The following is a 57,671-nucleotide window of genomic DNA, read 5'->3' on the forward strand; positions in this document are numbered from 1 at the left end:
CGACGGCGCAAGGCCCCCGCGGCCCGCGATGTTGCCGGCCTGATCCGCTCGATCGACTATTCGGCAACCGCAGCACTTGAGCGCGCGCTCAATGTGGCGCCGGACGAGCAGGGCAAGCTCGGCGCCGCGCTGTCGGAATGGCGCGACCGTTCGACGGCGGCGTTCCTTGCCGCCTATCGCGACACCATGACCAACCCGCTGCTGTGGCCTGCCGAGCCGCAGGCGAGCGAACAGATGCTGAATTTCTTCCTGCTCGAGAAAGCCATCTACGAGATCGAATACGAACTCGCTCACCGGCACGACTGGCTGCGCGTCCCGCTGACCGGCGCGCTTCGTATCCTGTCCCAACAACCCAACGGGGCCTCATGACCAAACTGTCCGCCGAGGCCTATGCGATCGTCGAAGGCCGCCATTCCGACCCCTTCCATTATCTCGGCCTCCATGCCGAGGGGGACAAGAGCGTGGTGCGTGCGTTCCTCCCCGAGGCCTCCAATGTCGAGGCCGTCGGCGAGCATGGCGAGACGGCGGCGTTGGCGCGCGTCCATGACGCCGGCCTGTTTGTCGGCGCGATGCCCAATGGCTCCAAACGCTATCAGCTGCGCGCCCGGTTCGGCGACACCGTGGTCGATCTCGACGATCCCTATCGCTTCCCACCCGTGCTGACCGATTTCGACCTGTATCTCCTGGGTGAGGGCACGCACCAGCGCATCTACGACAAGCTCGGCGCGCATCCGATCACGCTGGACGGCGTTCCCGGCGTGGCCTTCGTGGTACTGGCCCCCAATGCCAAGCGGGTCAGCGTGGTCGGCGACTTCAATTTCTGGAATCCGCGGCGGCATCCGATGCGGGTGCGCGGCGCCGGCTATTGGGAGCTGTTCGTGCCCCATGCCACGTCAGGCGATCACTATAAGTTCGATATCATCGGTCCGCACGGCGAACAGTTGCCGCTAAAATCCGACCCGATGGCGTTTGCCGCCGAAATCCGCCCGAGCAGCGCTTCGATCGTATTCGACGAGGCAAAACTGCCGCGTCCGCGCCCGGCGCCCTCCGGCATCAACGCGCTCGGCGCGCCGATGTCGATCTACGAGGTCCATCTCGGCTCGTGGCGGCGCCACGATAACAACGAATGGCTGAGCTATCGCGAGCTCGCCGAGCAGTTGCCGCATTATGTGAAGGATCTCGGCTTCACCCATGTCGAGTTCCTGCCCGTCAGCGAGCATCCGTTCGACGGCTCATGGGGCTATCAGCCGACCGGCATGTACGCGCCGACCAGCCGGTTCGGCACGCCGGAAGATTTTTCCGCGCTGATCGATGCCTTTCATCGCGAAGGCATCGGTGTGTTGCTGGACTGGGTGCCCGGTCATTTCCCTGACGATCCGCACGGCCTCGCCAATTTCGACGGCACCGCGCTCTATGAACACGCCAACCCGCTGCAGGGCCGGCACATGGACTGGGGCACGCTGATCTACAATTACGGCCGCACCGAAGTGGTCAATTTTCTGGTGTCGAACGCCCTGTTCTGGCTGGAGCGCTATGCCATCGACGGCCTGCGCGTCGATGCGGTGGCCTCGATGCTGTATCTCGACTACAGCCGTCCGGCCGGCGGCTGGATTCCGAACAAATATGGCGGCCGGGAAAATCTCGAGGCGGTCGACTTCCTGCGCCGCTTCAACACCGAACTATACGCCCGCTTTCCGCAGGCCACCACGGCGGCCGAAGAATCGACCGCGTGGCCGCAGGTGTCGCGTCCCGTCGAGTATGGCGGGCTCGGCTTCGGCTACAAATGGAACATGGGCTGGATGCACGACACGCTGAATTACATCAGCAAGGATCCGATCCACCGCAAGCATCATCACGGCGATATCCTGTTCGGCCTGCATTACGCCTTCTCGGAAAACTTCATCCTGCCGCTGTCGCATGACGAGGTCGTCCACGGCAAACGCTCGCTGCTGGGCCGGATGCCGGGCGACGACTGGCAGCGTTTTGCGAATCTGCGCGCTTATTACTCCTTCATGTTCGCGCATCCCGGCAAGAAGCTGATGTTCATGGGCTGCGAGTTCGGCCAGGAGCGCGAATGGAATCACGACCGCGCGCTCGACTGGCATCTGCTCGAACAGCCAAAGCACGGCGGCATCCACAGCCTGATCCGCGACCTCAACAGGCTCTATTCGTCGCTGCCGGCGCTGCATGAACTGGATTGCGATCCCGCCGGGTTCGAATGGGTGGTGACCGACGATGCCGCCGGCAACGTGTTCGGCTTCATCCGCAAGGGCAACGATGCCCGCGCGCGCTGCCTCGTCGTCGTCAATTTTTCACCAAACGTCTATCATGACTACCCCGTTCGCGTGCCGTTCACCGGCAAGTGGCGCGAGGTGTTCAACTCGGACTCCGCGCATTACGGCGGCAGCAATGTCGGGAACGTCGGCGAGGTCCAGACGTTGGAAGGCCTCGTGCCGCAACTCAATCTCACCATTCCCCCACTGGCCGCGATATTTCTCGTACCGGAAAGCTGACGCATGCGACTGACCGCCGGAACGTCCTCACGCCTCGGTGCAAGCTGGGACGGCCGGGGGACCAACTTTGCGCTGTTCTCAGCCAATGCGCAGAAGGTCGAGCTGTGCCTGTTCGACAGCCAGGGACGCCGCGAACTCGAACGCATCGAACTGCCGGAGCGCACCGAGGATGTCTGGCACGGCTATCTGAACGACGTGTCGCCGGGCCAGCTCTATGGCTATCGCGTCCACGGGCCGTATGAGCCCGAGCATGGCCACCGCTTCAACGCCAACAAGCTGCTGATCGATCCCTATGCCAGGCGAACGGCGGGCCGGCTGGTATGGAGCGATGCGCATTTCGCCTATCGTACCGGCAGCGCGCGCGAGGACCTGTCGTTCGACCGCCGGGACAATGCGCGCGGCATGCCGAAGGCCGTCGTTGTCGACGAGACCTTCAACTGGGGCCGCCGTGAAACGCGGCCCAATATCCCCTGGGAAGACACCATCATTTATGAGGCGCACGTCAAGGGCCTGACCCAGAAGCGCGAGGACGTGCCGCCCGGCCTGCGCGGCACCTATGGCGGGCTGTCGTCGCCCGCGATGATCGATCACCTCAAGCGGCTCGGCGTCACCACCATCGAGCTACTCCCGATCCACGGCTTTGTCGACGACCGCACCCTCGTCGAAAAGAAGCTGGTGAACTACTGGGGCTACAACACGCTGTCGTTCTTCGCGCCGGAGGCGCGCTATTCGCAGGACAACCCGCTCGACGCCTTCCGCACCACGGTGGCGCGGCTGCACGACGCCGGCATCGAGGTGATGCTCGACGTCGTCTACAACCACACCGCCGAGGGCAACCATCTCGGCCCGACGCTGTCGTTCCGCGGCATCGACAATGCGTCCTACTACTGGCTGATGCCCGACAATCCGCGATTCTACGACGATTTCACCGGCTGCGGCAGCTCGGTCAACCTCACTCATCCGCGCGTGCTGCAGATGGTGATGGATTCGCTGCGCTACTGGGTCGAGGTCTGCCATGTCGACGGCTTCCGGTTCGATCTCGCGACCACGCTAGCGCGCGGGCCGAACGGCTATGATCGCAACGCCTCCTTCCTGACCGCGATCCGCCAGGACCCGGTACTGGCCTCGGTGAAGCTGGTCGCCGAGCCATGGGACCTCGGCATGGGCGGCTATCAGGTCGGCGCGTTTCCCTCGCAATGGTCGGAGTGGAACGACCGCTATCGCAGCGCGATGCGGCGCTACTGGAGCGGCGAAGGCAGCCTGATCGGCGAAGTGTCGCGCCGCATGACCGGCTCGTCCGACCTGTTCAACCATGACGGCCGCACCCAGCGCGCCGGAGTCAATCACATCACCGTCCATGACGGCTTCACGCTGGCGGACCTGTTCAGCTACAACGAGAAGCACAACGAAGCCAACGGCGAGGACAATCGCGACGGCTCCAGCGACAACCTCAGCAACAATTGCGGCCATGAAGGCCCGACCGACGATCCGGCGATCGTGGCGCTGCGCCGCCAGCTCCGGAAAAACCAGCTGGCCTGCCTGCTGCTGGCCCAGGGCCTGCCGCTGATCCTGGCCGGCGACGAAGTCGGCAACACCCAGAACGGCAACAACAACGCCTATTGCCAGGACAGCGAGATCGGCTGGGTCGGCTGGGAGGGCCTCGGCCGCGAAGGCGACGACCTCACCGACTTCGTCGGTCACATGGCCGAATTGCGCAGGCGCTTTCCGCAGATCCGCTCGCGCCGCTGGCTCGATGGCCGGCGCGCCGACGGTTCGTATGGCGTGTTGTGGCTGACACCCGCCGCCGAGGAGATGAAGGAAGAGGACTGGAATTTTCCGGAAGGCCGGTTCCTCGCCTACGTGCTGGGACCATCAGGGGACGGGCAGCAACCGATCTTCATCGTGCTGAACGCAGCCCCCGAAGAGATCGCGTTCAAACTGCCAGACATGCCGGAGTACCGACACTGGCAACAACTATTGAACACCGCGGACGTTAAGCAGGAGGTCGCGGACTTCGCGTCGGGAAGCGAGATGAAGGCATCTCCCCGCTCGGTCCTCGCCTTTGCGGGTTCGGCATGAATGAGCGGCAATTCGGCGCAAGGCTGACAGCGGACGGCGCCTGCTTCTCACTGTGGGCGCCGGCGGCGAAACGTGTCGACCTGCTGCTGGACACCCCTCACCCGATGCAGCGCGGCGAAGGCGGCTGGTTTTCCGCCGACATCGCCGCTGTAGAGGCCGGCGCGCGCTACAAATTCCGCATCGACGGCGAGATCGACGTGCCCGATCCGGCCTCCGCCTTTCAGCCCGACGATATCAAGGGTCCGAGCGAGCTGATCGATCACGGCGCTTACCGCTGGCGCGCGGCCGGCTGGCGCGGGCGGCCGTGGCAGGACACCGTGCTGCTCGAAAGCCATGTCGGCACCTTCACGCCTGACGGCAGCTACCGCGCCATGATCGAAAAACTCGATCATCTGGTGGCGACCGGCATCACCGCGCTGGAATTGATGCCGCTGGCGGATTTCGCCGGATCGCGCAACTGGGGCTATGACGGCGTACTGTGGTATGCGCCGGACAGCGCCTATGGACGCCCCGACGATCTCAAGGCGCTGATCGACGAGGCGCATCTGCACGGGCTGATGGTGTTTCTCGACGTGGTCTATAACCACTTCGGGCCCGAGGGCAATTACCTCGGCCGCTATGCGCCAGAATTCTTCACCGAGGCGCAGACGCCCTGGGGCAGCGCGATCGACTATCGGGTGCCGCAGGTGCGCGCCTTCGCCATCGGCAACGCGCTGTACTGGCTGCGCGAATACCGCTTCGATGGACTGCGGCTGGATGCGGTGCATGCCATCGTACAGCTCGGCGAAGTCTCGATGCTCGATGAGCTCAGCCGCGCCGTCGGCGATCTCGCAGTCAAGACCGGCCGACATATCCACCTGGTACTTGAAAATGACGATAACATTGCAGGCGTGCTGGATGCCGAGCAGGATCCGCCCCGCGGCAGCTACCGCGCACAGTGGAACGACGATTTCCATCACGCCTGGCACGTGTTGTTGACCGGCGAGCGCCACGGCTATTACAGCGACTATGCAAAGTCGCCACTGCAGGACATCGCGCGGGCGCTGGCGTCCGGCTTCGTCTATCAGGGCGAACCCTCGTTGCATCGCGACGGAGCATTGCGCGGCGAGCCCAGCGGTCACTTGACCCCCCTTGCCTTCGTCAATTTCGTGCAGAACCATGACCAGATCGGCAACCGCGCGCTGGGCGATCGGCTCGAAAGCATCGCACCGCCCAAGGCGATCGAGGGCGCATTGGCGATTTTGTTGCTGGCACCGATGGTGCCGATGCTGTTCATGGGCGAGGAATGGGGCTCGAAGGCACCGTTCCCGTTCTTCTGCGACTTCGAGGGCGACCTCGCCGAGGCCGTGCGGCAGGGGCGGCGCAGGGAATTTGCCGGCGCCGATGCGGAACATGGCGACGAGGTCCCCGATCCGCTCGAGCGATCGACGGCCGAAGCGGCGGTGCTCGATTGGGATTCACGCGACCAAGCCGATGGGCGCCGGCGGCTGACGCTGGTGCGGGACCTGCTCGCGATCCGTCGCGAAAAAATCATTCCCCGGCTTGCAGGGGCGGTGTTCGGCGAAGCGCATGCGGCGGACAACGGCTTGCTGACGGCGAGCTGGCGCATGGGCGATGGCGCAGGGCTCCGGCTGATGGCCAACCTGTCGAATGACGAACTTCCCCGCCCGGAAACCGAACTGACGGGCACGCCGATCTGGGGCGGCGCGGCCAGCGGACCGATTCCGCCGTGGTCGGTATTCTGGCGTCTGGATTCGCGATGATGACTGCCGACATCCCGATCGCGACCTATCGCCTGCAGCTGACCGCCGATTTCAATTTCTACGCCGCTGCCGCCGTCATCCCCTATCTGAAGGCGCTCGGCATCAGCCATCTCTATGCCTCCCCCTTCATGAAGGCGCGCAAGGGCTCTACCCACGGCTACGACATCGTCGATCACACCAAGCTCAATCCCGAGCTGGGCGGCGAGGCCGGCTTTGGGCGCCTGAGCGAGGCGCTGCAGCGGCACGATATCGGCCTGATCCTCGATTTCGTCCCCAACCATGTCGGCGTGCATTTCGCCGACAATCCATGGTGGCTCGACGTGCTGGAATGGGGCCCTGCCTCGCCGCACGCGGTCTCGTTCGATATCGACTGGGACCAGCTGCCGTACCGCGCCCGCGGCGGCGTGCTGTTGCCGGTGATCGGCTCGTCCTATGGGCAGGCGCTTGAGAGCGGCGAGATCGAGCTGCGCTACGACGCGGACGAAGGCAGCTTCTCCGCCTGGTATTTCGAACACCGGCTGCCGATCGCCCCCGAGCGCTACAGCGAGATTTTGCGCAACGTCGTGAAGGAAGCCGGGGCCGACGACAGCACCGCGGGAAAACGCATTCTCGCACTGGCGGCGCGCTACAAGGGATTGCCGCATCCCAACCGCAAGGAAGCTCCCGCCTTCAAGACCGAGTTGAAAGCCATCGACGGCGCCGCGGAGACGATCGCGCGCGGGCTGGACGCCTACCGCGCGGGGCCGGACCGGCCTGCGCAAATTCTGGCGCTGCATCATCTGCTGGAGCGCCAGCACTACAAGCTCGGCCATTGGCGATTGGCCTCCAGCGACATCAATTACCGGCGCTTTTTCGACGTCAATACGCTGGCCGGACTGCGCGTCGAGGACGCCGGCACGTTCGAGGCCATCCACCTCCTGGTCAAACAACTGATCGCGGACGGCCGGCTGCAGGGCCTGCGGCTCGATCATATCGACGGGCTGCGCGATCCCGGGCAATATTTCCAGCGCCTGCGCCGCCTGATCCGGGATGCACAGGGCAAAGACGCAAAACCGTTCTACCTCGTGATCGAGAAAATTCTCGGCGAAGGCGAAAAGCTGCATCCGTTCTCCGGCGTGCACGGCACCACGGGATATGAGTGGATGAATGTCATCACCCAGGTGCTGGTCGACGGCAGCGGCCTCGATCCACTCGACGAGATTTGGCGGCAGGTCAGCAATACCTCGCCAAAACTGGAGCCGCTCCTGAAGGAGGCCAAGCGGCGGGTGCTCGAAACCCTGCTGGCCAGCGAATTCACCGTGCTGGCGCGGCTGCTGGCGCGGATCGCCGGCGGACACTATTCCACCCGCGACTATTCCGCCGACAGCCTGCGGCAGGCGCTCGAACTCTATGTGCTGCATTTTCCGGTCTATCGCACCTATCTGACGTCATCCGCGCCATCGCCGCATGACCGTGCGCTGATTTCGGATACAATCGAAAAGGCGCGCGCGGGCTGGTTCGCCGCCGACGAGGGCATCTTCGATTTCCTGCGCGACGCGCTGACCATGGACCTGCTCAAGCCGGGCGGGCCGGCGCACAGCGCGCCGCGCGTACGCCGCTTCGCCCTGAAGGTGCAGCAGTTCACCGGACCCCTGATGGCGAAGTCGCTGGAGGATACCGCGTTCTACCGCTATCATCGCCTGCTCGCGCTCAACGAGGTCGGCGGCGATCCCTCCGCAAGGGCGCTTTCGGTCGATGCCTTTCACGAGATGATGCGGACGCGCGCCGGCGAGTGGCCGCACGGCATGACCGCGACCGCGACACACGACACCAAGCGCGGCGAGGACGCGCGCGCGCGGATCATGGCGCTGGCCGAACTTCCCGGCGAATGGACCAGCGCGGTCGGACGATGGAAAATCCTGAACGCGCCGCATCTGGTGATCGAAGGCGAGATGCGCGCGCCGTCGGCCGCGTTCGAATACATGCTGTATCAGGCGCTGCTCGGCGCCTGGCCGGTGGGCGGCCTGGATGGAATATTTGCAGAGCGGATGCAGGCCTATGCGCTGAAGGCCGCGCGCGAGGGCAAGCAGGAAACCAGCTGGCTCAATCCCAACCAGGCCTATGAAGCAGGATTGCGCAGCTTCATCGAACGGATTCTTGATCCGACTGTCTCGGCCGAGTTTCTGGATTCGATGGCAACGCTGGCCAGGCGCGTCGCGCTGCTGGGGGCGCTGAACTCGCTGAGCCAGATCACCTTGAAGGTGACGATGCCCGGCGTGCCGGATTTCTATCAGGGCACGGAATTCTGGGATCTGTCGCTGGTCGATCCCGACAACCGCCGGCCGGTGGACTTCGTCGCGCGCGCCGCGGCGCTGCCCGCATTGGAAAATCCGGATTGGGCTGGTCTCGCGCGGCATTGGCCGGACGGCCATATCAAGCTGGCCTGGACCCGCCGGCTACTGAAGCAGCGCGCCGAGCTCGCCGAATTGTTCGCGCATGGCGATTATCAGCCGCTCGAGGTCAGCGGTCCGCACCGCGACCATGTCATCGCCTTTGCGCGGCGCCGGGGCCGCGACGCCGTGATCGTTGCGGTCACGAAATCGTTCGCGGGCTTCTCGCAGGGCGGCCGCAGCTGGCCGCGCGCGGAAGCCTTTGAAGGCGCGCTTGGTTTGAACGGATATTCGGTGGAGGGGATGGACAAAGGCGCGAGGGAGCTGCGCCTCTCCGGGCTGTTCCGGCATCTGCCGGTTGCGGTGCTGAAGGCCAGACTCGAAGGCCCCTTGAAGCCATCCCGCAAACGTCTGCGCGCGTAAAACCTGGCTCAAAACGCGGAAGGCCGCCCGGGATCAAACGGCCGGACGGCCTTGCGGATGTTGTGCCGACTGCGAAGTGGTCGGTTCCCTTCTCCCGCAAGTGTCGATCTTCCGGATAATTCATTACTGGAAAGTTGAGGAAACGAGCCGCGAAAATACGGTCTTGATGCTGCAATGCGATATCCGGCGCGGTGGGTTCAGTTCTTCTTGCCCAGCAGCAGATTGCCGCGAGCCTTGATCGCGACTTGCGCCGCCTCGGCAAATCGCTGCAACAACCAGGGCAAGGTCACTTCCAGCCTGACATGATCATCCGCCACGTCGAGATGACCTGACGCCGCCTGCCCGAGCGCGCGGATGCGAAAGATCATGCGATCCTGCTCCCATCGCTCCTCATCGACTTTCAGCACGGGGACGCTGGACGCGGCCCGCGTCAGTCCGGTCTTGAGGCGGCGGGTTGCCTCTTCGCGGCCGAGGCGATGCGGAATCGAAACCACGAGCGGTGCGGACATTTTTTTCAAATCCTCCAACGAACCAAACACATGTAATTCCGTATCGGTCGAAAGGAAGAGCGACGCGATTTTGCGGTTTCAAATGTGGAACTTTATGGGTTCCCGTTCGTTTTTCCGGCTGAAGGCAGAGTAACGGTGCCCACTGCCGGGCTGGAGGAGATGCACATGTCAATCGGTACGATTATTCTCATTATTCTCGTTATCGCCCTGCTCGGCGGCTTCAGCGGCATCGGCGGCGGCCCGTTCTACGGCACCGGTTACTACGGCGGCGGCGGCCTCGGCCTCGTCATCGTCATCCTGCTGATCCTGCTTCTGCTCGGAAAGCTCTGAGTCTGACTTCGTAGGGTGGGCAAAGGCGCGCTTGCGCCGTGCCCACCTTTCTTGCTCTAGCAGCGCGCTCGCTGAGAGAATGGTGGGCACGCTGCGCTTTGCCCACCCTACGATTCCTCTTGTTCTATTTCTCCGCCAGCTTCCTGATCGCGGCCTTGATCGACGACGACGCGTCATCGTAACCGTCCCACGCCTTCGTCTTCGCCAGCAGCGCCGGCACGGTACGCACGGTGTAGCGTTTCGGATCGAGATCGCCGCGCACCTGCGGCCAGGTCAGCGGCATCGAGACGGTGGCACCGGGACGCGCCCTTGGCGACAGCACAGCTACCGCCGTCGCCATGCGATCGTTGCGGAGGTAGTCGAGAAAAATCTTTCCCTTGCGCAGCTTCTTCGACATGTTGACCAGATAGCGCTCGGGCGCTTCATGGGCCATCCACTGGCAAACGCCCTGCGCGAAGGCCTTGGCCTCTTTCCACGTCACCTTGTCCCTGGCCCCATGGGCCAACGGCGTCACCACATGCAGGCCCTTGCCGCCGGTGGTCTTGCAGAAGCTCTCCAGGCCGAGAGCCGTCAGGTGCTGCCGCATGTCTTTCGCAGCCTCGATGACATCCGGAAACTCGACTTCCGGCGCGGGATCGAGATCGAACACCAGCCGGCCCGGCACATCAGGAGCATCCGGCGCGCAATTCCACGGATGCAGTTCAAGGCCGCCGATCTGCGCCACCGCGGCGAGTCCTTCGACCCGATCGATCTGCAGATAAGGTTTTCGGTCGCCGGAGACTTTCACCAGTTCCAGCAGGTTCGATGTCCCCGGCATCGCATGGCGCTGGAAGAAGGTCTCGCCGCCGATGCCATCGGGCGCGCGGACCACGGAGCACGGCCGCCCCTTCAGATGACCGATCATCCAGCCGCCGACCGCTTCGAAATAGCGGGCGAGATCGAGCTTGGTCACGCCCTCGCCGTCGCCGGCGTCGGGCCACAGTTCCTTGTCCGGCTTGGAGATAACGACGCCCATCACCTCGGCGGATTTTCCCGTCGTCGATCCCGGCCGCGCCGGCTTGCCGGATTTGGCCGCGCGCCTGGCGTTGGATTTGGCTGAGGGTCTGGCGATCCTGGTCATGGCCGGCTTCTCCGCCTCCACCTCTTCGGCCGGCTTGTCCTGGCGCAGCCCCTTGAACGCCGCCTGCCGGATGTTGCCGTCGCCGGTAAAGCCGGCGAACTCGATCTCGGCGACCAGTTCGGGTTTCAGCCAGTGCACGTCGCGGGTCTTTTTCGGGGCATTCTTGCCGCCGAACGGACTCTTGTCCGACGCTGCCGCCTTCAGCGCCGGCATGATCCGCCGCACCGTGTCCTGCCCAAAGCCGGTGCCGACCATGCCGACAAAGGCGAGGTGATCGCCGCGATAGACGCCGGCCATCAGCGAGCGGAATTTGCCGTTGGTGGTTTTCCACCCTCCCAGCACAACCTCATGCCCGGCACGGCACTTGGCCTTGGTCCAGCTCTCGGAGCGGCCGGAGCGATAGGGTGCGTTGAGCTTCTTGGAGACGATGCCTTCCAGCGACAGCTTGCAGGCCGATTGCAGGATGGCATCGCCGCCGCTCTCGAAGTGCTCGACATAACGGATCAGATTGCTTTTGCCCTTGCGGGCCTCCAGCAGCTTCTTCAGTCGCGCCTTGCGCTCGCCGAGCGGCAGGCGGCGAAGGTCCTCGCTACCGGCGAACAGCAGATCGAAGGCGAAGAAGATCAGGTTGTCGGTCTTGCCGTCGGAAATCGCGGCCTGCAGCGTGGAGAAATTCGGCGCACCGTTGTCATCGAGCGCGACGATCTCGCCGTCGATCAACGCGTCAGGTAAAGCGCTGCCCGCTTTCGCGATGGTCTTGAACTTGTCGGTCCAGTCGAGCCCCTTGCGGGTCATCACCGCGGCCTCGCCGTCCTCGACGCGCAACTGCACGCGGTAGCCGTCGAATTTGATTTCATGGCACCAGCCATCCCCGCTGGGCGGACGATCGACCAGCGTGCAGAGCTCAGGCGCGACGAAATCCGGCATCGCGGCCTTCCTGCCCCTGGCAGGCTTTGCCGGCGCGCGTGCCTTCGCCGATTGCGAGGCGGGGTGCCTTTTTGCGGCGCGCGCGGCGGCGGCATCGCCCCGGTTCGAATCCCAGACCGCGTCGGCCTTGCCACGGCCTGCTTTGGCCAGCATGAACGGCTTTGGCGCCCTGCCCTTGCCGGCGGCGATCTGCTCCATCGATCGTCCCGAGGCAACCGACAGATCGGCATCCAGAATGTTGTTGGCCTTGCCTTCCCTGGCAAACTCATCGCGGTGCTTGATCAGCAGCCAGTTGGTGCGCTTGCCGCCATTGCGGTCGTGGCGCATCCGCACCAGCACCCAGCTGCCGTGCAGCTTGTCGCCTTCCAGCGTGAATTTCAGGTCACCCTTCTTGAAGCCCTTTTCCGGGTCGTCTGACGCCCAATAGCCGCGATCCCACAGCTGCACGGTGCCGCCGCCATACTGGTCGTCCGGAATGGTGCCTTCGAAATCGCCGTAGTCGAGCGGATGGTCTTCCACCTCCACCGCCAGCCGCTTGTCGTGCGGATCGAGCGAGGGCCCTTTTGTCACGGCCCAGGATTTGAAGACGCCGTCGAACTCCAGCCGCAAGTCGTAATGCAGCCGGGTCGCATCATGCTTCTGGATCACAAAGCGCCGACGCTTCGAGGGCGCGACTTCGGCCTCGCCCGAGGGCTCGGCGGTCTTCTCGAAATCGCGCATCTTGCGATAGGTGGACAAATTCCTGAGTGACACGATCAAATCCCACGCAACTGGAGTACCGGCGCCCCAAGACCTTGGCATGGAAGACCTTAGAGCCTGGAACCAAAACCCTCAATTACCGTTGAAGTTCCCGAATGCGTTTGCGCCGAATTATTCCGCACACATAACGGGTTGGAGATACCATGGCCTCGCCGCGCGCCTACTGGAAAGGCTCCCTGAAATTGTCCCTCGTGTCCTGTCCGGTCCTGCTCTATCCGGCCTCGACAGCATCAGAGAAAACCCGTTTCCACATGATCAACAAGGAGACCGGCAACCGGCTGAAACAGCAGATGGTCGACTCCGAGACCGGCGACATCGTCGAAAGCGACCAGAAGGGGCGCGGCTACGAGCTGAAAAAGGGCGAGTATGTCGAGATCGAAAAGGAAGAACTGGAAGCCGTCCAGATCGACAGCAACCATACCATCGACATCGACAGCTTTGTCCCCAGGAACGAGATCGACAAGCGCTACCTCAACAATCCCTACTACATCGCGCCCGACGGCAAGGCCGGTGCCGACGCTTTTGCCGTGATCCGCGACGCCATGAAGGACCAGGACCGCGTCGCGCTGGCGCGCATCGTGCTGACCAACCGCGAACACATCATCGCCATCGAGCCGCTCGGCAAGGGCCTGCTCGGCACCACGCTGCGCTTTCCCTATGAGCTGCGTGACGAGGACGACTATTTCGGCGATATCAAGAGTCCTAGGATCTCGAAAGACATGGTGGAGCTGGCGAGCCATATCCTCGACAGCAAAGCCGCGCATTTCGATCCCTCGAAATTCAAGGACGAGTACGAGAATGCGCTGAAGACGCTGGTTCGGCGCAAGGCTGCCGGCAAGCCGGTGAAGGCCATCGAAGCCGGGGACAAGCCGGACAACGTCATCAACCTGATGGACGCGCTGAAGCAAAGCCTGAAAGGCGGCAAGGGATCGGCGAATCGGGGCCGTCATGCCCCGACACGCCGGGCCGCACCCCGTGCGGCCAAGAAAGCCCATCGCTCGGCGGCGCGGGCGCGCAAGGCGGGGTGAGTTGGGTTTCGGTTTCGTAGGGTGGGCAATGCGCAGCGTGCCCACCATTTCAAAGCACAACTGATGATAGATGGTGGGCACGCTGCGCCTTTTGCCCACCCTACGGTCTGGATCGCTTCGCTCGCAATGACGAGATGAAGTGTGACCGCTACTTCTTCGCCTTACGTTTTTTCGTCGCCTTCTTCGGCACTTTCTTGCCTTCCGCCCGCGCCTCGGAAAGGCCGATCGCGATTGCCTGCTTGCGGCTCTTGACCTTCTTGCCGGATCGGCCGCTCTTCAGCGTTCCGGCCTTGCGCCTCTTCATCGCGCGCGCAACCTTGGCGGAGGCTTTTTTCGAGTATTTTCGTGCCATCTGGATTCTCCCGGTTAGGGGAAAATAATCTTGGATGAAAGAGATGGTTCCCCGACCGCGGCCTAGTCCCCCGCCCTCAGCCGATAGCCGATCCCGGTTTCGGTCAGCACGAATTGCGGACGCTCCGGGTCGGCCTCGATCTTCTGCCGGAGCTGCCGTACATAAACCCGCAGATATTGCGCGTCGGTCAACTCGTCCCACAACTCCTTGAGCAGAAAGCGGTGGGTCAGCACCTTGCCGGCGTGCTGCACCAGCACGCGCAGCAATTCGTACTCCTTCGGCGACAGTTTGACGTCCTTGTCGCCGACCTTGACGATGCGGCGCACCAGATCGACCGTGAGATCGCCTGACCGGAACAGCGGGCGCTCGCCTGCGACCTGCAGCTGATGCCGCAGCGCCGCGCGCATGCGGGCCAGCAGTTCGTCCATTCCGAAAGGTTTTGTCAGATAGTCGTCGGCGCCGAGATCGAGCGCCTGGACCTTGCCGGCTTCGTCGCCGCGGCTCGACAGCACCACGATCGGAACGCTGTCATTGCGGCCGCGAATCATGCGCAGCAGATCGTGGCCCTGGATGTCCGGCAGGCCGAGATCGAGAATGATCAGCGCGGGGTCCTGCGCCAGCAGTTCCAGTGCGATCTTGCCGTTGGAGGCCTCCAGGATCTCGTAGCCCTGCGTGCTCAACCCCATCCGCAGCAATTTGCGGATCGGAGGCTCATCGTCGATCACCAGGACCTTGATCGGGGCAGCACTCATGCGGCGGTGTCCAGCGCGTCCGACGCCGCCGGGACCGGCAACCGGATGGTCATCACCGCGCCGCTGCGATCCGTGCGGTTGGCGGCCAGGATCGTACCATGCATGGCCTCGACGAAACCGCGGGAGATCGCCAGACCGAGCCCTGTGCCGGGGCGGACGTGATCGCCCTTTTGCGCGCGGTAGAATTTGTCAAAAATCATCTCCAGCTCCTCGGGCGGAATGCCGTCGCCCTCGTCGATGATCTGCAGGGCTACCCACGAATTATCCCGCACGGCCCTGATCGTGATCGTGCTATCCGCGGGCGCATACTTCGCGGCATTGTCCAGCAGGTTGAACAGCGCCTGCTCGAACAACACGGCGTCGATTTGCAGCATCGGCATGTCGGCGGCGAGTTCCAGCGACACCTTGTGATGCGCGAGGATCTTGCCGGCGCGGCGCAGTACGCTGCCGACGATCTCGCCGATATCGTGCAACGCCGTATTCGGCACGATGGCGCCGGATTCCAGCCGGGTCATGTCGAGCAGATTGGCGATGAAGCGGTTGAGTCGCTCGGACTCGTCGATCACGGTGGCCAGCAAATCGTACTTTTCCTGTTCGCTCAGGCCGCCGGCAAGATCGCGCATCGTGGAGGCGGCGCCGAGCACCGAAGCCAGCGGCGTCTTGAGATCGTGCGAGATCGAGGTCAGCAGCGCCTGCCGCAGGCGATCCGACTCCACGGAGCGCTTGACGCGATCCATGTCCTCCACCAGTTGCACCCGTTCGATCGCCAGCGCGCCCTGATCCACCAGGGCATCGAGCAGGCGGCGCTGGTCCGGAGTAAGCAGCGGCCCGGTCCGGTCGTCGTCGATGCCGATGACGCCGATCGGCCCGCGACCGGTCCGCATCGGCAGGAACAGGCGCTTGGCGCCCGGCAGCGTATCCGCGCCGCGCCCGGCCGAGCGATCGTTGGCCCAGGCCCAGTTCGCGGCGGCGAGATCGGCCTTATCGAGCTGGTCCTCCGGCGGATAGCCCGTCTTCACGGTGATGACGCCGTCTTCCGGCAACAGCAGCACCACCCGCACCTTCAGCATCAGCGCGATCTGATAGGCGGTGGCCCACAGCACGTCGTCCAGCGTCGCGGTGCCCGCCAGCTTGCGGCTGAAGGCGTAGAGCGATTCCGTGGTGCGCACCCTGCCGATCGCGGAAACCGCCTGCGTGCGCACGCGCGCCGCGACATTGGAAACCAGGATCGCGATCAGCATGAAGAAGAAGAAGGCCGCGACATTGGTCGGATCGGTAATCGTGAAGGTGTGGACCGGCGGCAGGAAGAAGAAATTGTAGCACAGCGAGGCGACGACGCTGGCCAGCATCGATGGCAACCGGCCGTAACGGACGGCGGCCCCGACCACCGCCGTCAGGAATACGAGGTCGACGTTCTCGATGCCGAGCCATGGATGGATCAGCAGGCCGGCGCCGAGCGCAATGGCAACGAACAGCAGCGATACCGCATACGGCACCGGATCGAACGGCTCCGGCCGTTCGGCGGTGCGCACGGTCTTCTTCGGCACCGGCTCCGCCGCGAGTTCCTCGCCGGCGATCACATTGACGCTGATGTTGCCGGCGCGCCGCACCAGATCATGCACCACCGATCCGCGCCTGAGTTCGAACCACAGCGAGCGCGTCGACTTTCCGACGATGATCTGCGTGACGTTATTGGCCTGCGCGAATCCGATGACATCGTCGGCGATACGGCGCCCGACGCCGGGGATGGTGAGCGCCTCGCCGCCCAGCGCTTCCGCCAGTCGCAGCGTGTCGGCCAGCCGGTCGCGCTGCTCGTCGGTCAGTTGCAGGCTGCGGTGGGTCTCGATGCTGAGTGCGGTCCAGGGCGCGTGCAGACGGTCCGCCAACCGCTTGGTGTAGCGCACCAGGCCGGCCGACCGTGGATCCTCGCTGATGCAGACCAGGATGCGCTCGCCGGCGGCCCAGGGGCCGGCAATCGCGTTGGCCTGCATATGGGTCAATAGCTGCTCGTCGACGCGATCAGCGGTCCGCCGCAACGCCAGTTCGCGCAGTGCGGTCAGATTGCCCGGCGAAAAGTAATGCTCAAGCGCGCGCGCCGCCTGTTTGGGGACGTAGACCTTGCCCTCCTTCAGCCGCTGGATCAGGTCGTCAGGCGTGAGGTCGATCAGCTCGATGGCGTCGGCGCCGTCGAACACCGAATCCGGCACGGTCTCGCGCACCCGGACATGCGTGATCTGGGCGACCACGTCGTTGAGGCTCTCGATATGCTGGATATTGACCGCGGTGTAGACGTCGATGCCATGGGAGAGCAGTTCCTCGACGTCGAGATAGCGCTTCGGATGGCGGCTGCCCGGCGCATTGGTATGGGCGAGTTCATCGACCAGCGCGATCTGCGGGCGGCGCGCGATCAGCGCATCGAGGTCCATCTCCTCGATCGCCTGATCCTTGTATTCGATGCGCTTGCGCGGCAGCACTTCGAGGCCCGCGAGCAGCGCCTCGGTTTCCGCCCGCCCGTGGGTTTCGACCACGCCGACCACGACATCGGCGCCGGCCTTCAGCTTGGCGTGAGCGCTCTGCAGCATCTCATAGGTCTTGCCCACGCCCGGTGCTGCGCCGACAAAAATCTTCAGCCGGCCGGCGCGGCTGTCCTCCCGCCGGGCCGCTTCCAGCAGGGCTTCCGGCGAGGGACGTTGCAGGGGATCGCGGCGGGGCTGGACCATATGGCGAATATAGTCCTCAGGTCGCGCCAAGCCTAGCTGGCGTCATTTCGGGCCTGCCGCGTCCAGCGCCAGATTGAGCGCCAGTACATTGACTCTGGGCTCGCCGAGCAGGCCGCCGAAACGGTCCCTGGTGTTCTCCGTGACCAGCGCCCGGACCCGATCTTCCGGCATATTCCGCGCTCTTGCCACGCGCGGCAGCTGGAATAGCGCGGCTTCCGGCGAGATATCGGGATCGAGGCCGCTGCCGGAGGTGGTGACGAGATCGACCGGGACGGCCGCCGAGGGGTTCTCGGCCTTCAATTTCTCGACGTCTTCCTTGATCCGGTCATTCAGCGCCTTGCTGGTCGGGCCCAGGTTGGAGCCGGAGGAATTCGCGGCATTGTACGGCGCCGAGACGGTCTTGGTGGAGTCGGCCGGATCCGGGCCCGAGGTCGCCGAGGGCCGGCCATGGAAATATTTGTCGTCCTTGAACTCCTGCCCGATCAGCGCGGAGCCGATCACCTTGCCGTCCTTCTCGATCAGGCTGCCTTGCGCCTGCTTCGGGAAGATCATGCCGGCAATGGCGGTCATCGCGAGCGGATAGGCGAGCCCGGTGATCAGCGTTAGCAGGACCAGGATCAGGATGGCGGGGCGGATTTCTCGAAGCATGGTGGATCTCCAGAGTTTTGCTCCGTCATTGCGAGCGAAGCGAAGCAGTCCATCGAGCGGCGAAAGGAAAGAATGGATTGCTTCGTCGCTTCGTTTCTCGCAATGACGTGGTTAGACGAGGTGCAAGGCGGCGACGATGAGGTCGATCGCCTTGATGCCGATGAAGGGGACGATGATGCCGCCGAGGCCGTAGATCAGCAGGTTTCGCTTCAGCAGCGCACCGGCGCCGATGGCGCGATAGGCCACGCCCTTCAATGCCAGCGGGATCAGCGCGATGATGATCAAGGCGTTGAAGATGATCGCCGACAGGATGGCGCTTTGCGGACTTGCCAGATGCATGATGTTGAGCGCGTCGAGCTGCGGATAGAACGCCAGGAAGATCGCCGGGATGATGGCGAAATATTTTGCGACATCATTGGCGATCGAGAAGGTGGTGAGCGCGCCGCGGGTCATCAGCAATTGCTTGCCGATTTCCACCACCTCGATCAGTTTGGTCGGGTTGGAGTCGAGATCGACCATGTTGCCGGCTTCGCGGGCGGCCTGGGTGCCGGTGTTCATGGCGACGCCGACGTCGGCCTGCGCCAGCGCGGGGGCGTCGTTGGTGCCGTCGCCGCACATCGCGACCAGCTTGCCCTTGGCCTGCTCGTCGCGGATCAGCTTGAGTTTATCCTCGGGCGTCGCCTGCGCCAGGAAATCATCGACGCCGGCCTCGGCGGCGATCGCGGCCGCGGTCATCGGATTGTCGCCGGTGATCATGACGGTGCGGATACCCATGCGGCGCAACTCGGCGAAACGTTCGCGGATGCCGCCCTTGACGATGTCCTTGAGGTGGACGACGCCGAGCAGACGACCGTCCCTGGCGACAGCAAGCGGCGTGCCGCCGGCTTTCGCGATCTCGTCCGAAATCGCCTGGATCTCGCGAGCCAGATCGGACGCGGACTGAAGCGACCGTACGGTATTTCCGGCCGCCATGGTTTGCGCGGTGCCGCCGCCGACATAGTTCAGGATCGCATCGACCGCGCCCTTGCGGACCGACGAATGACCGGCATCGACGCCGCTCATGCGGGTCTGCGCGGTAAACGGGATGAACGTTGCGCTCAACTCCGCCATGTCGCGGCTGCGGATGCCGTATTTTTCCTTGGCCAGCACCACGATCGAGCGGCCTTCCGGCGTCTCGTCCGCCAATGAAGCGAGCTGCGCCGCATCGGCCAGCTCCTGCTCGGTGACGCCGCGGACGGGACGGAACGCCGTGGCCTGGCGGTTGCCGAGCGTGATGGTGCCGGTCTTGTCGAGCAGCAAGGTATCGACGTCGCCGGCGGCCTCGACGGCGCGGCCGGACATCGCCAGCACGTTGAAGCGCACCAGCCGGTCCATGCCGGCGATGCCGATCGCCGACAACAGCGCGCCGATGGTGGTCGGGATCAGCGTCACGAACAGCGCCACCAGCACCACCACCGAGATCGTGCCGCCGGCATACGCGGCATAGCTCGGAATCGTGACGGTCGCGAACACGAAAATGATGGTGAGGCCCGCCAGCAGGATATTGAGCGCGATCTCGTTTGGCGTCTTCTGCCGCTCGGCGCCTTCCACCAGCTTGATCATGCGATCGATGAAGGTCGAACCCTGCGCCGCCGTGATGCGGACGCGGATCCAGTCGGACAGCACCTGGGTGCCGCCGGTGACCGCCGAACGGTCGCCGCCGGATTCCCGGATCACCGGCGCGGACTCGCCGGTGATGGCGGCCTCGTTGACCGAGGCGACGCCTTCGACCACTTCGCCGTCGGACGGAATGTTATCGCCGGCCTCGACCAGAACGATATCGCCGACCTTGAGGCTGGTGCCGGAGACAAGCCGATAGCTCTTGTCGGAACCGGTCAGCAGCTTGGCCTGGCTGTCGGTGCGGGTCTTTTTCAGCGACTCGGCCTGCGCCTTGCCGCGGCCTTCGGCGACCGCCTCGGCAAAATTGGCGAACAGCACCGTGAACCACAGCCAGAGGATGATCTGGAAGGTGAAGCCGAGATTGGCGCCGCCCGTCACCATGTCACGCAGGAAGATCACCGTGGTCAGCGCGGCCACGACTTCGACCACGAACATCACGGGATTCTTGATCATCAGCCTCGGGTCAAGCTTGGCGAAGGCCGAACCGATCGCGGGCATCATGATCTTCGGATCGAGCATGGCCGTAACAGGCATCCGCTTGTTCAGTTTTTGGACGACTTCCATGGACGTAACTCCGAAATGAGATCGATCAGAACAGGGTGTTGGCGTTGCCGGCGAGATGCTCGGCGATCGGGCCCAAAGCGAGCGCCGGGAAGAAGGTAAGACCGCCGATGATCAGGATGACGCCGACGACGAGACCGACGAACAGGCCGCCCGTGGTCGGCAGCGTGCCGGCCGACGGCGGAATCGACTTCTTGGCGGCCAGCGAGCCCGCCAGCGCCATCGCCGGGATGATCATCAGGAAGCGGCCGACGAACATCGAACTGGCCAGCGTAAGATTGTAGAAGAAGGTGTTGCCGGTGAGCCCGCCGAAGGCCGAGCCGTTGTTGCCGGTCGCCGAGCTGAAGGCGTAGAGCACCTCGCTAAAACCGTGCGGGCCGGCATTGGCCATCGACGCCACCGCCGGCGGATAGACCACCGCCACGGCGGTCCAGCCCAGAATCATCAGCGGCAGCAGCAGGATCGCAAGCATCGCCATCTTGACCTCGCGCGCCTCGATCTTCTTGCCGGCATATTCCGGGGTGCGGCCGACCATCAGGCCCGCGACGAAGATCGCCAGCACCACGAACAGCAGCATGCCGTAGAGGCCGGCGCCGACGCCGCCGATGATGATTTCGCCGAGCTGGATGTTGATCAGCGGGATCATGCCGCCGAGCGCGGTGAACGAGTCATGCATGGCGTTGACCGCGCCGCACGACGCCGCTGTGGTGACCACCGCAAACAGCGAGGACGCAACGATGCCGAAGCGGACTTCCTTGCCTTCCATGTTGCCGCCGGTGAGGCCGAGCGAGCTCAGCGCCGTGGTGCCGCCCGCTTCCGCCCAGTAGGTGACAGCGACGCCCGCGATGAACAGCACGCCCATCACGGCCAGGATCGCCCAGCCCTGGCGCTGGTCGCCGACCATGCGGCCGAACACGTTGGTGAGTGCGGCGCCGATCGCAAAGATCGACAGCATCTGGACGAAGTTCGACAATGCGGTCGGGTTCTCGAACGGATGCGCGGCATTGGCGTTGAAGAAGCCGCCGCCATTGGTGCCGAGCATCTTGATCGCGACCTGCGAGGCGACCGGACCGACCGCGATGGACTGTTTGGCGCCCTCCAGCGTCGTGGCGTCGACATAGGCGCCCAGCGTCTGGGGCATGCCCTGCCAGACCAGGAACAGCGTGTAGACGACGCAGATCGGCAGCAGGACATAGAGGGTGCAGCGCGTCACATCGACCCAGAAGTTGCCGATGGTACGCACCGAGGAACGGGAGAAGCCGCGGATCATGGCCACCGCCAGCGCGATGCCGGTGGCCGCCGACAGGAAATTCTGGTGGGTCAGGCCGAGCATCTGCACGAGATACGACAGCGTGCTTTCGCCGCCGTAGTTCTGCCAGTTGGTATTGGTGATGAAGCTGATCGCGGTGTTGAAGGAAAGGTCGGGCGCGACCGCGGACTGCTCCTGCGGGTTGAACGGCAACACCGCCTGCAGCCGCATCAGCCCATAGATGATGAGAAAGCCGCCGACATGAAACAGCAGCATGGCGACCGCATAGGTCAGCCAATGCTGCTCGCGCTTCTCGTCGACGCCGCCGATCCAGTAAAGCCCGGCCTCGACCGGCCGCAGTACCGGGGACAGGAAGGTGCGCTCGCCGTTGAAGACGCGCGTCATATACCAGCCGAGCGGCTTGGCGAGCGCGACGATGATGGCGCAGAACAGAATGATTTGAATCCAGCCGATGGCGGTCATGGTCGTGTGCCTTCTGGGAAGGAATATGCGGGATCGGTGCGCGGAGCGGTCAGAACCGCTCGGGCCGCAACAGCGCGTAGGTCAGGTAGAACAGCAGGCCTGCGGAGACGATGGCGGCGAGCGCATAATCGAAGATCATGGTCGTTTCTCCCTCTAAAGCCGTTCGCAGGCATAGGCGTAGCCTATGCCCACCGCGAACAGGCCGAAGCCGAGGGCCAGCATGACGATGTCCAGCATGAGTTGCTCCTTGTCGCGCTTGGTCTTCGGCGCGCGCGACCGTTGCGGATTTTCGACGAGGCGGATTGCGGCAGAACAAGTCGAACCGGAGCAGCAACCCTGACCTTGCCCGTGTCGGTGCTCACGAGGTGCCACTCGCCGCATAGGTTTTCGAGGCGGCCGGGCCAACAATCTTATAGGAATCCTATAAAGATGCGGGACTGCAATGCCGACAGTCGGCTGCCCGCTTCGACGCCGGGCAACGTCGAAGATCGTCGAACGAGCTGGTGTCGCGCACCGTACTTATGACATCCCTATTTTTCGAGCCCTCGCTCCGTCTCGCTTTCAAACGGTGTCTTGACCATTTTGCCGGTGCGGCCACAGATCGCGGCCGCGCCTCAAGCGAGATACCGCCATGCTGGCCCCCTCAGAACATCATGAACCCGCCGAGCTGCAAGACCGGCTGCGCGCTGCGCCGGCCATAACGGCAGAGCTGTTGTCCGACTTCATTGGCGAAACCTGCCGGCGTCTTCCGTACGAGGGCCGGGGCGAAAAAGCCGAGCGGATCGAACGGCTGATCGAGTCGGCCGCCTGGACCGACGCCGCGCTGGCGCTGATCGATCTGGAATTGCCGCAATGGCGCCTTCGCCGCATCGCCTATGACGATGGCGAATGGCATTGCGCACTATCGCGCCAGCGCGAACTTCCCGAATGGCTCGAGCAGTCGATCGAGGCCCGCCACGCCGATTTGCCGCTGGCCATCCTGTGCGCGTTCGTCGACATCCAACGCATCAACGCGCCGGTGAGCCGGAGCAGCGTCCCCATCGTACCGCACGGCAAGAACGCCCTCTACGAGCCGGTCCTGAGCGATAATTTCGCGTAACGCCGCGGCTATTCCGCCGCGACCTGAACCTCGGCGCGCTGGGCGCGCACGGCGCAGAACTTGAATTCCGGAATCTTGCCGAACGGATCGAGCGCAGGGTTGGTCAGCAGATTGGCCGCCGCCTCCGCGTAGCAGAACGGCATGAACACCATGTTTTCGGGCACGTCGCGATCGGAGCGCACCTTGACCTCGACCGCGCCGCGGCGGGTTTCCAGCCGCACCTTGTCGCCGGGCCATACCTTCAATCGCCGCATGTCCTTGGGCGACATGAAGGCGACCGCCTCCGGCTCGATCTGGTCGAGCACGCTGGAACGCCGCGTCATCGAGCCGGAGTGCCAGTGTTCGAGCACGCGTCCGGTCGACAGCACCATCGGATATTCGGTGTCCGGCAGTTCGTCCGGCGGCAGCACATGAGCCGGCACGATCTTGCCGCGGCCGCTGGCGGTCGGAAACCCCGTGGTGAAGATGATCTCGTTGCCGGGAAGATGCGGATCGTCGACCGGATAGGTCACCGCACCCTCGCGCACCAGCCGCTCCCAGCTGATGTTATGCAGCGAATGCATCACCTGCGTCATTTCGGTGAACACGTCGGCCGGGCCGCTGTAGTTCCAGTCGAGCCCCATGCGTTTGGCTATTTCCTGGATGATCCACAGATCCTGCCGCGCATCGCCGGGCGGTTTTATCACCTCGCGCGCCAGCTGCACGCGGCGATCGGTATTGGTGAAGGTCCCGGACTTCTCCGCAAACGCCGAGGCCGGCAGGATCACGTCGGCATGGAACGCGGTTTCCGTGACGAACAGGTCCTGCACCACCAGGTGCTCGAGTTTTGCCAATGCACCGCGCGCATGCTGCAAATCGGGGTCCGACATCGCGGGGTTCTCGCCCTCGATATACATGCCGGTGATTTCGCCGGCATGGATCGCATTCATGATCTCGACCACGGTGAGGCCGCGCACCGGATCGATCTCCTGATGCCAGAGTTTTTCGAACGGTGCGCGCAGATCGGTGCGCCCGACCGGCTGGTAGTCCGGCAGGAACATCGGGATCAGCCCGGCGTCGGAGGCGCCCTGCACGTTGTTCTGGCCGCGCAGCGGATGCAGCCCGGTGCCGGGACGGCCGATCTGCCCGGTGACCAGCGCCAGCGCGATCAGGCAGCGCGCATTGTCGGTGCCGTGGATGTGCTGGCTGATGCCCATGCCCCAGAAGATCAGCGAGGCGCGCGAGCGCGCATACATCCGCGCCACCTCCTTCAAGGTCTCGGCCGGAATGCCGCAGATCGGCTCCATCTTCTCCGGCGGAAAATCCTTGATGCGCTCCTTGAGGTCGTCGAAGCCTTCGGTGTAGCCGGCGATATATTGCTGGTCGGTCAACCCTTCGGTGATGATGGTGTGCAGCATCGCGTTGAGCATCGCGACGTCGGCGCCGGGCTTGAATTGCAGATGCGTATGGGCATGGCGCGACAGCGTCTGCCGCCGCGGATCCATCACGATCAACTTGGCGCCCTTCTTCACTGCGTTCTTGATGAAGGTCGCCGCGACCGGATGATTGACGGTCGGATTGGCGCCGATCACGATGATGACTTCGGCGTCCATCGCGGCGGCGAACGGCGCCGACACCGCGCCGGAGTTGAGGCCTTCCATCAGCGCCGCCACCGACGAAGCGTGGCACAGCCGGGTGCAGTGATCGACATTGTTTGAACCAAAACCGGTGCGCACCAGTTTCTGGAACAGATAGGCTTCCTCGTTGGAGCCTTTTGCCGAGCCGAACCCGGCCAGCGCCTTGACGCCCTTGTTATCCCGGATCTGGACCAGCCCCTTCGCAGCGATATCGAGCGCCTCTTCCCAGGAGGCTTCGCGGAAATGCGTGAATGGATTGGCAGGATCGACCTGGTCGTTTGCATCCTTCTTCGCATTCGGCAGCCGCACCAGCGGTTTTGTCAGGCGATGCGGATGATGGATGTAGTCGAATCCGAAACGCCCCTTGACGCAGAGCCGGTTGTGATTGGCCGGGCCGTCGCGGCCCGCGGCATAGATGATCTTCTCATCCTTGACTTCATAGGTGACCTGGCAGCCGACGCCGCAGAACGGGCACAGCGAGTCCACCTTGCGGTCGGCATAGACGGTACGGGTCTGGTTCTCGTCGAGCATGACAGACGGCATCAGCGCGCCGGTCGGGCAGGCCTGCACGCATTCGCCGCAGGCGACGCAGGTCGAGTCCCCCATCGGATCGTCGAAGTCGAACACGATCTTGGATTCATGGCTGCGATAGGCCATGCCGATGACGTCGTTGACCTGGACCTCGCGGCAGGCGCGCACGCACAGGCCGCACTGGATGCAGGCATCCAGATTGACGCTCATCGCGGGATGGCTGGAGTCGCCATGCCAGCGCTCGGCGGCTGGAAAACGGCTTTCGGTCACTTCGACCTTTTCGGCCCAGTTCCAGAATTTCGAATCGGGATCGTGCGAAATCGCGCGCGCCGGCTGGTCGGCGACCAGCAATTCCATCACCATTTTTTGTGCGGCAGTCGCGCGCGGGCTTTCCGACTTCACCTTCATGCCGACGCTTGGCGTGCGCTTGCAGGACGCCGCCAGCACGCGCTCGCCCTCGATCTCGACCATGCAGGCGCGGCAATTGCCGTCCGGCCGGTAGTCCGGTTCGGGCGAATAACACAGATGCGGAATCTCGCGGCCCTGCCGTTTTGCCACCTGCCAGATGGTCTCGCCGTTGATGGCCTCGACCTGCCGGCCGTCGAGTTCGAAATGGATCTTTGTCATTCCGCAGCTTCCTTCGGAAGGAACTCGTCAGGGAAATATTTAATCACCGTCGTGAGCGGATTCGAGGCGGCCTGGCCTAAACCGCAGATCGAGGCATCGCGCATCGCCTGGCTCAATTCCTCGAGCAATGCCCGGTTCCACACCGGCTTCTGCATCAGCAGCGCCGCCTTCTGGGTGCCGACCCGGCACGGCGTACACTGGCCGCAGCTCTCGTCCTCGAAGAAGCGCATCAAATTGAGCGCCGCGTCCTTCACGCTATCCTGCTCCGACAGGATGATGACCGCGGCGGAACCGATGAAGCAGCCGTATTTCTCCAGCGTGCCGAAATCGAGCGGAATGTCGTCCATCGACGCCGGCAGGATGCCGCCGGACGCGCCGCCCGGCAGATAGGCATGGAATCGATGGCCGTCGGCCATGCCGCCGCAGAATTCGTCGATCAATTCGCGCACCGTGATGCCCGCTGGCGCTAGTTTCATGCCGAGATTTTTCACCCGCCCCGACACCGAATAGCTGCGCAGGCCGTGGCGATCGTTGCGGCCGTGGCTCTTCCACCACTCCGCGCCCTTCTCGACGACGTCGCGGACCCACCACAACGTCTCGATATTGTTGATCAGCGTCGGCAGGCCGAACAGCCCGACCTGGAACGGATAAGGCGGCTTGTGCCGCGGCAGACCGCGCTTGCCCTCGATGCTTTCCAAGAGCGAGGATTCCTCGCCGCAGATATAGGCGCCGGCGCCGCGCCGCAGGTGCAGCACAGGGCCGCCCGGCGGCAGCTTTGCGATTTCGCGCTCGAGAATTTCGCGGCTCGCCGGATATTCGTCGCGGATGTAGATGTAGACCTCAGGCGCTTCCACCACATGGGCGCCGATCAGCATGCCCTCGATGAAGCGATGCGGATCGGTTTCCAGATAAAAGCGGTCCTTGAACGTGCCGGGCTCGCCCTCGTCGCCGTTGATCGCCATCAGCCGCGGCCCGGGCTCACCGAGCACCGCGCGCCATTTTCGTCCCGTCGGAAAACCGGCGCCGCCGAGGCCGCGCAAGGAGGCGTCGTCGAGCGACTTCAACAGGTCTTCTTTTTTCAACGCGCCAGAGCGCAGGCGATTGAGCAGCTTGTAACCGCCGCCGGCCACATAGGCATCGTAGTCGACGTATTTTGGCAGATGCGCATGGGTATCGCCGCCCTTCGCCGCCGCCAGCACGTTCGCCACCGTGGCATGATCGACGAAGTGATGGCCGACTTCGGCCGCCGGAGCGGTATCGCAACGGCCAACGCAGGGCGCGCGCACCACGCGAATGCCCGGGCCTGCCGAGCTCTGCAATTCATGCAGCAATTTTTCCGCGCCCATCATGGCGCAGGTCAGGGAATCGCAAACGCGAATGGTCAGTGGCGCGACGTCGGCCTCGCCTTCCTTCACCACGTCAAAATGGGCGTAGAAGGTCGCGGTCTCGAACACCTCGGCAAAGGCCAGTTTCATCTCGTCGGCGAGCGCCGCGAGGTGGGCCGCGGAAATCTGCCGATACGTATCCTGGATGAGATGCAGATGCTCGATCAGGAGGTCGCGCCGCCGTGGCCGGTCGCCAAGCAAGAGCGCAATCTCCTCCGCGGCCTTGGGATCGATCTGGCGGCCCTTGGGGGTCGACTTGGCCCGCTTGCGGCCCTGGCCTGGATGTTCGAACGAGCGGACTGTCTGGTCGGCGTGGTTCATCGAAGTTTCAATCCCGCTCTCGTTTTGATGAACTCTAATCCGTGGCATACCACATGCCAAGGACAAATTCGGGGGAGAGCAAGGCCGGTGTCGCGGTCATTCCCCTCGCAACGGGCCATGGCGATCAGAACGAGAATCGATCCGAAGATCAATAAAGCCATCCCGTGCAGCGATAGGGAAAGCGCATCGATCAGAAATCGAAATCGATCGATAGAAATTCAAAATAGGCCTTGCAGAGAACCGCGCTCAGTCGGCGAGCGTCGGAGCGACCTCGCGCGCGGTGTGGACCAATGCAGCGACCATCGGTGTCATCGGATCGCGCAACGGGACCACCAGTCCGATCCGGTAGGTCACCTTGGGATCGACAATCGGGATGGATCTGACGGCATCCGATAGGCCCAGGGTATCGGCGAGCTTGGCCGGCATCACGCTGGCCCAGCGTCCGGTCTTCACATGGGTGTAGAGCACGATGATCGAGTTCGACGTCAAGGAGGGTTTCGCCTCGGTTCCCGCCTCCAGCAGCGCGCGGTCGATGATGCGGCGGTTCTGCATGTCAGGCGTGAGCAGGCATAGCGGCACCTCTCCCACCTCCTTCCAGGTCACCTGATCGCGGTCCCCGAATTGACTGTCGGGTGCTGTGATCAGGCGATAGCTCTCGTCGTAGAGCGGAATGGTGCGCACCTTGCCGAGCGGCTCGTTGTCGAGATAGGTCAGACCGGCATCGACCTCGAGATTTTCCAGCAATCCCAGCACTTCGATCGACGTGCAGGACACGATGCGAAAGCGCACATTGGGGTGACGGGCCCGGAACGGCGTGGTCAGCGATGCCACCATGCCCAGCACGGTGGGAATCGCCGCAATCCGGATTTCGCCTGACAGCCCGTCCTTGAGCGAATTGATTTCCTGGCGCATGCCGCGCACGTCGCCGACGATGCGGCGCGCCCAGTCCAGCGTGCGCTCCCCCTCGGGCGTAAAGCCGACGAAGCGCGAGCCGCGCTGCACCAGCATGACGCCGAGGATTTCCTCGAGCTGCTTCAGGCTGGTCGACATCGTCGGCTGGGTGACGCCGCAGGCTTCGGCGGCGCGGCCGAAGTGCCGTTCTTTTGCCAAAGCCAGCAGAAGTTCGAGTTTGTCGATCAAGCCTTCAATCCCTGTGAATCAACCGCCGCCAGGGGCCACGTGGTTCGTCCAGTTTTGCCAGCTTGGCCGCGGCAATGCCAGCACGGTCTCCGTCCCATGGCACGTCCCGGATCAGAAGATCCTGACCGCGCTTTGCAGCGTCTTCCAGACGCCCCATGCCAGGGGGATCCCGACCAGGGCCCAGAACAGCGCCGCCTGAACGTCGAGGCCGCCCTTGCCGATGCCGAATGAACCGGGCTGTGACATGGCCGCGCTGTTCGCACCCGCCGCCTGCAGCTTCGCGACCGCCTCGGCGCTCATGTGCCATTTGGGGTCGACCGGCCTGATCATGGCGTTGCAAATCAGGCCAATGACCAGCATGGCGCACAGGATATACATGGTGGTGTTGTAGAGGTGATCGCGCGGCACGCCGGCGGCGAGCTGCGCCTCGCGGATATAATTCACCACCACAGGACCGATGATTCCGGCGGTCGACCACGCCGTCAGCACCCGGCCGTGAATGGCGCCGACAAACTGGGTGCCGAACATGTCGGCCAGATAGGCCGGTACCGTGGCGAAGCCGCCGCCATACATCGACAGGATGATGCAGAAGGCGCCGACAAACAGCAGGATCGAGCCCATATTGGCGAAGCTCGGCGCCAGCGCGTAGAGCGCGATGCCGAGGATGAAGAACGCGTAATAGGTATTCTTGCGGCCGATATAGTCGGACAGCGACGCCCAGAAGAAGCGGCCGCCGATGTTGAACAGCGACAGCAGCCCGGTGAAACCGGCGGCGATCACCGCGATGGCGGCCTGTTGCTCGGTCGAGAGCGCGTTGAACTTGACGCCGGGCTGATCGATCAGCGAGCCCGCGAAAATCTCCTGTAACATCGGCGATGCCATGCCGATCACCCCGATGCCGGCCGACACGTTCATGCAGAGCACGATCCATATCATCCAGAACTGACTGGTCTTGTGCGCGTCATTGAGGTGAACGTTGTGCTGCGAGATCATGGCGCTGGCCTTGCCGGACGGGGTCCAGCCGTCAGGACGCCAGCCGGCCGGCGGAATCCGGTAGCGGAACGTGCCGATCATCATGAAGCCAACATAGATCGCGGCCAGCGCGACGAAGGTTTGCCAGGCCCCGACCGAATTCGGAGTCTCGAAATAGTTCATCAGGAGATCGGCGAGCGGCGCGCCGATCATGGCGCCGCCGCCGAAACCCATGATCGCCATGCCGGTCGCCATGCCGCGGCGATCCGGGAACCATTTTACCAGGGTCGACACCGGGGAGATGTAGCCGATGCCGAGGCCGATGCCGCCGATCACGCCGCAGCCGAGCCATAGCAGCCAGAGTTGATGCAGGTAGATGCCCAGTGCGCCGATCAAGAGGCCGCCGACCCAGCACAGCGCGGCGACGAAGCCGGCCTTGCGCGGACCGGAGCGTTCCAGCCAGCCGCCCCAGATCGCGGCGGAAACGCCGAGCAGCACGAAGAACAGCGTGTACATCCAGCCCATGCTGGCGACGCGCCAGTCGCAGGTGGTGGTGAACAGCTCCTGCAGCAGCGACATGTCCGGACAGGTCTTCGGCGCGTCGATGCCGAGGGCGCGCGACAGCGGCAGCCAGAACACGCTGAAGCCGTAGGCCATGCCGATGCACAAATGAATGCAGAGCGCCGCCGGCGGCACCAGCCAGCGATTGAACCCGGCGGTCGCAATCGTCCGCTCGCGGTCGAGAAAACCGGCACCGGCACCAGGCGTTGCGCTCATCCGGCTTGCGCCCCGGCGACATCAGCCTTCTCGATCAGAAACACGATGCGTTTCTCGGTGCGCTCGGTGATCTCGACCTTGTCGCCGGTTTCCCGGATCAGGTTGGGGATGTCGATCACCGACAGCGGATCGGTACAGTGGACTTCCAGCAGATCGCCCGGCTGCAGCGCCTTGAGCGCCTTGCGCGTCTTCAGTGCCGGCAGCGGACATTTGAGGCCGGTGAGGTCGAGTTTGGTCTGGGTCATGGCGCGAACATGGCGAAGCGTGATCGCATCGTCAACGGAGATCGCTGCGCGCGCTCTTACCCTCCCCTGAAGGGGGAGGGTCGGCTCACATTGAGCGTAGCGAAATGTGAGACGGGGTGGGGTGAAGGTCTCTCATTCGGGCACTGTTGGAGACGATAGACCGTCACCCCACCCCGCCGCGCGTTGCACGCGCGTCGACCCTCCCCCTCCAGGGGAGGGTGAAGTTCACAGCAGGCTTGAATAACTCAGAAACCCGACCGTCTGTCCCGGCTCAACCACAGTGATCTCCTCACCGAGCTCAACCAGGCCGTCGGTGTCGACCAGCGACGACAGCAATCCCGCGCCCTCGCGCGGAAATTTGCTCGCTTCCAGCACGCCGCCGTCGCCCTTGCGCAAGGTCACCCGGACATATTCGCGGCGGCCGATTTTCTTCCTGTAGGCAAAGGCGGAGCGGACGGGCATCGGCAGCAATGGCTGCAGGGTGGCGCCCATAAGCGCCAGCACGGTCGGCCGCACCACATGGACGAAGGTGACAAAACTCGCCACCGGGTTGCCCGGCAGGCCGATCAACGGCGTGCCGCCGATAATGCCCATGGCGACGGGGCGGCCGGGCTTGATCGCCATCCGCCACAGCACCAGTGTTCCCGCGCTTTCGACGCTGGCCTTGACGTGGTCCTCGTCGCCGGTGGAGACGCCGCCGGTGGTCAGGATCAAATCGTGGGCGCCGGCGACCTTCTTCAGGCCATCCGCCATTGCGGCGCGGTCGTCCCTGATGATGCCGAGATCGCTGACCTCGCAACCAAGCCGCGCCAGCATCGCCGTCAGCATGAAGCGGTTGGAATCGAACAGTTGCGAAGCGGCGCGCGGGCCGCCCGGCGAAACCAGCTCGTTGCCGGTGGAGAACACCGCGACGCGAAGGCGTCTGCGGACATCGACATGGGTCAGGCCGAAGGCGGCGGCGAGCGCGACATCCTGCGGCCGCAGCCGGCTGCCTGCCTTGAGCGCCGCTTGGCCAAGCGCAATGTCTTCTCCGGCCGGGCGCACATTGGCGCCGGGTTTCAGGCCGGCCGGAAGCACCACCCTGCCGGAATCATCGATGCGGACATCTTCCTGCATGAACACGGTGTCGGCGCCGTCGGGCATCGGCGCACCGGTAAAAATCCGCACCGCATGGCCCACCTGGACCGCTTCGCCTGCCGACGCGCCGGCCTGAATGCGACCCACGATCTGAAACGCCCGCTCCTGGCCTTGCGGAAGGTCGCCGCCGCGCACGGCATAACCGTCGACGGCGGAATTGGTGAACGGCGGCAGCGGCAGCGGCGCCTGAAGATCGCGGGCGAGAATCCGCCCATCGGCCTGGTTGAGCGAAACGCTCTCGACCTCCGGCACCGCGGCTACCCGCGCGGCGATGATGGCAACGGCCTCATCGACCGACATCATCGGCCCGCCGAAGGCGAAGCAATCGTCGGACAGTTGCGCCATCCTGCTTCCTAGCTTTCGACCACGCTGGCAGCCAGCACGTCCTCGACTGAAATCGCGAGTTTCCGCATCATAGCGGCGATCGCCGGGATGTCATCGAGATGAACCACCGGCAGCGTGGTTTCCACCTCGGTGTCGGTTGCGATGCCTGATATCGCGGGATCGTCGGGGAACAGCATCGGCTTGCCATTGGCCAGCCGATGCACCTCGATCTTGCGATGCGGCTCGGACTTGAAGCCTTCGACCACCACCAGATCGACCCGCGACAGTTTTGCCAGCAATTCCGGCAGCCGCGGCTCAGGGGCACCGCGCAGTTCGCGCATCAGGGCCCATCTTTTGCCGGAGGACACCAGCACCTCGGCGGCGCCGGCCTCGCGATGCCGCCAGGAATCCTTGCCGGGAACATCGACATCGAACGCATGATGGGCGTGCTTGATCACGGAAACGCGCAAGCCTTCGCCGATCAAATGCGGGATCACCCGCGTCAGCAAGGTGGTCTTGCCGGCACCGCTCCACCCGGCGAGGCCAATCACTTTCATCTTATTCTCCGAGCCAGCGGCGGAACCGGGCTATGCTTTGCCTTGATGTGCTTTATATCGGCTGGCAGCGAATGTCATGCTAGCCTCAGGGATCATGATGAAGATCGACAAAGCGCCCGTCCCCCTGATCGTCCCGAATCCGGGGGATCCCCGGCTGACCGAACGCGTCGCCGGGACCGACCAGACCGGGGCCGTGGTCGAGATCAACGTGCCCGTCGAACGGCCGCTGACGCTGTATTTGAACGCGCAGGAGATCGTCACCATGATGACGATCGGCGATTATCCGGAATATCTCGCGCTCGGCTATCTGCTCAACCAGAACATGCTGAAATACGACGACGTCGTCACCGAGGTCGAATATGACGACGATCTGCAGGTGGTCGTGGTGCGCACCGAACACCATACCAATTTCGAGGCCAAACTGAAAAAGCGCACGCAGACCTCGGGCTGCGCCCAGGGCACCGCGTTCGGCGACCTGCTGGAGGCCGTGGAAAGCGTCGCCCTGCCAAAGGCGGAGCTGCGCACCTCCTGGCTCTACCAGATGACGCACGCCATCAACACCATGCCCTCGCTCTATCTGGAGGCCGGCGCGATCCATGGCTGCGTGCTGTGCAGGCAGGGCGAGCCGGTCTGCTACACCGAAGATGTCGGCCGCCACAACGCCGTCGACAAGATCGCGGGCTGGATGTTCCGCCACGGCGTCGATCCCGCCGACAAGATCCTCTACACCACGGGACGGCTGACCTCCGAAATGGTGATCAAGACGGTGCGGATGGGAATTCCCATTCTGGTGTCGCGTTCAGGCTTTACCGCCTGGGGTGTCGACCTCGCGCGGCAGGTCGGGCTGACGCTGGTCGGACGCGCGAAGGGCAAGCGCTTCATCGCGCTGGCGGGCCAGGAGCGCATCGTCTACGACCAGAATCTTGCTTTCGTCGCCGAGGAATCTGCGCGGCACAAGCGCAAGGGTGGTGAAAGTGACGAATGAGTTTCCAGCGACGCCCGGCGTGCTGCTCGCCGGCGGCCTCGCGCGCCGCATGGGCGGCGGCGACAAGCCGATGCGCCAGATCGCCGGCCGGACGATACTGGATCGCGTGATCGCGCGGCTTGCGCCGCAATGCGACGGCCTCATTCTCAATGCCAATGGCGATCCGGCACGCTTTGCCGGTTTTGGCCTGCCGGTGATCCCGGACGGCGTCGCCGATTTTCCCGGACCGCTCGCCGGCATTTTGGCGGCGCTCGACTGGGCGGCGACCAATCGTCCCGACGTTGCGTGGGTACTGAGTGCCGCGGCGGATTGTCCGTTCCTGCCACGTGATCTGGTGGCGCGCCTGCATGCGGCACGTGCCGCGGAGGATGCGCAGCTCGCGGTGGCGGCTTCCGACGGCCAGTCGCATCCGGTGATCGGGCTGTGGAGCGTGGCGTTGCGCGAAGAACTTCGTCACGCGCTGGTCGTGGAAGACATCCGCAAGATCGACCGCTGGACCGCGCGCTACCGGCTCGCGACGGTGGAATGGCAGGTCGATGAACTCGATCCGTTCTTCAACGCCAACACCATGGACGACATCGCCGAGGCCGAGCGGCTGGCGGCGCTGGACGGGGGCTGAACCAGGCGTGCCCAGTATGCTGCGCAGCATGTAATGCTGCGCTACTGATCCGGGGCCCATGGCTACGCGATGAAGGTGTGGGTCCCGGCTCTGCGGAGCAGCGCAAGATGCGCTGCTCCGCGTCCGGGACAAGAGCGAGGGTGTCTATCATGACCATCAAGCCCGATCTGAACGGCCACGTTGCCCTGGTGACGGGCGGCTCGCGTGGCATAGGCGCTGCGGTTGCGATGGCGCTGGCCGAGGCCGGCGCCGCCGTCGCCGTCAATTACCTGGAGCGCGCTGCGAAAGCCGACGCGGTGGTAGCGAGCATCAAGAGCAAGGGCGGCCGCGCGATCGCGGTCGCCGCCGACGTCTCACAGGCGGCAGCCGTCGCCGAGATGGTCGACCATGCCGCGTTCGCGCTCGGCCCAGTCGACATTCTCGTCAACAATGCCGGCATCGCGATCGTGCGCGGCATCGATGAACTGACCGAAGCCGAGTTCGATGCCACCATTGCCGTCAACCTGAAATCGGCCTTCCTCTGCACCCAGACGGTGCTGCCGGGCATGCGCGCCAAGCAATGGGGCCGCATCGTCAACATCTCGTCCGGTGCCGCGCGCGGCGCCGGCGCAATCGGCGTGCACTACAATGCGTCAAAGGCCGGCATGGAGGGACTGACGCGCGGCTATGCGGCGCGGCTGGTCAAGGAAGGCATCACCGTCAACGCAGTGGCGCCCTCGCTGATCGAAACCGACATGATGCGCGGCCGGTCGGAACTGGCGGCGCGCATCCCGCTGGGGCGGATGGGGCAACCCGATGAAGTGGCGCAGGCGGTGCTGATGGTGCTGGGCAACGACTACATGACCGGGCAGACCATCATGCTGAATGGCGGCATGGCGTTTGTTTGAAGGGCCAGGCGTGCCCCGGACGCAGTGCAACGCGCCGCACCTGCGGCGTGATGCGCTGCAGAGCCGGGGCCCATGGCAGCACAAGATGGGTCCCGGCTCTGCGGCGCAGCGTGAAGAACGCTGCACCGCGTCCGGGACACGAAACTAAGCCGGCCGAAACCCCGCCCGCTGCAGCGCCGCCCGCCCCTCTTCCGACGCCAGCGCCGCCAAAAATGCCTGCACCGCCGGACGCTGCTTGCGCGCGGTCACCAGCGCGAAATCATAATGCTCTTCGGCGAACGGAATGAACCCGAGGCCCGCGGCATGCGCCACCGGCGCTATCGTCATGCCCCAGTCGGCGCGGCCCTGCGCCACGGCGGCGGCGACCGCGTTGTGCGAGCGCGGCTGGTTCCAGTAGCCGTCGGGCCTGATCTCGCCGAGCAGCCGGTCGATCAGGATGCGGGTGCCGGCGCCCTGGTTGCGGTTGACCATGATGCAGGTGGGATCGGCGAGCGCTGAGCGCACCGCATCCCCCGCGCTGAGGCCTTCGAAGCGCGCATCGCCTGATCGAAATACGATGCCCTGCATCCGGCGCCAGCCCGGCACCAGTTCAACCCCATCCGCGAGATACGGCGTGTTGTAGCTCTCGGTTTTTTCATCGAACAGATGGATCGGGGCAAAATCGCATTCGCCGCGCTTGGCCGCGGCGAGGCCGCCGAGGCTGCCGACCGCGATCGAACGCACGACGAGACCCGCGCGCGCCAGTGGCGCGGTGACGAGATCGAGCCCGGTGCAGTGGCTGCCGACGATGACGAGATCCGGCACCCGCACATGCGGCGTGAACAGCGTCACTTCGGCGTCGGTGCCGGCCGGCATCTGGTCGGCCAGCGCGTCGATCTTCAAAAATCCGTCGGCCTGCGCGAACGAGGTGATGGCGCCAGATCCCTTGCCGGAGGGATAGGCGATCAGGCCGCCATCGCCCTCGACCAGCGACACCATGACGAATTCGGTACGGCCGAGTTCGCTGGCGATTCGCACCGGGACTTTTGCGAACACCTTGGCATCGGACCGCGGTGGCAGTCCCGCCATGCGGCGCAACACCGGCACGATCATGTCGTGGAAGGTGAACATCGCGGAGGTCGGAAATCCCGGCAGGATCACCACCGGCTTGCCGTCGCAGACCGCCAGGCACAGCGGCTTTCCGGGCTTTAACGCAACGCCGTGGGCGATGATGCCGGGTTTTCCCAGCCGCGCGATGATGCGATGAGAGACGTCGCCGGCGCCCTTCGAGGTGCCGCCGGACAGCACCAGCATGTCGCTGGAGCCGAGCGCCGCGCGCATCGCGGCTTCGAGCTTTGCTTCGTCATCGGCAATGGCGCCGAGAAACACCGCTTCGCCGCCGTTCTCGCTGACCGCCGCGGTGACGATGGCGCCGTTGGTGTCGTAGATCGCCGCCGGGCGCAATTCGTTCCCGGGCTGCACCAGCTCGTCGCCGGTCGAGATCACTGCGACGCGCGGCCTTCGCGCGACCGACACCTGCGCGATGCCGCAGGCCGCCAGCATGCCGATCTCGCGCGAGCCGATCACGGTGCCCGCGCGCAGCAGATTCTCGCCGCGCGCGATGTCGGAACCGGCATAGGACACGAACTGGCCGGGCGAGGCGGCGCGGCGGATCTCGATCGCGCGGGCGCCAACGGGCTGGGTGTGTTCGACCATGACGATGGCGTCGGCGCCGCGCGGCACCGGACCGCCGGTCGCAATCGAGGTCGCCGTGCCCGACAGCACCGGCCGCGTCGGTGCAATGCCGCAGGCGATCACTTCGTCGTTGAGCATCAGCCGCGTCGGCGTCGCCTCACCGGAGGAAGCTAGATCGGCAGAGCGCACGGCAAAACCATCGACATTGGAGCGGTCGAACGGCGGCACGTCGATCGGCGCCACGATATCCTGCGCTAGCGCGCAGCCGAGTGCGGCGGCGAGCGGTCGTTGTTCCGCGGGAACGGGGCGCGGGAACAACGCGGCTTCGAAGCGCGCCAGAGCCTCCTCGCGCGACAGAATGGTCAGGAACTGGTCCTGTTCCAGGTTCTCCCGATTTTTCGGCTGCTGCGGATGGGTCATACCCAAGCTCTTATCATTCCCGTAGCATATAGCCATCGACCGGCACGCCCGCAGCAAATCCTTCGGCGCCGCCCGATACCACGAGCCAGGCCTCCGCGCGGGCGATGGCGTCGAGCGAGAGGTCGCCGACCGCCAGCGTCACCCAGGCGCCCTGCTTGCGCTGCAGCAGCACGATCTCGGCGATGCCGACACCGGAGGCGATCTTGCGCGCCAGCGGCAGCTCAAGCGATTTGCGCGGTCGCCGCCCCGACAGCCGATCCAGCACGGGCAACGCCAGCGTCCACCATGCCGCGAACGCATGGTCCGGCGCGCCCTGCAGCGCAATGATCGGAATTTTGTCGATCCGACCGACCGCGGTGGTGCGGCCGGGCTGCAGCGCGATGCCATGCGCGATCACCTCGCCACGCTGCGCCAGCGCCGTCACCGTCGCATCGGCGCGGCCGACGCCGCTGCCGCCGATTGTGAGCAGCAGGTCGCAGCCGCCGGCATGGAGTGCATTCGCAATGGAGCGCGCATCGCGGCCGGCGGCCTCGATGCTGACGACATCGGCTCCGGCCTTGCGGGCGCTCTCTGCGATCAGCTGCGCTGTCACCGCCTCGTCTGCGGCGGGAATATTGACGACGCGGACGCGCGGCCAGCGAACGCTTAACGACCGCAATCCCGCGACCCGCGAGATCAGCAGATCGCGCGGCATCACGCGACGCCCGGCCTCCACGACAGCGGTTCCTCCGGCGATGTCGCCCCCCGTCCGGCGAACCCCCTGCCCCGGTATCGCCTCCGCCAGCACCTGAACCAGCGGGCCTGACTGATCGACGGAATCGGAATCGAGCACGCAGTCGCAAGCGTCCGGCATGCGATCACCGGCTTCGACCCAGACCGGCGAAGCCGCGAGCGGCAGCGGTGAATACGACGACGCACCGACCAGATCATTGGCGCGCAGCGCCCAGCCGTCGGTGGCGGCGATATCATGCGGCGGATGCGGTTTGAGCGGCGGCATGGCGGCGGCGATGCAGCCCAGCGCCTCAGCGAGCGGAAGTTCGATGGGAGGAACCGGCGCAAGGTCGCGCAGCAGCGCGGCAAGCGCTGTGTCGAGCGGGGTGAGCGAAGACGGCAGGCGTTGAGATGAAGTCATGCGGCGATGGTGGACCAAGCATCGTCACCTTGGCAACCATCTCTCGTCGTCCCTGCGAACGCAGGGACCCATAACCACCGTGGTTAATTGTGATGGAAGGTATCTGCCACAGCGTGCTTCAACGACAGATCACGCGGTATGGGTCCCTGCGTTCGCAGGGACGACGAGAAAGATGAGTCAGCTCCCCTTCTTCTCCGCGTTGGGGAAGAACAGCTGCTGGCCGTCGATCTTGTAGGCGGCGATCGCGGCCTGGCCTTCCGTGGAGATCAGCCAGTCGACGAAGGCCTGGCCGAATTCCTTCTTCACGCTGGGAAATTTTTCCGGGTTCACCAGCATGACACCGTACTGGTTGAACAGCCGCTTGTCGCCCTCGACCGCGATCTCGAGTTCGCCGCGGTTCTTGAACGAGATCCAGGTGCCGCGGTCGGCCAGCACATAGCCGTTCATGGCGCCCGCGGTGTTGAGCGCCGGGCCCATGCCCTGCCCGATTTCGCGGTACCACGGGCCTTTGGTGGCTGCGATGTCGACGCCAGCCACTTTCCACAGCGCCAGTTCGGCCGAGTGGGTGCCGGACTTGTCGCCGCGCGAGACGAAGGGTGCTGCTTTTGTCTGAATCGCCTTCAGCGCGGTTTCGATGTCCTTGCCCTTGACGCCGGCCGGATCGCTCTTCGGGCCGATGAGGACAAAATCGTTGTACATCACGTCGAACCGCTTGACGCCAAATCCGTCGGCGACGAATTTTTCCTCCTGCGATTTGGCGTGGACGAACACCACGTCGGCATCGCCGCGACGCGCGGTGTCGAGCGCCTGGCCGGTGCCCTGCGCGATCACCTTCACGTCGATATTGGCTTTGGCCTTGAACAGCGGCAGCAGATAACCGAACAGCCCGGAATCCTGCGTCGAGGTGGTCGAGGCCACCACGATCGAACGATCCTGTGCGCTCGCCGGCGCGAGGCCGGCGAGGCTGGTGAGCAAAAGTGCTGATACGAATGATGAAAATCGAAACGCCATGGCAGGCTCCTGTTGCAGCTCAGATCACGAGATCGCCGCGCAGAAAGGCGGCGGCTTCCGGGGTTGTGGGGTGGTCGAGAAAAGCAGCGGCGGGGGCGCGCTCACACAGCGCACCGCGCACCATGAACATCACCTCGCCCGCGAGCCTGCGCACCTGGCCGAGATCGTGCGAGGCCATCACGATCTTGATGCCGGATTGCGCCGCCATCAGCACGATTTCCTCGACGCTACGCGTTGCGGCGGGATCGAGGCTGGCAGTGGGCTCATCGAGCAGCAGGATTTCCGGCTCGCGCGCCAGCGCGCGGGCCAGCGCCAGCCGCTGCTGTTCGCCGCCCGAGAGCTTTCGCGCCGGGCGCTGCGCCAGATCGAACAGCCCGACGCGCTCCAGCAACACCGCGACCCGCACCGCGCGCTCGTTGCGCGGCGTGCCGGCCTGCGCCAGCGCATAGGCGACATTGGCGGCGGCGGTCCGGCGCAGCATCACCGGGCGCTGAAACAGGATGGCGCGCCGCACCGGCTTGCTCTCGGTCCGGCCACCCCAACTGACGCGGCCCGCCGTCGGCGCCGCAAGCCCCATCAACAGCCGCAACAAGCTGGTCTTGCCCGATCCGTTCGGCCCGACGATCAGGGTCGGCGCGCCCGGTGTGATGGAAAGACTCAAACGATCGAGAATGGTGGTGGCGCCGGCCAGCAGCGAGACGCCGTCGAGAACCAAAGGAAGATCACTGACGGTTGCGCGCATCGTCAGCCCGCCTGCCGTTCGGACCAGACGCGCGTGCCCCAGGCCGCGGCGTTGATCGCCAGAACGATCGCGACCAGCACCAGTCCGAGCCCCATTGCCAGCGGCAGATTGCCCTTGGACGTCTCCAGCGCCACCGCCGTGGTCATGGTGCGGGTAAAGCCGTCGATATTGCCGCCGACGATCATGACCGCGCCGACTTCGGCGGCGGCCCGCCCGAAACCCGCCAGCAACGCGGTGAGCAGGCTGAAGCGCGCATCCCACAGCAAGGTCGCCATGCGGCCGGCCTGGCTGACGTCCATCGCGGTCAGTTCGTCGCGATACTCGGCCCAGAGATCCTCGATGGTCTGGCGCGTCAGCGCGGCGATGATCGGTATGATCAGGACGGTCTGCGCGATGATCATGGCGGTCGGCGTGAACAGGATGCCCATCGATCCGAGCGGCCCGGATCGCGACAGCAGCAGATAGACCGCAAGCCCGACCACGACCGGCGGCAGCCCCATCATGGCGTTGAGCAGCACCACCAGAACCGAGCGTCCGGGAAAGCGGGTCAAAGCGACCAGCGCGCCCAGGGGCATGCCGATCAGGGCGGCCAGCGCCACCGCGGAGAGGCTGACGGCGAGCGAAAGCCGCACGATCGCAAACAGCGCGGCATCGCCGTTCAGTATCAGTTGCCAGGCGCTGAACTCGACGGACATCGTTCCTCCACCCACCTTGTTCGGCACAGATTCCGCTCATGTCAACAGATTGAACAAGAACAGAAATATGCATATTAATGCAGGATGGAATTTCTGACCACCAGCGAAGCTGCCGACTATGTCCGGCTCGGAGAGCGCAAGCTCTATGAGCTCGTGACCTCGGGGGAGATCCCCTGCAGCAAGGTCACGGGCAAGTGGCTGTTTCCGCGCCAGGAACTCGACCTATGGGTGCTATCGGGGCTGTCGCGGCCGGCCGGCATGATCGCGATGGACCCGCCGCCGATTGTCGGGGGCAGCCAGGACGACCTGCTGGAATGGACCTTGCGCGAATCCGGTTCGGGTCTCGCGTCACTCACCGAAGGCACCGCGCGCGGCGTCGAGCGCCTGCAGCGCGGCGAGGTAATGGCCGCCGCCGTGCATTTCCACAGCGAGGACGTCGCCGCCGAGGACGGCAATGTCGCGGCGATCCGCGCGCTGCCGGGCCTGCATGATGCCGTGCTGGTCGGAATGGTGCGGCGCGAACAGGGCCTGCTGGTTCCGCCGGAGAATCCCAAACAGTTGCGCAGCCTCGCCGATGTCCTGGCTGCGGGCGCGCAAATGGCGGTGCGGCAACAAGGCGCGGGCGCCCAGATGCTGCTCGACGTGCTGTTGACGCGCGCCGGGGCCACGTCCAAGGACCTGCGCCGGCTCGAGCCGCCATGTCTCACCGGTCCCGATCTTGCGGCGGCGATCCGCGCCGGCAAAGCCGACTGCGGCGTCGCCACCCGCGCCGCGGCCAAATCGGCGGGGCTCGATTTTGTCCCGCTGCTCTGGGAAAACTTTGATCTTTTGATGCGGCAGCGCAGCTATTTCCGTCCCCCGATACAGGCGCTGATCGGTTTCCTGGGCGACAAGCGGCTGAAGCAGCGGGCCGCGGAACTCACCGGCTATGACGCGGCGTCGGCAGGTCAAATCCGCTTCGCCGCCTGAGCGACGGGCTCCGTTGACGCCCATCCTCGAATAGTTGCAAATGCGACCAATTGGCGCTATCGAGCCGCCGAACAAACAATGACGGCCAAAGCCGTTTTCCAAGGGGAGAAAGCATGATGTTCGCCAGGACTTTAACCGTGCTTGCCGTGTTCGCGGCCGCGATGTCGGCATCGTCAGCCGCGCTGGCGCAGCTGTCGGATGACGCGGTCAAGATCGGCGTGCTCACCGACATGAACGGACCGGCCTCGACCCCGACCGGCCAGGGCTCCGTCACCGCGGCGCAGATGGCGGTGGACGATTTCGGCGGCAAGGTGCTGGGCAAGCCGATCACCATCATTTCAGGCGACCATCAGTTGAAAGCGGATATCGGCGCGGGTCTCGCGCGGCGCTGGTACGACACCGAGCAGGTCGACCTGATCGTCGACGTGCCGGTTTCGGGCGTTGGCCTCGCGGTGCAGAACGTCGCCAACGAAAAGAAGAAGCTGCTGATCGTTCACTCCACCGGCACCACGGACTTCCACGGCAAGTTCTGCTCGCCCTATGCGATGCAGTGGGTGTTCGACACGAGGGCGCTGGCGGTCGGCACCGCGCAGGCGGTGGTGAAGCGCGGCGGCGACAGCTGGTTCTTCATCACCGACGATTACGCGTTCGGGCACTCGCTGGAACGGGACGCCTCTGCCGTCATCACCAAAAACGGCGGCAAGGTGCTGGGAGCAGTGCGCCCGCCGCTGGCGACGCCCGATCTCTCCTCGTTCGTGCTGCAGGCGCAGGCTTCCAAGGCCAAGATCATCGGCATCGCCGGCGGGCCGCCGAACAACATGAACGAGATCAAGACCGGCGCCGAATTCGGCGTCTTCAAGGGCGGCCAGCAGATGGCGGCGTTGCTGGCGCTGATCACCGACATCCATTCGCTCGGCCTTCCCGCCGCGCAGGGCCTGCTGCTGACCACCTCGTTCTACTGGGACATGGACGACAAGACCCGCGAATGGTCGAAGCGCTATTTCGCCAAGATGAACCGGATGCCGACGATGTGGCAGGCCGGCGTCTATTCATCCGTGATGTCCTACCTCAACGCCGTCAAGGACAGCGGCACCGACGAGCCGCTGAAAGTGGCAGCGAAGATGCGCGAAAAACCGATCGAGGATTTCTTTTCCCGCAACGGCAAACTGCGCGAGGACAATCTGATGGTGCACGACCTCTGGCTGGTCGAGGTCAAGAAGCCGGATGAATCGAAGTATCCCTGGGACTATTACAAGATCCTGTCGAAGATATCAGGCGAGGAAGCATTCGGCCCGCCGGATCCGGCGTGCGCGCTGGTGAAGAAGTAGTTCTCTCGTCGTCCCGGCCTCCGAGCCGGGACCCATACTCCGCGGCGGTAGTTGTCAAAGAAGGTCTTTGACGCCCTGCTCCAACGAGAGGCCGCGGCGTATGGGTCCCGGATCGGCGTTCGCTAACGCTCACTTGTCCGGGACGACGACCGAGAATTATTTCGCTATCCCAGCCTCCCTGAAATACTTCATCACCCCCGGATGGATCAGGTCCGGCCTGATCGCCGCGGCGACGGTGTTGGCGGCCGTGGTTTCGCAGGCCTGCGGCAGTTTCTTGCAGAGCGCGGCTTCGACACCGTGCAGCGATTTCGCCAGCCGGTAGGCGATATCATCCGGCAGGTTTTCGCGGGTCAGCACAAAACTCCACGAGCCGACCGAGGCGATTGGCGCGGGCTGGTTCGGATAACTGTTGGCCGGCACCGTCAGCGGCTTGAGGAATGCGTGCTTGGCCCTGATCTGCTCGATCTCGCTTGCATCAGGCGCAATGAAGCGCGCGCCGCCGGGGCTTGTAGCCAGCGCCTTGAATCCGGGCCAGCCGATGCCGGCGCCCCAGAGCGCCGCGGCGCGTCCGTCCAGCACCATGGCCGGACCGTCGCCGGCGCGGTCGAGATAGATCGACTTGAAATCCTCGTCCTGCTTCAGCCCGATGCCGTCGAGCATGTAGCGCGACAGGATCGGCAGGCCCGAGCCTTTTGCCCCGAACGCCACCGGCTTGCCGACGAGATCCTGGATGGTCCTGTAGGGGCTGTCCGCGCGCACCACGAACATGCCGGGCGACGAATACATCGCGGTGAGGATCTTCAGGCGGATCGCTGGCCGCCCGATGCCCATGAAGGCCTCGTAGCTCGGCTCGCCGGCGACCAGCGCGATGTCGAGGGTTCCCGCCTCCAGCAACGGAATGTTCTCGCTGCTGCCCCTGGTGTTGCGCGGCTCGATCGACAGCGTCGCGTCGGCGCCGTTGATGACCTCGGCAAAGGCGCTGCCGTAGACCGAAAAGCCGCCGCCCGGCGTCGCCGTGCCAAGACTGATCGTGAGACTGATCGTGGTTTTTGGAATGACCTTGCCTCCCTCCTGCGCCGCGGCGCTGCCCGCCAGCAGCATGACGGCGGCGCCGACGATACGAGCGATGTTCATTTTGCGGCCCTCGAGCGGCGGCGCACCGCTGTGAATGCGCGGAACCATGCTGCGCCAAAAGCAATGTAGGCAAATTCCCGATTGTGTGAAAGCATCGATGCGACGGGCGGCAAAAGCCCGGTGACGACAACAACAATACGGGGAAACACCATGTTCGCAGCCTTGTTGGCATCTTTGTTAGCTCCCTTGCGGGCGGCCATGTTCGGCCTGGCTTGTCTTTCGGCCCTTGCGGGTCTCGCGGCCGGCGCCGCGCCGGCAGCCGCCGCCGACTACCCGACCCGCCCGGTCAAATGGCTGATCGGCTTCACCGCCGGCGGCCCGGTCGATACCGTGGCGCGGATCATGGCGCAGTGGCTGTCGGAGCATTTCGGCCAGCAATTCGTGGTGGAGAACCGCGCCGGCTCCGGCGGCAATATCGCAGCCGCGGCGGCGATCAATTCGCCGCCGGACGGCTATACGCTGCTGTTCGTGGCGCCCAACAACGCGATTTCGACCTCGCTCTACAAGAAGCTGCCGTTCGACTTCATCCGCGACACCGCGCCGGTTGCCAGCATCATGCAACTGACCAACATGATGGTGGTGCCGATGGACCTGCCGGTCAAAACCGTCCAGGAGTTCATCGACTACTGCAAGGCCAATCCCGGCAAGGTCTCCTATGCCTCGTCCGGCAACGGCACCTCGGTGCACATGTCGGCGGAACTGTTCAAGGCGCTGACCAAGGTCGAGATGCTCCACGTGCCCTACCGGGGATCGTCGGCGGCGATGCCCGATTTGATTGCCAACAATGTGCAGGTGCTGTTCGACAATTTGCCCTCGGCGCTGGAACAGGTGCGCGGCGGCAAATTGCGCGCGCTCGGCGTCACCTCGCCCAAGCGCTGGCCGAGCGTGCCGGAAATCCCGACCGTCGCCGAAACCGTGCCGGGGTTTGAGTCGGTCGGGTTCTACGGCTTCTCCGCGCCGAAGGGCACACCGCCCGAGATCATCGAGATCCTCAACAAGGCGGTCGGCCTGGCGCTGAAGGACCCCAAGCTGGTGGCCCGGCTCGCCGATGTCGGCGGCATCCCGAAGCCGATGACGCCGGCCGAGTTCGGCAAACTGGTCACCGACGAGACCGAGAAATGGCGCAAGGTGGTGCAGTTCGCGGGCGTGTCGGTGGATTAGGCGCGGAGTCGCACGCAACACACACGCAGCGTCATGCCCGGGCCTGACCCGGGCATCCATCGCGCTTCGCAAGAAACGTCTTCTCGAAGGAGATGGATTGCCGGGTCATCTGGCGCGAAGACGCGCTTCGCGCTTTTGCCCGGCAATGACGACTGGCTACACGCTCACCGCCACCAGCGCGGGTACCCATTCGCTGTGCGAGACCGCCGCGGTGACCAGATAGGCGAATGCGAGCAACGCCAGGAAGCCGAGGAAGAACAGCCCGAAGAAGATCATCGACAGCTTCTTGGCGAAGGCCGAAATGTTGGTCAGCCCCAAGCCGCCCCGCGACCAGCGAGATGACGAGACAAATGATAGCCCAGCGAAACATCGCGCACCCTTCCCGTCTGTTCGATCCGGCCACCTAACGCGCGCCGGCGAGCAAAAGTTCCTGGCCGGGAACACGGCATTGCGGGATCGCCGGCCACGGGTTAAGGGGTGGCGGCACCGTTGGGTGCCGCCCGCGGCGGCACCCCGGCGGGGCCTGTAGCTCAATGGTTAGAGCCGGCCGCTCATAACGGTCTGGTTGCAGGTTCGAGTCCTGCCGGGCCCACCAGCCTTCGCTCGCGAAGCGTGCGAAGGCTGCCCCGCCGAAGCCCACTTGGGCGAAGGCGGGCGCGGTCCTGCCCCCAAACCAAAAATATCGAAAACAACCCCATGCACAGATGCGGGGGCCGCCGGCATGGCTGCTTCGCTTGCAAAAACATTTTGACACGTCGGGCAGATCACCGGCACATTTCCAGCATCGCGCAATTTTCATGGCCGCTCATGGCCCTGCAAAACGGGCTGTCCGGCGCGATCACAGGCCGGAAATCGGATCTGTCGCGGAAAATCCGCAAGGTGCTCGCGGCGAAATGAATGCCGGACCCGGAAGCCTCGTCTTGCGCAGGCAGTACATGCCATTCTGGATTCCCCAGGCTTCCGGCGACCGTCCGCGCAAATGCGGGCAGCACCTCCTCATCGCGGCTCTGCTCGCATCGTTCGCCGTGGTGCCTGCCCGCCTGCTGTCGGAGCCAATTCGCCCCCTGGTCATAGCCACGAACCAGCCGGAAACCTCGTACGAAGGCAAATGGCAGCGGCGAGTCTATGAGGAGGCTTTCAAGCGCCTCGGCGTTCCGATCGAGGTGGCGCTGATGCCGACGCTGCGCATGACCGCAATGGCGGACTCCGGCGTTGTCGATGGCCAGTTCGTGCGCGTTTTTGGCTACGCGGATGCGCACCCTGAGCAGGTGCGGGTGGAGGAGCCGATTTATCAAGTGAAGTTTGGGCTGTGGGCGAGCAGTCCGGCGCTCAATCTGTCGCGCCTGGAAGATTTGGCCGCGACGAGCTGGATCGGGATTTACCGACGTGGTGTCGAGCAGTGCCAGAACTCCTTGTCCGGGGTGCTGCCGGGCGACCGCGTGTCCAGCGTGTCGACGCCGGAGCTTGGACTGCAAATGTTGTTGGCCGGGCGTGTCGACTTCTATTGCGAGCTGGACGCTGCCGTACTGAACGCGCTGTATTTGCCTGAATTCAAGAACGTCACCTCGATTCGTCCGCTGTTGATGTATGGCGATCCGATTGCGCTTCATCCCTATTTGCACAGGAAGCATGCCGAGCTGGCCGGCCGCCTGGCCGCGGTTCTGAAGCAGATGAAGGCGGACGGCTCGCTGGAGCGCTTTCGCCGCGAGGTCAAATATGAATTGACGGGGCAGTGATCCCTGCTCGCGGCGCCGTTCCGCTTCGCGGCGCCCGGTGTCGGCACGCTCACGCGCTTCCCTGATCTCCTGCGCCCGCATTCGCAATGTTCCGGCGTGTCGCAGGCGGCTGGTTTTTCCGGCGAAACCTGGTTCTGCGCTCGGCACCCCGCGAAAACATTTTGACACGTCGGGCAAATCACCGGCACATTTCCAGCATCGCGCAATTCCATTGACCGCCCATGTCCCTGGCCGCCGGGCGCGTCGACGCGATTACCTCCCAAATCCCGACCATTGAAGTCGCACCCTCGTCACGCAGCATGCCAGCGTGATCGTCACGGACGGAGCGGAAAGCACTGGCTTGAGCAATCACGCGCCCGATATCAATCCGATGATGGCGAGCCGCCGTTGCGGCGCAAAAACCCGCGCCGGCGGATCGTGCCGCGCGCCGGCGATGAGCGGCAAGCGGCGCTGCCGCATGCACGGCGGTGCGCCGGGGTCCGGCGCCCCGAGGGGAAACCGGAACGCGCGCCGGCACGGATTGTTCACGGGGGAATCGATCGCCGAGCGCGAGCAGATCGGGGTGCTGTTGGGTAAAGCGCGGAAGTTGCTGCAGGAGATGAAATGATTTGTAAAAGGTGCTGGCACCAACCCGCCCGTTATGCGCCTCTGGCCACCGGCGGTAATGAGTGTTCACCGCAGGGGCTGAAGATGACCAAGCCATGGCGAGTGGATGATAAGTGAAATTCGGCCAATCCGGCTTTCTTCCAGTTCCAGCTCATGAGCTATAGGGCCTCTTCTGTAGCTCAATTATCGCCCAAAAATGAGCTATAGCAATGGACCGGTTTCAGGCGACCCGGATGAGCGCGTCCATCGATAGGCGCGCGCCCGGCGCGAACGCGGTTGGTAAAAGTGCGCCGGGGTTGAGGTCGCCCGGACTGTACGAAACCGGCCCACGCGGCCCGAATTCGAGACGATCCGCAAGGTGCTCGGCGCGCTCGGCGTGCAGCTGGTCGCGAAGCCGCGCCGCCTGAAGGCCGGGCCACGCCTTACATCGTGACGTTTACGGATGGAGCGACCGGAAAGACGGGCGCTGCGACCCAAGCCGTTGTAGATCCCGGGCTTTTGGTCCCCAAGGCCGCGCCGGGGTTTCATCGTGGCTTGTGGCCGGGCCATCTTTAGTTCTAACCTAACGAGGAGACCATTTCGGCACGACACCATCCTGTCCGCGGCAATCGGGGCGAAGCATCCGAACGCAGCCAGGCAACGGCAACGAAACACAGGGGAGGATTGAATGAAACGCAGGACGCTTCTCGGCGGCACGATCGCCGCCGCCGTATTCGGGCTGACATCGGCCGCCATCGCCCAGCAGCCGATCAAGATCGGCATGAGCATGGCGCAAACCGGCGGCCTCGCCGGCGGCGGCAAGGCCTCGCTGCTCGGCATCGAGGTCTGGCGCGACGACGTCAACGCCCGGGGCGGCCTGCTCGGCCGCAAGGTCGAGCTCGTCGTCTATGACGACAAATCGAGCGCTTCGGAGACACCGGCGATCTATTCGAAGCTGCTGGACGTCGACAAGGTCGATATCCTGTTCGCCCCCTACGCGACCGTGCCGCCGGCGCCGCTGATGCCGCTGGTCAAGCAGCGCGGCATGTTGCTGATCGGCAATTTCTCGTTCCAGGTGAACAGCAAGGTTGGCCACGACATGTGGTTCAACAACGCACCATGGGGACCGGCCGACAGCTGGGCGTCTTCGTTCCTCGATCTCGGCCAGAAGGCCGGCGGCAAGACCATCGCGCTGCTCGCGGCGGACCAGGAATTCGCCCAGAACCTGGCCAAGACCGCGCGGGAAGTCGCGACCAAGCTCGGCATGCAGGTGGTGTTCGACCAGGCCTATCCGCCGAGCACGGTGGAATTCTCCGGCATCCTGCGCGCGCTCAAGGCCGCCAAGCCCGACATCGTCTATGTCGCATCCTATCCGCCGGATTCGGCCGGAATCCTGCGCGCCGTCAACGAGATCGGGATCGGCGACAACGTCAAGCTTTTCGGCGGCGGCATGGTCGGCCTGCAATTCGGCGCGGTCATGGAAAACCTGGGTTCACTGCTCAACGGCGTCGTCAACTACAATACATGGCTGCCGGAAGAGAAGATGTACAACGAGGGCACCAAGGCGTTCTTCGAGACCTATACGAAGCGCGCCGTGGAAGCCAAGGTCGATCCGCTCGGCTACTATCTGGCGCCCTACGGCTACGCCAGCGGCCAGATGATCGAGCAGGCCATCAAGGCCGTGGGGTCGCTCGACCAGAAGGCGCTGGCCAAATACCTGCGCGAAAACACCCACAAGACCATCGTCGGGCCGATCACGTTCGCGGCGGACGGCGAGTGGAAGGAAAGCGGGGTCGTGCAGGCCCAGTTCCGCGGCATCAAGGACAAGAACATCGAGCAGTTCCGCAGCTCGGGCAAACAGGTGATCCTGTTCCCGGCGAAGCTGAAATCGGGTGATCTGATCACTCCTTTCGAGGCCGCACGCAAGTAGACCGCAAAGCCGGACCGCGATGCGCTGACCAGTGGTCAGCGCATCTGCGCATTCGGCAACCGGGATGGAATGGACGGCGTGACCGGGAATCGGCGGCCGAAGGGCGGGTCAAGGGGGACCTTGGGTGTTTTCATTTGAACTGCTGCTCGATGCGGTGGTGATCGGGGTGCTGCTCGGCTGCTTCTATGCGGCGGTCAGTCTTGGATTGTCGATCTCGTTCGGCCTGCTCGACGTTCCCCACGTCGCGCATCCGGCCTTCCTGGTGCTGGCGTCCTACGCGGTATACTTCCTCAACGAGCACTACGGGGTCGATCCGCTGCTGGCGGGGCTCTTGATCACGCCGTTGTTCTTCCTGTTCGGTCTCGTCGCCTACCGGCTGTATTACGAAACCTTCGAAAAGCGCGGCAGCGACGCCGGGGTGCGCGGCATCGCGTTCTTCTTCGGTATCGCCTTCATCATCGAAGTCCTGATCATCCTGCTATTCGGCGTCGACCAGCGCTCGGTCACCGCCGACTATGTCGGCAAGGCCTGGCGGCTCGGCGACATGCGGATTCCATTCCGGCTGGTGGTCGCGTTCGTGGTCGCGGCGGCGCTGACCATCCTGTTGACACTGTATCTGTCGCGCACCTTCATGGGACGCGCGATCCGCGCGGTGGCGCAGGACCAGGAGGCGCTGCGGCTGATGGGCGCCAACCCGATCCGGATCAAGCAATGGGCGTTCGGCATCGCGACCGCCGTGCTCGGCATCGCCGGCGCCCTGCTCATCATCGTCGCTCCCGTGGAGCCGACGCTCGACCGCACCTATATCGGGCGCACCTTCTGCGTCGTCGTCATGGCCGGGCTCGGCAGCATGTCCGGCACGCTGGTCGCCGCCATCATCCTCGGCGTCGCCGAAGCCATCGTGCTGACCCTGTTCGGCGCCTCCTGGGCGCCGGCGATTTCCTTTGCGATGCTGCTCGGCGTTCTCGCCGTCCGGCCGCAGGGCCTGTTCGGCAGGCGATCATGAAGCGCAACGGCATCTATTTCTGGATCGGAGCGGCGCTGTTTCTCGCCGGCGCCATGCTGATGACGCAGGTGATCGGCAACCAGTATCCGTTCTTCGCCTGCTACGTGATCCTGCAGTTCATCGTGCTGGCTGTGGCCTGGAGCATCCTCGGCGGCTATGCCGGCTACGTCAATTTCGGCACCAGCGCGTTCTTCGGGGTCGGTGTCTACACCGCCGTGTTCCTGTTCAAGGCGACCGGCGTACCTCTGGCCGTGCAGATCGCGGCGGCCGCGGCGGTCGGCGCCCTGATGGGATTCGCCCTCGGCCTGCTCACCCTGCGGATGCAGGGCATCTTCTTCTCGATAGCGACCATCGCGGCGACGATCATCATCGAGACCGCGATCACCAACTGGCGATATGTCGGCGGCGCGTCCGGCATCCAGCTGCAGCGGCCGGCGGTGATGGCGCCGTTCGACAATTACGTCGAGATGCTGTTTTTCGTCCAGGCGGTGATGGTAGTGCTGGCGGTGGCGATTTCGCGCTACATCCAGAATTCATGGATCGGCCGCGGGCTGCAGGCGCTCAAGGACGACGAACTCGCCGCTGAATGCACGGGGGTGCCGACGCTGCGGCTGAAGCTCACGGCCTGCGTCATCTCCGGGGCGCTGATGTGCGCGGCGGGCGCGCCCGCCGCGATGTATTTGCAGTATGCGGACCCCGCCTCCGCATTCAATCTGAACTACTCGGTCTCGGCGCTCGCGATGTCGCTGATCGGAGGGACCGCACATTGGGCGGGTCCCGTTATCGGCGCCATCCTGCTCGGCGTGACGCAGCAACTGCTGACGGTTACCATTTCGTCGGAAGTCAACGTGCTGGTACTGGGCGTCATGCTGGTGCTGTTCGTGGTGGCCGCGCCGGAAGGCATCATCGGCCTGATCCGCAAGGTTCGAAGCAAACGCAACGAGGGCGAAGGATGATGGCCCCCGAAACGCAAGCCCCCCTGCTGCGGATATCCGCGCTGACAAAACGCTTCGGCGGCTTCACCGCGCTCGACAATGTCAGCGTCGATATCCCTCCGGGACAGCGCTTCGGCCTGATCGGCCCGAACGGCTCGGGCAAGACCACGCTGATCAACTGTATTTCCGGCGCGTTCCGTACCGAGCCCGGCACCGTGACGTTTCGAGACGAGGACATCACGCGGCTGCCGCCGCACATTCGCACGCGTCGCGGCATCGCGCGCAGCTTCCAGATCCCGCGGCCGTTCCGGAGCATGACGGTCGCCGAAAACCTCATGGTCGGACTCGACTTCGCGGCGGACACCAGCGTCATCGTCTCGGAGGCGCACCGGCGCGAGGCCATGATGTCGATCCTGACGCGGATGGGGCTGGCGTCGAAGGCGAACGTGTCGGCAACGAAGCTCAGCCAGGTGGAATTGCGCAAAATGGAGCTGGCGCGCGCGATGGCGACCCACCCGAAGCTCTTGATTTCCGACGAGGCGATGGCCGGCCTTTCCAGTTCGGAGGTCGACGAGGTGCTCGATCTGCTCATGAGTCTTGCGGATCAGGACATCACCATCATCATGATCGAGCACATCATGCAGGCGGTGATGCGTTTTTCGGAGCGCGTGATGTGTCTCGAGGCCGGCAAGATCATCGCGATCGGCACGCCGGACGAAGTGATGAGCAACCAGCGTGTGCAGGAGGCCTATCTTGGCACTTAGCCTCGCCATCAGGGATCTCGATGCGGGCTACGGCGCCGTCAAGGCGCTGCGCGGCGTCAGTCTGCATGTCGAGTCCGGCGAGACCGTCGCCCTGCTCGGCACCAACGGCAACGGCAAGAGCACGCTGATGAAGTGCGTCGCCGGCCTGGTGCGGCCGGAGCGCGGCAGCCTGATCCTGACCATCGACGGCACCGCGCACGACCTCGCAAAACTGTCGGCCGAGGCGATCGTCGATCTCGGTGTGGCGATGGTGCCGGAGGGACGCCGGCTGTTTCCAAAACTGACCGTGCTGGAAAACCTGATGCTCGGCGCCTTCCGCAAGGCCGCCCGGCAGAACATCGATCGCAACCTGGCGCTCGCCTTCGAGACCTTTCCGGCGCTGAAGGGGCTGCAGAAGCAACTTGCCGGCACCATGTCGGGCGGGCAGCAACAGATGCTGGCGATCGCGCGCGCGCTGATGTCGTCGCCGCGCCTGCTGCTGATCGACGAGCCTTCGGTCGGGCTGTCGCCGCTGCTGGTGTCGCAGACCATCAGCAAGATCGGCGAGCTCAATCATAATCTCGGTCTGACCGTGCTGATGGCGGAGCAGAATTTCAATCAGACGATCCGGATCGCCGATCGCGGCTACATCATCGTCCATGGCGAAATCGTGGTCGCCGCCGACTCGGTCGACGAGTTGAAAGGCAACGACATCGTCAAGCGGCTCTATCTCGGTGGGATCGTGTGATGGCGGGCGCCCAGGTGCGTCTGACACCCCGCGCCAATGTCACGGGACAATCCTGGTTGATTGCAGCTAGCCGCCGCGATCGGCGGGATGCTGACAGCCTCACTCGATCACGATCTCGCCGACCATGCCGTGATCGGCGTGGGTCTTGCCGTCGCTGCCGGAAATGCCGCAGCGCAGGTCGGTGACCTTGCCGGTGGCGACCGGCACGAACCACCATTCCGCCGACGCCCCCGGATAAACCTCGATCTCGCGGATCGCGCCCTTGAACTCGGCGAGATTGACGGTCTTGCCGTCGCGCAGCTGCGTGACCTGGACCTTGCGGGTGAAGACCATCTGGCTGAAGGCATGCGAGGTGAAGTAGTGCGGGTCATTGCTCGGGTTCTTCAGCACCAGCTTGTAGAGCTTGCCGGTCTCGAATTTCAGCTTGTTGGGTACGAAGGCATGCTCGCCAGGCTTGCCGAGTTCGACCGTGACCACGACGGGTTCCTGGCCGGCCAGATTGCCGGCGGCTTGAGCGGCGGGGGCGGCGCACAGCGCCGCCAGGACGGAAAATGAACGAAGCAAACGCATGAAATCACCTCTTTGCCAGTGGGCAATTCGAGAACCATACTGCAAATGCGAATGACTTGCAAAAGCAAAAGGGTGGCCTAAGCGCGGCTTCGCGACGCGCCCTCCGCAGTCCCGGCAGAACCGATTATCGCCCGCTGAACCGCGCCGCGCGCTTTTCCACGAACGCGTTGCGGCCTTCCAGTGCGTCCGTGCTGCGGCGGATTTCGGACTGCACCTCGATCTCGCGCTGGAACTGGGCGGCGTAGGTCGCGTGCTCGCTCTCCTCCAGCAGGGCGCGGGTGGCGACCAGCGCGCGCGTCGGTCCGGCGGCGAGGCGCTGGGCCAGTTGCATGGCTTCGTCGAGCAAGCGTTCGTCATCAACCACCTTCCGCAACAGTCCCCATTCATGGGCGCGTTCGGCGGAGAGCGGTTCGTTCAGCAGCATCAGTTCGAGCGCGCGCTGGCGGCCGATCAGGCGCGGCAGCAGCCAGGTCGAGCCGAGATCGGGCACGAGACCAATCCGACTGAACACCTGGATGAAACTCGCCGAGCGCGCCGCGACGATGATGTCGCCGGCCATCGCCAGGCTGAAGCCGCCGCCGGCCGCGACGCCGTTGACCGCGACCACGATCGGCACCCGGCATTCGCGCAGCGCCCGGAACGCCGGCCAGTAGAATTTCATCACCCCGGCGACGATATCGCTGCCGAGCGCTTCCGACGCCTTGAGGTTCTGTCCGGAACAAAACCCGCGGCCCTCCCCGGTCAGCACCAGCGCCCGCACGCCGGAATCATCGGTCATCTCGCCGATCGCGCTCGCGAGGCCGCCGAGCAGGTCCGGCGTCATGGCGTTCAGGCTGGCCGGCTCGTTCAGCGTCAATATACCGACGGCGCCGTCTCTGGTTTGCTTCACCCCGGGCATTTTCTTCTCCCTGCATGTTTGTCTTGATCGTTCGCAATGTGCCATTGTTGCCGCATGACGCCAACTCGACCCGATCCTGGCAAGAACAACAAGGCAACCCCCATGAGCGACCAGTTCTCCAACGCCCAGCACATCCGCAAATCCGCCACCGTCTCCAAAGGCGGCATCGTCGCTTCGCAATCGCGCAGGGCTGCCGAGGTCGGCGCCGCGGTGCTGGCGGCCGGCGGCGACTGCGTCGACGCCGTGATCGCGACCACCTTTGCGCTCGGGGTGCTGGAGCCCTGGATGAGCGGCATCGGCGGCGGCGGGGCGATGGTGCTCTACCGCGCCCGCGAGGACCGCTACGAGGTGATCGACTACGGCATGTGCGCGCCCAACAGCCTGCGGGTAGAGGACTATCCGCTGTCCGGCGATGGCGCGGCCTCCGACATCTTCCCCTGGCCGCGGGTCAAGGACGACCGCAACCTGCATGGTCCGGTTTCGATCGCGGTGCCCGGCGTGGTGGCGGGCATGGAAGAGGCGCATCGCCGCCACGCCAAGATGCCGTGGCAGGAATTGCTCGGCCCCGGCATCAAGCTCGCCGGCGAAGGTCTGCTGGTGGACTGGTGGACCACGCTGATGATCGCGAGTTCGGCCGCCGATCTCCGCCGTTATCCGGCCAGTGCCGCCGCCTACCTCAAGGACGGCCTGCCGCCGAACGCGCAATGGGGCATCAAGTCCAGCGTGCGGCTGCCGCAGGACCGGCTGAAGGCGACGCTGTCCTACCTCGCCGCCGAAGGCCCGCGCGATTTCTACCAGGGCGATCTGGCGCGGAGCATCGCGGCCGATATCCAGGCCGCCGGTGGCGCCCTCACGGTCGACGACCTCGCTGCCTTCCGCGCCCATGGCCGCGAGGCGCTGGCGATTCCCTATCGCGGCGGCAACGTCTACGCGACGCCGGAACTGACCTGCGGCCCGACGCTGGCGCACACCTTGCGCCTGCTGCAGCAAAAACTGCAGCCCGGCAATGGGCCAGATGCAACGGCCTACATGGAATATGCGCTGGCGCTGCAATCGGCCTATCGCGAACGGCTGCAGGACATGGGCGACGCCGACGGCCGGCGCGCGCTCGGCGCCGAACATCTGGCGCCGGCCTGCACCACGCATTTCTCGGTAGTAGACCGCGACGGCAACATGGCCGCGGTGACACAGACCCTGCTGTCGACCTTCGGCTCGAAATTCGTCACGCCGCAAAGCGGCGTCACCATGAACAACGGCATCATGTGGTTCGACCCGACGCCGGGTGGACCGAATGCACTGGCGCCCGGCAAGCGTTGCCTGACCAACTATACCCCGGTGCTGGCGCAGGCCGCCGACGGCAGGCGGCTGGCGCTTGGCGCCTCCGGCGGACGGCGCATCCTGCCGGCGGTGACGCAGATCCTGTCCTTCGTGATGGATTACGGCATGGACCTGGATGCTGCGATCCACACCCCGCGCATCGACGCCAGCGAAGGCGCCATCGTGATCGGCGACATCAGGCTACAGCCTGCGGTGCGCGATGCGCTGCGCGCGGGTTTCGATTACGAGGAAGCGCGGGTGCAGACTTTCCCGATGAAATTCGCCTGCCCGAGCGTGGTGCTGCGCGACGGCGACACCAACTCAGGCGCGACGGAGAGCGCGCAGCCGTGGGGCGACGCGGTGGCGGAGGGGTGAGGCGATTTCCACTTCCAACTGATTCTGAGATGCATCGCCAGGCGATGCTTCTCTCCCCTCCCCCCACGCGCCCTTGCGCGTGGTGGGGAGGGGTCGGGGGTGGGGGGTAGTGCCGCAGACTCTCTGCCCGAAGTACGCGCGTACGATTCGCAGTCGAATGCGCCGATAGCCCCCCCACCCCCGACCCCTCCCCGCCGCTTCGCGGAGGGAGGGGAGAAGAAGAGAAAACGCTCAGTCAGACTGCCTTGGCCTCAACGCTGGCAACCAACGGCCTCCCCGCTTTCCGCGCCTCCGCCGTGAAAACGATCCCCTCATAGCCCTTCATTGCGACGTCGTTGATCGCCGCGACGTATTTCGGTGTGCCGCCATTGAAGACGACGTGCCGGACCTTGCCTGCCTCGTGACCGGGCACATTGGAATTGTAGCCGGTGAACCAGCCCTTGGCGTTGCGCAGCAGCATGATCGCGTACATCTTCGCGACATAGCCGGTCCAGCGCTCCTGCGCCGCGCGCGTCGGATCGGCCCGCGTGTAGCCGCGGGCCCACATGTGCTCCAGCAGGGCGGTGCACCAGTTGACGCCGGTCTCGATGCCGCGCGGAAAATTGGTCGATGCGGAACCGCTCTGCGGTCCGGTGGGCATCAGCAAATTCGGAAAACCGTGCACCAGCATGCCGAGGAATGTCGACGGGCCGTCCTTCCACTTCTCCGATAGTTTTTCGCCGCCGACGCCCCGGATGTCGATCTGGTCATACGCGCCGGTAATGGCGTCGAAGCCGGTGGAGTAGACGATGATATCGAACTCGTAATCGCGCGCGGTGGTGCGCAGGCCCGACTCGGTGATCCGCTCGATCGGCGTCTCGCTGATATCGACGAGGTGCACGTTGGGCCGGTTATAGGCCTCGAAGTAATTCGTCTCCAGCGGCACCCGCTGCACGCCGAAACCGTGGTCCCTGGGGATCAGTTTCTCCGCCACCACGGGATCTTTGACGCGGCGGCGGATCCGGTCGGCGATGTAGGCGGAGAACTCGGCGTTGGCGGCCGGGTCGGTAAAAATTTCCCGGAAATTGCTCAGCCAGATGCCGAAGCCGGGCTCATC

The 57,671-nt window shown here is 64.6% G+C and carries 49 protein-coding genes, 1 tRNA gene and 1 pseudogene (2 of these 51 cut by a window edge); 23 read left to right on the plus strand and 28 right to left on the minus strand.

The window, feature by feature from the left end; all coding sequences use genetic code 11:
* The 5 genes in view from treS to treY are tightly spaced (at most 3 nt apart) and all read left to right on the plus strand, a layout consistent with a single transcriptional unit that may run on beyond the window.
* Positions 1–369, plus strand: partial view of a maltose alpha-D-glucosyltransferase gene (gene treS / locus Q7T45_RS04985; protein WP_304868308.1) — the 3' portion only. Its footprint begins 2,937 nt before the window's first position; only the last 369 of its 3,306 coding nucleotides appear in the window; its start codon lies off the left edge, out of view; its stop codon occupies positions 367–369.
* Positions 366–2,513: a 1,4-alpha-glucan branching protein GlgB gene (gene glgB / locus Q7T45_RS04990; protein ID WP_304868309.1), complete on the plus strand. Its 2,148-nt coding sequence runs from the start codon at positions 366–368 to the stop codon at positions 2,511–2,513. The genes treS and glgB overlap by 4 nt, the downstream gene beginning before the upstream one ends.
* A 3-nt stretch (positions 2,514–2,516) precedes the next feature.
* Complete coding sequence (gene glgX / locus Q7T45_RS04995; RefSeq protein ID WP_304868310.1) at positions 2,517–4,592, plus strand: glycogen debranching protein GlgX; 2,076 nt, start codon at positions 2,517–2,519, stop codon at positions 4,590–4,592.
* Positions 4,589–6,355 (plus strand): malto-oligosyltrehalose trehalohydrolase, encoded by a 1,767-nt coding sequence (gene treZ / locus Q7T45_RS05000; RefSeq protein ID WP_304868312.1) that lies wholly within the window; start codon positions 4,589–4,591, stop codon positions 6,353–6,355. The genes glgX and treZ overlap by 4 nt, the downstream gene beginning before the upstream one ends.
* On the plus strand, positions 6,355–9,147 hold the full coding sequence (treY, locus tag Q7T45_RS05005) for a malto-oligosyltrehalose synthase (RefSeq protein ID WP_304868454.1): 2,793 nt from the start codon (positions 6,355–6,357) through the stop codon (positions 9,145–9,147). Before treZ ends, treY begins: the two co-directional genes overlap by 1 nt.
* A 197-nt stretch (positions 9,148–9,344) precedes the next feature.
* Here the strand turns inward: treY and Q7T45_RS05010 are convergent, their stop codons facing one another.
* Positions 9,345–9,656: a polyhydroxyalkanoic acid system family protein gene (locus Q7T45_RS05010; protein ID WP_304868314.1), complete on the minus strand. Its 312-nt coding sequence runs from the start codon at positions 9,654–9,656 to the stop codon at positions 9,345–9,347.
* Positions 9,657–9,821: 165 nt separating this feature from the next.
* Between Q7T45_RS05010 and Q7T45_RS05015 the strand changes: the two genes are divergently transcribed.
* Entirely contained in the window at positions 9,822–9,986 is a 165-nt protein-coding gene (locus Q7T45_RS05015; protein WP_166056303.1) for a DUF3309 family protein, read from the plus strand.
* 124 nt (positions 9,987–10,110) lie between these two features.
* Here Q7T45_RS05015 and ligD read toward each other — a convergent pair whose 3' ends face one another.
* On the minus strand, positions 10,111–12,753 hold the full coding sequence (ligD, locus tag Q7T45_RS05020; protein ID WP_370691213.1) for a DNA ligase D: 2,643 nt from the start codon (positions 12,751–12,753) through the stop codon (positions 10,111–10,113).
* Positions 12,754–12,935: 182 nt separating this feature from the next.
* Here ligD and Q7T45_RS05025 point away from each other — a divergent pair, with 182 nt between their 5' ends.
* Entirely contained in the window at positions 12,936–13,820 is an 885-nt protein-coding gene (locus tag Q7T45_RS05025; protein WP_304868322.1) for a Ku protein, read from the plus strand.
* A gap of 151 nt (positions 13,821–13,971) precedes the next feature.
* Here the strand turns inward: Q7T45_RS05025 and Q7T45_RS05030 are convergent.
* The 8 genes and pseudogenes from Q7T45_RS05030 to Q7T45_RS05065 all read right to left on the minus strand — a co-directional run.
* Positions 13,972–14,172 (minus strand): annotated as a pseudogene (locus tag Q7T45_RS05030) (DUF6496 domain-containing protein); the annotation flags it as partial.
* A gap of 62 nt (positions 14,173–14,234) precedes the next feature.
* Entirely contained in the window at positions 14,235–14,924 is a 690-nt protein-coding gene (locus Q7T45_RS05035; protein WP_304868324.1) for a response regulator, read from the minus strand.
* Entirely contained in the window at positions 14,921–17,644 is a 2,724-nt protein-coding gene (locus Q7T45_RS05040) for a sensor histidine kinase KdpD (protein ID WP_304868326.1), read from the minus strand. The genes Q7T45_RS05035 and Q7T45_RS05040 overlap by 4 nt, the downstream gene beginning before the upstream one ends.
* A 42-nt stretch (positions 17,645–17,686) precedes the next feature.
* Positions 17,687–18,292 (minus strand): K(+)-transporting ATPase subunit C, encoded by a 606-nt coding sequence (locus Q7T45_RS05045; RefSeq protein ID WP_304868327.1) that lies wholly within the window; start codon positions 18,290–18,292, stop codon positions 17,687–17,689.
* 111 nt (positions 18,293–18,403) lie between these two features.
* On the minus strand, positions 18,404–20,515 hold the full coding sequence (gene kdpB / locus Q7T45_RS05050; RefSeq protein ID WP_304868329.1) for a potassium-transporting ATPase subunit KdpB: 2,112 nt from the start codon (positions 20,513–20,515) through the stop codon (positions 18,404–18,406).
* Positions 20,516–20,540: 25 nt separating this feature from the next.
* Positions 20,541–22,244, minus strand: a complete 1,704-nt coding sequence (gene kdpA, locus Q7T45_RS05055) for a potassium-transporting ATPase subunit KdpA (protein WP_304868332.1) — start codon at positions 22,242–22,244, stop codon at positions 20,541–20,543.
* A gap of 49 nt (positions 22,245–22,293) precedes the next feature.
* Complete coding sequence (locus Q7T45_RS05060) at positions 22,294–22,383, minus strand: K(+)-transporting ATPase subunit F (protein ID WP_304868334.1); 90 nt, start codon at positions 22,381–22,383, stop codon at positions 22,294–22,296.
* Between the two features lie 14 nt (positions 22,384–22,397).
* Positions 22,398–22,625 carry a hypothetical protein gene (locus tag Q7T45_RS05065; protein ID WP_304868336.1) on the minus strand — a complete coding sequence of 76 codons (228 nt, stop codon included), beginning with the start codon at positions 22,623–22,625 and terminating at the stop codon, positions 22,398–22,400.
* A gap of 250 nt (positions 22,626–22,875) precedes the next feature.
* On the opposite strand from Q7T45_RS05065, the gene Q7T45_RS05070 reads away from it, so the two are divergent.
* Positions 22,876–23,343, plus strand: a complete 468-nt coding sequence (locus Q7T45_RS05070; protein WP_304868338.1) for a hypothetical protein — start codon at positions 22,876–22,878, stop codon at positions 23,341–23,343.
* 8 nt (positions 23,344–23,351) lie between these two features.
* On the opposite strand, the gene fdhF is transcribed toward Q7T45_RS05070, so the two are convergent.
* The 7 genes from fdhF to mobB all read right to left on the minus strand — a co-directional run bounded on the left by fdhF (position 23,352) and on the right by mobB (position 32,975).
* Complete coding sequence (fdhF, locus tag Q7T45_RS05075) at positions 23,352–26,117, minus strand: formate dehydrogenase subunit alpha (protein WP_304868340.1); 2,766 nt, start codon at positions 26,115–26,117, stop codon at positions 23,352–23,354.
* A complete protein-coding gene (locus tag Q7T45_RS05080) occupies positions 26,114–27,823 on the minus strand; it encodes an NADH-ubiquinone oxidoreductase-F iron-sulfur binding region domain-containing protein (RefSeq protein WP_304868342.1) in 1,710 nt (569 codons plus the stop codon). The genes fdhF and Q7T45_RS05080 overlap by 4 nt, the downstream gene beginning before the upstream one ends.
* Before the next feature lie 246 nt (positions 27,824–28,069).
* Positions 28,070–28,963 carry a LysR family transcriptional regulator gene (locus Q7T45_RS05085; protein ID WP_304868344.1) on the minus strand — a complete coding sequence of 298 codons (894 nt, stop codon included), beginning with the start codon at positions 28,961–28,963 and terminating at the stop codon, positions 28,070–28,072.
* Positions 28,964–29,074: 111 nt separating this feature from the next.
* On the minus strand, positions 29,075–30,712 hold the full coding sequence (locus Q7T45_RS05090) for an OFA family MFS transporter (protein ID WP_304868346.1): 1,638 nt from the start codon (positions 30,710–30,712) through the stop codon (positions 29,075–29,077).
* Positions 30,709–30,957 carry a sulfurtransferase TusA family protein gene (locus tag Q7T45_RS05095; protein WP_304868348.1) on the minus strand — a complete coding sequence of 83 codons (249 nt, stop codon included), beginning with the start codon at positions 30,955–30,957 and terminating at the stop codon, positions 30,709–30,711. Before Q7T45_RS05095 ends, Q7T45_RS05090 begins: the two co-directional genes overlap by 4 nt.
* 225 nt (positions 30,958–31,182) lie before the next feature.
* A complete protein-coding gene (gene glp / locus Q7T45_RS05100) occupies positions 31,183–32,439 on the minus strand; it encodes a gephyrin-like molybdotransferase Glp (RefSeq protein WP_304868349.1) in 1,257 nt (418 codons plus the stop codon).
* A gap of 8 nt (positions 32,440–32,447) precedes the next feature.
* The gene (gene mobB / locus Q7T45_RS05105; protein WP_304868350.1) at positions 32,448–32,975 is read right to left on the minus strand and encodes a molybdopterin-guanine dinucleotide biosynthesis protein B; all 528 of its coding nucleotides are present in this window, start codon (positions 32,973–32,975) and stop codon (positions 32,448–32,450) included.
* A gap of 94 nt (positions 32,976–33,069) precedes the next feature.
* On the opposite strand from mobB, the gene fdhD reads away from it, so the two are divergent.
* From fdhD to Q7T45_RS05120, 3 genes are all read left to right on the plus strand, one after another.
* Complete coding sequence (gene fdhD, locus Q7T45_RS05110; RefSeq protein WP_304868351.1) at positions 33,070–33,960, plus strand: formate dehydrogenase accessory sulfurtransferase FdhD; 891 nt, start codon at positions 33,070–33,072, stop codon at positions 33,958–33,960.
* Complete coding sequence (gene mobA, locus Q7T45_RS05115) at positions 33,950–34,579, plus strand: molybdenum cofactor guanylyltransferase MobA (protein ID WP_304868353.1); 630 nt, start codon at positions 33,950–33,952, stop codon at positions 34,577–34,579. Before fdhD ends, mobA begins: the two co-directional genes overlap by 11 nt.
* Positions 34,580–34,728: 149 nt before the next feature.
* A complete protein-coding gene (locus tag Q7T45_RS05120; protein WP_304868355.1) occupies positions 34,729–35,466 on the plus strand; it encodes an SDR family NAD(P)-dependent oxidoreductase in 738 nt (245 codons plus the stop codon).
* 144 nt (positions 35,467–35,610) lie between these two features.
* Here Q7T45_RS05120 and Q7T45_RS05125 read toward each other — a convergent pair whose 3' ends face one another.
* From Q7T45_RS05125 to Q7T45_RS05145, 5 genes are all read right to left on the minus strand, one after another.
* Entirely contained in the window at positions 35,611–37,560 is a 1,950-nt protein-coding gene (locus Q7T45_RS05125; protein ID WP_304868357.1) for a molybdopterin biosynthesis protein, read from the minus strand.
* Between the two features lie 13 nt (positions 37,561–37,573).
* A complete protein-coding gene (locus Q7T45_RS05130) occupies positions 37,574–38,692 on the minus strand; it encodes a molybdopterin-binding protein (RefSeq protein ID WP_304868359.1) in 1,119 nt (372 codons plus the stop codon).
* Between the two features lie 177 nt (positions 38,693–38,869).
* Positions 38,870–39,703 carry a substrate-binding domain-containing protein gene (locus Q7T45_RS05135; RefSeq protein ID WP_304868361.1) on the minus strand — a complete coding sequence of 278 codons (834 nt, stop codon included), beginning with the start codon at positions 39,701–39,703 and terminating at the stop codon, positions 38,870–38,872.
* Between the two features lie 19 nt (positions 39,704–39,722).
* Complete coding sequence (locus Q7T45_RS05140; RefSeq protein ID WP_304868364.1) at positions 39,723–40,445, minus strand: ATP-binding cassette domain-containing protein; 723 nt, start codon at positions 40,443–40,445, stop codon at positions 39,723–39,725.
* A 2-nt stretch (positions 40,446–40,447) separates the two neighbouring features.
* The gene (locus tag Q7T45_RS05145; protein WP_304868366.1) at positions 40,448–41,140 is read right to left on the minus strand and encodes an ABC transporter permease; all 693 of its coding nucleotides are present in this window, start codon (positions 41,138–41,140) and stop codon (positions 40,448–40,450) included.
* A gap of 84 nt (positions 41,141–41,224) precedes the next feature.
* Between Q7T45_RS05145 and Q7T45_RS05150 the strand changes: the two genes are divergently transcribed.
* Entirely contained in the window at positions 41,225–42,109 is an 885-nt protein-coding gene (locus tag Q7T45_RS05150) for a helix-turn-helix transcriptional regulator (protein ID WP_304868368.1), read from the plus strand.
* 116 nt (positions 42,110–42,225) lie between these two features.
* Positions 42,226–43,437: an ABC transporter substrate-binding protein gene (locus tag Q7T45_RS05155; protein ID WP_304868456.1), complete on the plus strand. Its 1,212-nt coding sequence runs from the start codon at positions 42,226–42,228 to the stop codon at positions 43,435–43,437.
* Positions 43,438–43,593: 156 nt separating this feature from the next.
* Here the strand turns inward: Q7T45_RS05155 and Q7T45_RS05160 are convergent, their stop codons facing one another.
* The gene (locus Q7T45_RS05160) at positions 43,594–44,571 is read right to left on the minus strand and encodes a TAXI family TRAP transporter solute-binding subunit (RefSeq protein ID WP_304868370.1); all 978 of its coding nucleotides are present in this window, start codon (positions 44,569–44,571) and stop codon (positions 43,594–43,596) included.
* Positions 44,568–44,771, minus strand: coding sequence for a hypothetical protein (locus tag Q7T45_RS05165; RefSeq protein WP_304868372.1), 204 nt, complete (start codon positions 44,769–44,771; stop codon positions 44,568–44,570). Before Q7T45_RS05165 ends, Q7T45_RS05160 begins: the two co-directional genes overlap by 4 nt.
* Between Q7T45_RS05165 and Q7T45_RS05170 the strand changes: the two genes are divergently transcribed.
* Positions 44,770–45,732, plus strand: coding sequence for a tripartite tricarboxylate transporter substrate binding protein (locus Q7T45_RS05170; RefSeq protein WP_304868374.1), 963 nt, complete (start codon positions 44,770–44,772; stop codon positions 45,730–45,732). The two genes, Q7T45_RS05165 and Q7T45_RS05170, sit on opposite strands and share 2 nt — an antisense overlap.
* A 156-nt stretch (positions 45,733–45,888) precedes the next feature.
* Here Q7T45_RS05170 and Q7T45_RS05175 read toward each other — a convergent pair whose 3' ends face one another.
* Positions 45,889–46,050 carry a DUF1328 domain-containing protein gene (locus Q7T45_RS05175; RefSeq protein ID WP_304868376.1) on the minus strand — a complete coding sequence of 54 codons (162 nt, stop codon included), beginning with the start codon at positions 46,048–46,050 and terminating at the stop codon, positions 45,889–45,891.
* Positions 46,051–46,251: 201 nt separating this feature from the next.
* Between Q7T45_RS05175 and Q7T45_RS05180 the strand changes: the two genes are divergently transcribed.
* The 8 genes from Q7T45_RS05180 (at position 46,252) to Q7T45_RS05215 (ending at position 53,415) form a co-directional block, all read left to right on the plus strand.
* Positions 46,252–46,327, plus strand: a tRNA-Ile gene (locus Q7T45_RS05180).
* 139 nt (positions 46,328–46,466) lie between these two features.
* Positions 46,467–47,468: an ABC transporter substrate-binding protein gene (locus tag Q7T45_RS05185; RefSeq protein WP_304868378.1), complete on the plus strand. Its 1,002-nt coding sequence runs from the start codon at positions 46,467–46,469 to the stop codon at positions 47,466–47,468.
* Positions 47,469–47,775: 307 nt separating this feature from the next.
* The gene (locus Q7T45_RS05190; RefSeq protein WP_370691211.1) at positions 47,776–48,075 is read left to right on the plus strand and encodes an HGGxSTG domain-containing protein; all 300 of its coding nucleotides are present in this window, start codon (positions 47,776–47,778) and stop codon (positions 48,073–48,075) included.
* Positions 48,076–48,741: 666 nt separating this feature from the next.
* Positions 48,742–49,983, plus strand: a complete 1,242-nt coding sequence (locus tag Q7T45_RS05195; RefSeq protein ID WP_304868380.1) for an amino acid ABC transporter substrate-binding protein — start codon at positions 48,742–48,744, stop codon at positions 49,981–49,983.
* Positions 49,984–50,107: 124 nt separating this feature from the next.
* Entirely contained in the window at positions 50,108–50,989 is an 882-nt protein-coding gene (locus tag Q7T45_RS05200; protein ID WP_304868382.1) for a branched-chain amino acid ABC transporter permease, read from the plus strand.
* Entirely contained in the window at positions 50,986–51,945 is a 960-nt protein-coding gene (locus Q7T45_RS05205; RefSeq protein ID WP_304868384.1) for a branched-chain amino acid ABC transporter permease, read from the plus strand. Before Q7T45_RS05200 ends, Q7T45_RS05205 begins: the two co-directional genes overlap by 4 nt.
* Positions 51,942–52,688: an ABC transporter ATP-binding protein gene (locus Q7T45_RS05210; RefSeq protein ID WP_304868386.1), complete on the plus strand. Its 747-nt coding sequence runs from the start codon at positions 51,942–51,944 to the stop codon at positions 52,686–52,688. Before Q7T45_RS05205 ends, Q7T45_RS05210 begins: the two co-directional genes overlap by 4 nt.
* Positions 52,678–53,415, plus strand: coding sequence for an ABC transporter ATP-binding protein (locus tag Q7T45_RS05215; protein WP_304868388.1), 738 nt, complete (start codon positions 52,678–52,680; stop codon positions 53,413–53,415). The genes Q7T45_RS05210 and Q7T45_RS05215 overlap by 11 nt, the downstream gene beginning before the upstream one ends.
* 99 nt (positions 53,416–53,514) lie before the next feature.
* Here the strand turns inward: Q7T45_RS05215 and Q7T45_RS05220 are convergent, their stop codons facing one another.
* Both Q7T45_RS05220 and Q7T45_RS05225 read right to left on the minus strand, forming a co-directional pair.
* Positions 53,515–53,985 (minus strand): hypothetical protein, encoded by a 471-nt coding sequence (locus Q7T45_RS05220; protein WP_304868390.1) that lies wholly within the window; start codon positions 53,983–53,985, stop codon positions 53,515–53,517.
* Between the two features lie 124 nt (positions 53,986–54,109).
* On the minus strand, positions 54,110–54,883 hold the full coding sequence (locus tag Q7T45_RS05225) for an enoyl-CoA hydratase-related protein (RefSeq protein WP_304868392.1): 774 nt from the start codon (positions 54,881–54,883) through the stop codon (positions 54,110–54,112).
* Positions 54,884–54,985: 102 nt separating this feature from the next.
* Here Q7T45_RS05225 and Q7T45_RS05230 point away from each other — a divergent pair, with 102 nt between their 5' ends.
* The gene (locus Q7T45_RS05230; protein ID WP_304868394.1) at positions 54,986–56,575 is read left to right on the plus strand and encodes a gamma-glutamyltransferase family protein; all 1,590 of its coding nucleotides are present in this window, start codon (positions 54,986–54,988) and stop codon (positions 56,573–56,575) included.
* Positions 56,576–56,810: 235 nt separating this feature from the next.
* On the opposite strand, the gene Q7T45_RS05235 is transcribed toward Q7T45_RS05230, so the two are convergent.
* Positions 56,811–57,671: the 3' portion of an NAD(P)/FAD-dependent oxidoreductase gene (locus Q7T45_RS05235; protein ID WP_304868397.1), read on the minus strand. The gene runs 816 nt beyond the window's last position; 861 of the gene's 1,677 nt are visible here — the last part of the coding sequence; its start codon lies off the right edge, out of view; its stop codon occupies positions 56,811–56,813.

The sequence above is a fragment of the Bradyrhizobium sp. genome, assembly GCF_030646015.1.
Taxonomy (GTDB): Bacteria; Pseudomonadota; Alphaproteobacteria; order Rhizobiales; family Xanthobacteraceae; genus Bradyrhizobium.

Coding starts and splice junctions, on each gene's coding strand:
- glgB (WP_304868309.1), top strand. CDS start 366: ATGACCAAACTGTCCGCCGAGGCCTATGCGATCGTCGAAGGCCGCCAT.
- glgX (WP_304868310.1), top strand. CDS start 2,517: ATGCGACTGACCGCCGGAACGTCCTCACGCCTCGGTGCAAGCTGGGAC.
- treZ (WP_304868312.1), top strand. CDS start 4,589: ATGAATGAGCGGCAATTCGGCGCAAGGCTGACAGCGGACGGCGCCTGC.
- treY (WP_304868454.1), top strand. CDS start 6,355: ATGACTGCCGACATCCCGATCGCGACCTATCGCCTGCAGCTGACCGCC.
- Q7T45_RS05010 (WP_304868314.1), bottom strand. CDS start 9,656: ATGTCCGCACCGCTCGTGGTTTCGATTCCGCATCGCCTCGGCCGCGAA.
- Q7T45_RS05015 (WP_166056303.1), top strand. CDS start 9,822: ATGTCAATCGGTACGATTATTCTCATTATTCTCGTTATCGCCCTGCTC.
- ligD (WP_370691213.1), bottom strand. CDS start 12,753: ATGCGCGATTTCGAGAAGACCGCCGAGCCCTCGGGCGAGGCCGAAGTC.
- Q7T45_RS05025 (WP_304868322.1), top strand. CDS start 12,936: ATGGCCTCGCCGCGCGCCTACTGGAAAGGCTCCCTGAAATTGTCCCTC.
- Q7T45_RS05035 (WP_304868324.1), bottom strand. CDS start 14,924: ATGAGTGCTGCCCCGATCAAGGTCCTGGTGATCGACGATGAGCCTCCG.
- Q7T45_RS05040 (WP_304868326.1), bottom strand. CDS start 17,644: ATGGTCCAGCCCCGCCGCGATCCCCTGCAACGTCCCTCGCCGGAAGCC.
- Q7T45_RS05045 (WP_304868327.1), bottom strand. CDS start 18,292: ATGCTTCGAGAAATCCGCCCCGCCATCCTGATCCTGGTCCTGCTAACG.
- kdpB (WP_304868329.1), bottom strand. CDS start 20,515: ATGGAAGTCGTCCAAAAACTGAACAAGCGGATGCCTGTTACGGCCATG.
- kdpA (WP_304868332.1), bottom strand. CDS start 22,244: ATGACCGCCATCGGCTGGATTCAAATCATTCTGTTCTGCGCCATCATC.
- Q7T45_RS05060 (WP_304868334.1), bottom strand. CDS start 22,383: ATGATCTTCGATTATGCGCTCGCCGCCATCGTCTCCGCAGGCCTGCTG.
- Q7T45_RS05065 (WP_304868336.1), bottom strand. CDS start 22,625: ATGCGGCGAGTGGCACCTCGTGAGCACCGACACGGGCAAGGTCAGGGT.
- Q7T45_RS05070 (WP_304868338.1), top strand. CDS start 22,876: ATGCTGGCCCCCTCAGAACATCATGAACCCGCCGAGCTGCAAGACCGG.
- fdhF (WP_304868340.1), bottom strand. CDS start 26,117: ATGACAAAGATCCATTTCGAACTCGACGGCCGGCAGGTCGAGGCCATC.
- Q7T45_RS05080 (WP_304868342.1), bottom strand. CDS start 27,823: ATGAACCACGCCGACCAGACAGTCCGCTCGTTCGAACATCCAGGCCAG.
- Q7T45_RS05090 (WP_304868346.1), bottom strand. CDS start 30,712: ATGAGCGCAACGCCTGGTGCCGGTGCCGGTTTTCTCGACCGCGAGCGG.
- Q7T45_RS05095 (WP_304868348.1), bottom strand. CDS start 30,957: ATGACCCAGACCAAACTCGACCTCACCGGCCTCAAATGTCCGCTGCCG.
- glp (WP_304868349.1), bottom strand. CDS start 32,439: ATGGCGCAACTGTCCGACGATTGCTTCGCCTTCGGCGGGCCGATGATG.
- mobB (WP_304868350.1), bottom strand. CDS start 32,975: ATGAAAGTGATTGGCCTCGCCGGGTGGAGCGGTGCCGGCAAGACCACC.
- fdhD (WP_304868351.1), top strand. CDS start 33,070: ATGATGAAGATCGACAAAGCGCCCGTCCCCCTGATCGTCCCGAATCCG.
- Q7T45_RS05120 (WP_304868355.1), top strand. CDS start 34,729: ATGACCATCAAGCCCGATCTGAACGGCCACGTTGCCCTGGTGACGGGC.
- Q7T45_RS05125 (WP_304868357.1), bottom strand. CDS start 37,560: ATGACCCATCCGCAGCAGCCGAAAAATCGGGAGAACCTGGAACAGGAC.
- Q7T45_RS05130 (WP_304868359.1), bottom strand. CDS start 38,692: ATGACTTCATCTCAACGCCTGCCGTCTTCGCTCACCCCGCTCGACACA.
- Q7T45_RS05135 (WP_304868361.1), bottom strand. CDS start 39,703: ATGGCGTTTCGATTTTCATCATTCGTATCAGCACTTTTGCTCACCAGC.
- Q7T45_RS05140 (WP_304868364.1), bottom strand. CDS start 40,445: ATGCGCGCAACCGTCAGTGATCTTCCTTTGGTTCTCGACGGCGTCTCG.
- Q7T45_RS05145 (WP_304868366.1), bottom strand. CDS start 41,140: ATGTCCGTCGAGTTCAGCGCCTGGCAACTGATACTGAACGGCGATGCC.
- Q7T45_RS05150 (WP_304868368.1), top strand. CDS start 41,225: ATGGAATTTCTGACCACCAGCGAAGCTGCCGACTATGTCCGGCTCGGA.
- Q7T45_RS05155 (WP_304868456.1), top strand. CDS start 42,226: ATGTTCGCCAGGACTTTAACCGTGCTTGCCGTGTTCGCGGCCGCGATG.
- Q7T45_RS05160 (WP_304868370.1), bottom strand. CDS start 44,571: ATGAACATCGCTCGTATCGTCGGCGCCGCCGTCATGCTGCTGGCGGGC.
- Q7T45_RS05170 (WP_304868374.1), top strand. CDS start 44,770: ATGTTCGGCCTGGCTTGTCTTTCGGCCCTTGCGGGTCTCGCGGCCGGC.
- Q7T45_RS05165 (WP_304868372.1), bottom strand. CDS start 44,771: ATGGCCGCCCGCAAGGGAGCTAACAAAGATGCCAACAAGGCTGCGAAC.
- Q7T45_RS05195 (WP_304868380.1), top strand. CDS start 48,742: ATGAAACGCAGGACGCTTCTCGGCGGCACGATCGCCGCCGCCGTATTC.
- Q7T45_RS05205 (WP_304868384.1), top strand. CDS start 50,986: ATGAAGCGCAACGGCATCTATTTCTGGATCGGAGCGGCGCTGTTTCTC.
- Q7T45_RS05210 (WP_304868386.1), top strand. CDS start 51,942: ATGATGGCCCCCGAAACGCAAGCCCCCCTGCTGCGGATATCCGCGCTG.
- Q7T45_RS05220 (WP_304868390.1), bottom strand. CDS start 53,985: ATGCGTTTGCTTCGTTCATTTTCCGTCCTGGCGGCGCTGTGCGCCGCC.
- Q7T45_RS05225 (WP_304868392.1), bottom strand. CDS start 54,883: ATGCCCGGGGTGAAGCAAACCAGAGACGGCGCCGTCGGTATATTGACG.
- Q7T45_RS05230 (WP_304868394.1), top strand. CDS start 54,986: ATGAGCGACCAGTTCTCCAACGCCCAGCACATCCGCAAATCCGCCACC.